Raw genomic sequence first — 57,671 nt, 5'->3', positions numbered from 1 at the left:
TACGAGGCGCGCGATCGCCTCGACGGCAAGGTCGTGCACAACGCCGAGGACGTGACGCCGCACGATCTGACGTCGGACCGGCCCTACGTGACCTATCGATCAAACGACGAGATCGTCCGCATCGATTGCGATTACGTCGTTGGCGCCGACGGCTTTCACGGCGTCAGCCGCAGGTCCATCCCGAAGGACGTGCTGCGCGAATACGAGAAGGTCTATCCATTCGGCTGGCTCGGCGTGCTGTCGCGCACGAAACCGGTGTCGCCCGAGCTGATCTATGTGAAGCATGAACGCGGCTTTGCGCTCTGCTCGCTGCGCTCACAAGTGCTGAGCCGCTACTACGTCCAGGTGCCGTTGACCGACAAGGTGGAGGACTGGAGCGACGATGCATTCTGGACGGAGCTGAAGCGCCGTCTGCCGGACGAGGTCGCCGGCCGCCTGATTACCGGGCCCTCGATCGAGAAGAGCATCGCGCCCTTGCGCAGCTTCGTCGCCGAGCCGATGAGCTACGGCCGCCTGTTCCTCGCCGGCGATGCCGCCCACATCGTGCCGCCGACCGGCGCGCGCGGGCTCAACAGCGCGGCGTCCGACATCTACTATCTCTACCACGCCATGCTTGCGCATTATCAGCACGGCGACGATTCCGGCCTTGCGGGCTATTCCGCCAAGGCGCTTGCGCGGATATGGAAAGCGCAGCGTTTTTCGTGGTGGATGACGATGCTGCTGCATCGTTTTCCCGACCGTTCCGAATACGAGGACCGGCTTCAGCAGACGGAGCTCGAGTACCTGCTCTCGTCCGAGACGGCGCAGCGGCTGCTCGCGGAGAATTACGTGGGTCTGCCGTTTTAGCGACGGTTTGTGACCGCTCAGCTGACGTTGCCGCTCCAAAGGGGAGCTCTCCTCGCGGCACGAGGCGAGTTCGCCCGTCAGGCCGGTTCCCTTTCAATAAGTGGTGACGGACGCCGAAATGCTCTGTTGCCTTGTGCGATAGTTCCTACCTCCTCAACCGAACAGGAGGGCGCAGCGATGACGAATACAGCGCTTGTGGTCGGCGCCAGCGGTATTGTCGGCAGCAATCTCGCCCGCCATCTCAGCGATCGCGGCTGGCAGGTGCTTGGGCTCGCAAGGCGCCCGCCAAGCGGCCTCGATGGTGTTCGTCCCATCGCGGCCGATTTGCAGGATCCGGCCTCGCTTCGCGACATCCTGGCGAGCCTTCGTCCCACTCACGTGTTTCTCGCCACATGGCTACGTCAGCCGACCGAGGCGGAAAATATCCGCGTTAACGCTGCGATGGTGCGCAACGTGTTGGGAGCACTTTCCGGCGCAGATACGCTTTCTCATGTCGCGCTGGTCACCGGGCTAAAGCATTACCTGGGACCGTTCGAATCCTACGGTAAAGGCAGGCTGCCCGCGACGCCATTCCGCGAGGAGCAACCGCGGCTCGATGTCGAGAACTTCTACTACGCTCAGGAGGACGAACTATTCGATGCGGCCAGGCGCGGTGGTTTCAGCTGGAGCATTCACCGCCCGCACACGATCATCGGCTATGCGATAGGCAACGCCATGAACATGGGAACGACGCTTGCCGTCTACGCGACGATCTGTCGAGAAACGGGGCGGCCATTTCTCTTTCCAGGCTCGGCGATGCAATGGACCGGCCTGACGGATATGACGGATGCCAGATTGCTGGCGCGGCACCTGGAATGGGCCGCGACGACGACGGTCGCGCGAGACCAGGCATTCAACGTCGTAAATGGCGATGTCTTCCGATGGAGCTGGATGTGGGCGCGACTGGCCGGCTGGTTCGGGTTGCAGCCTGCGCCCTTTCCAGAGGAAATTTCGCCGCTTGAGCGTCAGCTTGCCGATTCAGGTCGTATATGGGCTGATATCGCGCTCAAGTATGATCTCGTCGAAAGAGACCTCTCCGTCCTTTCGTCGGCATGGCACACCGATGCCGACTTGGGCCGACCTATCGAAGTCGTCACCGATATGAGCAAGAGCCGTAAGCTCGGTTTCCCTGAATATCAGGCGACGGACGACAGTTTTTTCGATCTCTTCAGCAGGTTGCGTGCCGCGAACGTCATTCCTTGAGCCTTCTGACGAAGAGTAAACAACCGCTACTTTCCTTCCAGCGTATTGACCGGCGTCCACTCTGGCGATGGTGGATTTGCGGCGAGGGCTTTTGCGCGCTTGGCGAACAGCGCCGACGCCGGGTCGATCTTCGCGACGCCGTCGAACGCCTCGGCCGCCTTCGAAAACTCCCTTGCCCGCCAGCACGCCAGCCCCTCCGCATACGCTGTGGCCACCTTCGTCTGCTCGGCGCCCTCCGCGCCCTTGTCCGCGAGCGGCTCGAACACCTGGATCGCCTCGCCGCGGCCGAGCACCCTGATCGCATCGAGCTCACGCCAAGCGAAAGTGTCGCCGGTCTGCGCCATCGTCGTTTCCGAGGCCATGATGGCGGTGCCGTAATATTTGTTGGCGCCCTCGAGGCGCGAGGCGACGTTCACGGTGTCGCTCATCACGGTGTAGTTGAAGCGGCGGCGCGAGCCGATGTTGCCGACCACGGCTTCGCCGCTGTTGAGCCCGATGCGGTGCGACAGGCCATGGCCTGCGAAGGCGGGATTGCTGACGTTCAATTCCGCGAGCTTCTCGTGGCACTTCAGCGCGGCGTGAACCGCGTTGCGCGCGTGCGCGGGATCGTCGGCCGGCGCGCCAAACATCGCGACGATGGAATCTCCGATATATTTGTCGACATAGCCGCCATGGCTCTCGATGATGTCGGTCATGGCCGAGAGATATTCGTTCATCAGCGTCACCAGTTCGCCCGGCGTCATCGTCTCGGCGATCGAGGAGAAGCCGCTGAGGTCGGAGAAGAACATGGTGACGTTGCGCATCTCGCCGCCGAGCGCCGGCATCTTGCCGGAGGCGACCATGGTGTTGATCACTTCGGGCGCCAGATAGAAGGCAAAGCTCTGGCGCAGGAAGCGCTCGTCGCGATCGGCGAGCACGAAGCGGTAGCCGATCATCATCGCGAGGGCGGCAAGACTTGCGAGCGCAGGCTCGGTCGGCGGCAGCGCCAGCGCGTGCACGAACGCGGCGACGGCGACGGCTGTGTAAGCGGCAGTGAGGCCGAGCCATGCGATCATCGCGCCGCCCGGTGCGAGCATGGAGGCCGCGCAGGCGATGATCGCCGCGAACACGATCGCAAGAACGGTCCGCATGGGAAAGCCGAGCTCGGTCACGGCGTCGCGCTCGATCAGGTTTCGCACGACGGTGGCGTGCACGAAGACGCCGGCGATATCGCTCCGGGCCTTCTGTGCGGTGCTTGCCGGGGCGGGCAGGGCACAGCGCGCGGCCGGCGCCCCGTCATATCCGCCCGCAAGGCGCATCGAGGTGAGCTTGCGGTCCTCGAAGTTCAGGGCGGTGCCGAGCAGCACGACCTTACCGTCGAAGGCGTGGCGGAAGAAATCGCGGTCGCCTTTTTCGACGCAGGCGCGCAGATCGGCGAAGGAATAGGTCGGAACGTCGCGGCCCATTCCGCGGAAGTTGAGCGTCAGCGTGTTCGGCACCGCGCTCGGGACCGAATAGCCGGATAGCTCGGTCGCACCGGACGGCGCAATCGCGGGCTTTCCGCCGAGCGCGCGCGCGGCGAGCTCGACTGCCATCGCGGGGGCCGGCTTGCCGTCGATGGAGAAGCTGAGTGGCATTCGCCGGATGACATCGTCCGCGTCGGTATGGACATTGAGCGCGCGGATGTTGGTGCGCACCGCCAATTGTTGCGCACGATACGGCCTCTCCGGATGGTCGTTGCTGAGGATCTCGCCGAGCACGAGCTTGTCGCCGTCGGAGAGTTGCCGCAACGCTATCAGGTAATCCCGGTCAAACCCTCTCATGCGCGCGCCGAGCGGCACCTCGCCGAAGGGGATTTCCGACTGCTCGATCGAGCTTGGAAAGATGACGTCGAAGCCGATCACCTTGGCGCCACCGTCGGTGATGCCGGTGAGCACACGGCCGATCTCGCGTGTCCAGGTCTGCGTCGGCGATCCCTTGAAGGGTGGGGTGTCGTAGGTCTCGCCGTCGATGGCCACGACGACGACCGGCGAATCGGCGGGATCGCGGCGATCGCCGACGAGCTTCCAGCGCAGCGCCGTGAGGATATCGAGCGAGAGACCTTGCAGCGTCTGAAGCGGCGGGGACGTGAAGACCGCGCCCGCAACCAGCGCAATCAGGATCGCCGCAACGATGTCCCGTCCCCCGATCCGTCGCATCGCCCCGTCGCAGACCGCCTATTCGAGCCGCAGCAGCCGGCCGACGATCGGCGTCGGCGATGACGTGGCGCTGGCATCGACCTGGAAAGCGTAGCGCTTGGCGCCGAGGATGGCGAGATAGCTGCCGCCCGGGGTCAGTGTCTTTCCGGCTTTGGCAAAGTCATAAAACTTGCCACCGACCATGATCTCGCTCTTGAGCGGCACGCTGATCGTGGGCTCCTTGCCGTCGGTGCGTTCGATCACCAGCGTGCTGCCGCTCTTGGCCTGTATCAGCGGGGCGACGCCATAGAGCGTCGGCAGCTTGGCCGGCGGCGCTCCCTTGGCGTCCGATCGCATGGTGCGGAAGGTCGTTGCGGCGCTCTGGTTGGCCTCGCGCTCGGACAGTTTTGCTGCATTGGTATCGCAGGGCACCTTCTCGCGCTTGACCTCGCCGAGTTGCACGGTGCTCTGCTCGGCGCCGACCAGGACGACGCCTTCGCTGATGATCTCGCGCTGGCAGGATTTGAGGTAGCTGAGCGTGATGCTGGCCTTGGGCCCGAGCTTGATGATCTTGCCGGGCGCCACATAGTCCATGAACGCGATGCCGTCGACCTTGCCCTGGACGTCCTCGACGATCGCGGCCGGGGTCTCCGCCAAAGCGGGGGCCGCAAGACAGAACGCGCCGACACCAGCGCCGATCAGGCTTCTCATGGGAGTTCTCATCCAATTCGACCGATATATCGCCGGTCCCCGTCTTGGTCCGATGCTTAGCAGCGGCGCGTCCAGACAAATGTGACCGGAATCACTCTTGGTTGTTGGTGCACTCTAGCAGGAACAGGTTCAAACCTGCGACCGGAGAAAAGCGAAGCCGCAGCAAGCTATTTGCCGGATGGATCATGTCAGGCGGCCGGGACGGGCTCAGGCAACCGGTCCTCGACCGCAGGGCTCTCTGCCGCACACTCTATAATAGGCGCGAGAGGGGCTTCGGTCTTCTGATACGGCGTCGCCTGCTGACCGGCGGCGATTTCCACGACCTCGTCCCAGCGCGACAGGAAGGCCTCGACGCAGGCCGGGTCGAACTGCCGGCCCTGGTTCTCGACCAGATAGTCGCGCGCCACGTCGAGCGGCATCGGCTCTTTATATGGCCGGCGCGTCGTCAGGGCGTCGAAGACGTCGGCGACCGCTACGACGCGCGCGGCGACCGGGATCTCGTCTGCCTGAAGGCCGTTCGGATAGCCCGCGCCGTCCCAACGCTCGTGATGGCCTGCGGCAATTTGCGCACCGAGCTGGATCAGCTCGCAGCTGGAGTCCGCCAGAATCTTTTCGCCGATCGTCGCATGGGTGCGGATCACCGCCATCTCTTCGTCGGTGAGCCTGCCGGGCTTGAGGAGGATATGGTCGGGGATGGCGACCTTGCCGACGTCGTGCAGGGGCGCGGCCAGATAGATGTCGCGGCAGAGCCGGGGCGGCAGGCCGAGCTGCTCGGCGATGATGCGGCTGTAGCGGGCGACCCGCAGCGTGTGCTCGCCGGTGTCGTTGTCGCGGTATTCGACCGCGAGCGCGAGCCGCAAGATGATCTCCTCCTCGCGCTCGCCGAGCTTCTGGGTCGCGGCCGCGACCGCGCTCGCGAGATCCGCGGCCCGGTCGTTCTGCTTGCGCACGGCTGCACCAAGGCGCACCAAATTGCGCAGGCGCACCGTCATCTCCACGCTCTGTGGCTGTTTCGGTAAGAAATCGGTTGCACCAGCCTGCAGCGCTTCCATCTTGACGTCATCGGTCTGTCGCGACGTGATCATCGCGATCGGGATGTCGGCGCAGCCGGGCAGGGTGCGGAAGGCGCGGATGAAGCTGATGCCGTCCATATGCGGCATCTCGTAGTCGACCAGCACGAGGTCGAAGACGCGCTCGCGCGCGCAAGCCAGCGCCTCGACGGGATCGAGGAAAGTCGTGGCCTCGACCAGGCCTTCGGCTTCGATATGACGTTTCAGGAAATTGAGGACAGAGCGGCTGTCATCAACGAGAAGCGCTTGGGTCAGCATCGGCGGCCGGTCTCGTTCGGATGCGAGGCGTGACCTCCACGAATAGTCTTTGCGATTTAACGCGGAGCAAACGCCCGGGCTGCGGCGAACTGACTCAAGACTGCGCACAGCGCATGCGAATTGAGCGAACCATGCACGCCTGCATGCATACGCGAAGTTCTTCGGTTTGTGACCCGTAGTTGTACGGTGATGCCTATTAGGGGTTTGCACACTCTCCCAAGCGAATAGTCGTCGCGCGAGATTCGCGTCATGCGTGCAGCGAATCCCGAGGAAATCTGGGGGACGAATGCCGTCTGACGTCACTGAGCCGAAGTGGTCCCTACGGCTGCCTGCAGATTGCAGCATCGCTGCGATCCGCAGTGTCTATGACCTGATCCGCGAAGCTTTCGGCCGGCAGGATCGGCTCGAGATCGATTGTTCGAGCGTCGACAAGGCCGACGTAACCTCGATCCAGCTTCTGCTGTCGACCGCCAAGACGGGCGAGGCCCAAGGCCGCCCGGTGGTGCTCACATCGTTCTCCCAGTCTCTGCGCAACACCCTTCGCCGCGCCGGCTTCGCCAGCGATGCGATGATCGATCAGCACTTCCCGCAAAAGAAAGATGGCACCTGATGGCCACGATTCTCACGGTCGACGATTCCCCCAGCATCCGTCAGATGATCAAGGTCGTGCTCGAGCCGGCCGGTCACAACGTGATCGAGGCCGGCGACGGCGCACAAGGGCTCGCCAAGGCGCAGGCCGGCAAGCTCGACCTCGTCATCACCGACCTCAATATGCCCGTCATGAACGGGCTGGAGCTGATCCGGGCGCTGCGCAAGCTGCCGAGCGCGGTCGGCATGCCCATCGTGTTTCTGACCACCGAATCCAACGACACGGTGAAGCAGGAAGCCAAGAGCGCCGGCGCCACCGGCTGGATTACCAAGCCGTTCAAGCCGGAGCAGCTGCTCGCCGTGGTCGGCAAGCTGGTGCGTGCATGAACGCGATGGACCCGACAGAGGTCTTTCGCCAGGAAGCCAGCGAACTGTTCGAGGTCCTGGAAGGGGCCCTGCTCGACCTCGGCCAGCGTCCCGACGACCGCGAGCTGGTCGATTCCGCCTTCCGCGCCCTGCATACGATCAAGGGCTCGGGCGCCATGTTCGGCTTCGACAAGGTCGCCTCCTTTACCCACGAATTCGAGACCGCGTTCGACCGCGTCCGCAAGGGCGAGATCAAGCCGACGCAGGAGCTGATCTCGGTCGCGCTTGCGGCCAAGGACTATATCCGCGCGCTGATCGAGGATCCGCAGTCGACCGACGACATCATCGGCGAGGCCATCCTCGACGACCTCAAGCGCTTCGTGTTTCCCGACCAGTCCGCCGCGCCCGTCGCCGAAATCGCCGAAGCGCCGCCGCTGGCCCCCGGTGAAAGCAAGCAGGCCGGCTGGCACCTGTATCTGGAATTTGAATCCCACATCCTGCGCAACGGCTCGAACCCGCTCGATCTGCTGGAAGACCTTTGCAAGCTCGGCCCGTGCTTCGTCGTGCCCGTGACCGACGGCATCCCGTTCCTCGACGAGATGGAGCCGGAAGACTGCTATCTGAAGTGGGACGTCAAGCTGCACGCCGCCTGCGACAAGGACGCGATCGACGACGTATTCATGTTCGTCCAGGACGAGATGAAGCTGACCCTCTCGCCGCTTGAGCAGGTCGAAGCCCCCGCGCCGCTGCCGCTGTTCCAGCTCCTCGACGAGGAGCCGGCTCCTGTGGCCGAGATGGCCGCGCCGGCGGTCGAGGCTGTTGTTGCGCCTGTCGCCGCGCAGCCCGTCGCAAAGGCGGAGCCGAAGCCGGAAGCCAAGCCTGAATCCAAGTCTGAACCGAAACCCGAGGCCAAGCGTGACGATCGCGGCATCGCCACCGTCCGCGTCCAGGCCGAGCGTCTCGACGAGTTGATGGACCGGGTCGGCGAACTCGTCATCGCCCAGGCGCGGCTGACGCAGCTCGCCTCGTCCGGTTCGGATCTCTCGATCAAGATGATCGCAGAGGAAATCGAGCGCCTCGCCTCCTCCCTGCGCGACACCACGATGGGCGCGCGCATGGTACCGATCGGCTCGCTGTTCGGTCGCTTCCGCCGCCTGGTGCACGATTTGTCGCGCGACCTGTCGAAGCCGGTCGAATTCGTCACCACGGGCGAGGATACCGAACTCGACAAGACCATGATCGAGTGCCTGGCCGATCCGCTGGTGCACCTAATCCGCAACGCCATCGACCATGGCATCGAAGACACCGCGACCCGCTCCGCCAACGGCAAGACGGAGCAGGGCCGGATCGAACTCGCCGCCGTTCATTCCGGTGCGCAGGTGCTCGTCACCGTGAAGGACAATGGCGGCGGCCTCAACACCGCGCGCATTCGCGCGAAAGCGGAAGAGCAGGGGCTGATCGCCTCCGGCGCCGTGCTGACCGATCACGAGATCCACCAGTTCCTGTTCCACCCGGGCTTCTCGACCGCGCAGACCATCTCGGCGCTGTCGGGCCGCGGCGTCGGCATGGACGTCGTCAAGCGCACCATCGAGAACATGCGCGGCACGATCGATCTGTCGACCCGGCCGGGCCAGGGCACCACGGTGACGCTGCGCCTGCCGCTGACGCTTGCGATCATCGAGGGTCTTTTGATCCGTGTCGGCGAGGGCCGCTACATCATTCCGTTGTCGGCCGTGGAGGAATGCATCGAGCTGACCGCCGAGGACGAGCGCTCCCGCGGCCGCAACTTCCTCAACGTGCGAGGCAATCTCGTGCCCTTCCTCAGGCTGCGCGAAATCATGACTGCGTCGGGTACGCCCGACCGGCACCAGAAGACGATCATCATCTCGACCGGTGAGACGCACGTCGGTCTTGTCGCGGACCAGATCATCGGCAACCACCAGACCGTGATCAAGTCGCTCTCCAAGCTGCACTCCGACGTCACGATCTTCTCCGGCGCGACGATTTTGGGTGACGGCACGGCGGCGCTGATCCTCGATGTCGCGCAGCTCGTCACGCTGGCGCAGTCGAAGGTCGAGAAACAGCATATCAGCGAGGCGGCCTGATGAACGATGGTTTGACGGGCGAGCATCACGCCGACGCGATGCAGGTCGTAATGATCGGCCTCGGCGAGGAGAAGTTCGCGCTCGACGCAGGCCTCGTGCGCGAGATCATCGATCCCGTGCCGGTGACCAAGGTGGCGGGCGCGCGGGCCTTCGTTCCGAGCGTCATCAACGTGCGCGGCAACGTCATTCCGCTTGCGGACCTGCGCATCCGCTTCGGCATGCCGCAGCTCGACAATTCGGCCGACACGCGCATCGTCGTCATCGAGCTCACGCTCGACGGCGAGCCGGTCCTGGTCGGCGTCACTGCCGACAAGGTCTACGAGGTCACCGAGATATCGCAGGCCGACGTGCAGCAGACGCCGCGCGTCGGCATGCACTGGAAGCCGGAATTCATCCGTTTCATCGCCAAGTGGCGAGAAGAGTTTGTCATCGTTCCCAACATGGAACGCATCCTGAATTGAAATGAGGTCTCGGGGCGAGACTGGGGTAGGGGCTGGAAATGAGATTCACGGTCAAGGCAAAGCTTGCCATCGCGTTCGGTGTGGTCCTGTTGCTGTCGATGGCGGCGGGCGGCCTCGCTTATGTGAAACTGAGCGAGATGATCGACACCGCCGACAGTCTGGTGTCGCGTGCCAACCGGATGGACCGTGCGGCGGAGATCGAGAAGGGTATCCTGCTTCAGGTTCGCGCCGAGAAGAACCTCATTCTCGCGCCTGAAGGCGAGGCGGATCGTTTTATCGCCGAAATCGCCAAGCAGCGCGAGACGCTCTCGAAGTTGAAGGAAGAGATCCAGGCCGCGGCTTCCCCCGAAGGCAAGAAACTCATGGAGAATTTCGGCGTCGCGTATGCGCGGATGAACGCCGTTCAGGACGACGCCCTCAAGACCGCCCGGACCGACAAGGCGAAAGCCGCCGAGCGCTCCATGACCGAGGTCCGCAAGGCGGTCGCCGAGGCCATGGAAGCCGCCAACGTCTACGTCACCAACGTCAAGAAGAACATGGCCGCTCAGGCGGCCCAGGCTCACGAGGACGGCAACCGGGCCCAGCTCCTACTGATCTCGGCCGTGCTGGCTTCGCTTGTCATCGGCCTGATCGCCGCGATCTGGATTTCCTTGAGCATCTCCCGCGGTCTCGGCCGCGCCGTCGGGCTCGCCGGCGCGGTTGCCGATGGCGATCTCAGCCAGTCGATCAAGGTCACAAGCAACGACGAGATCGGCGATCTCGTTACCTCGCTGAACTCCATGGTCGAGAAGCTCAAGCAGATCGTCGCCGAAGCACTCACCGCGGCGCAGAACGTCTCGGCCGGCAGCCAGGAGCTTTCGGCCAGTGCCGAGCAGCTGTCGCAGGGCGCGACCGAACAGGCCTCGTCGGCCGAGGAAGCCTCGTCCTCGATGGAGGAGATGGCCTCGAACGTAAAGCAGAATGCCGACAACGCCAACCAGACCGAGAAGATCGCCGCGCAGTCGGCCAAGGACGCGGAAGCCAGCGGCGTCGCCGTGGGGCGTGCCGTCAATGCGATGCAAACCATCGCCGAGAAGATCACGATCGTGCAGGAGATCGCGCGCCAGACCGACCTGCTTGCCCTCAACGCCGCGGTCGAGGCCGCGCGCGCCGGTGAGCATGGCAAGGGCTTTGCGGTGGTCGCGTCCGAAGTGCGCAAGCTCGCCGAACGCAGCCAGGCGGCAGCGGCGGACATCGGCACGCTGTCGACGGAAACCGTGAAGGTCGCGCGGGAAGCCGGCGACATGCTGTCCAAGCTCGTGCCCGACATCAAGAAGACCGCCGAGCTGGTCCAGGAGATCACGGCGGCCTGCCGCGAGCAGGACGTTGGCTCGGCCCAGATCAACCAGGCGATCCAGCAGCTCGACAAGGTCGGCCAGCAGAACGCCAGCGCCTCCGAGCAGGTGTCCTCTACCTCCGAGGAGCTCGCCTCGCAGGCCGAGCAGCTTCAGTCCACCATCTCGTTCTTCCGCATCGAGCATGCCGGCCGCGGCGAGGCTGCCGCGCCCGCGCCGATCGACCGCGCCGTCACCCAGCTCCGCGCCAAGGCCGCGCACATGGCGGCAGCGGACCGCGGCGTCAAGAAGCCCGCGCCCGCCCGCAAGCCGGCGCGCGCGATGAAGGTCGCCAATGGCGGCGGCTTCGCCTTCGACATGCATGACGGCGAAGACGACCGCGACGCCGAATTCCAGCGCTGACCGCAACTTGAAAACAATCTGACCCTGGACCGTACCATGGCCGCAACCTCGCAATATCTGACGCTCGGGCTCGCCGGCGAGACGTTCGGCATCAGCATCCGCAATGTCCGGGAAATTCTCGACATGCGGCCGATCTCACGGCTGCCGCATGCGCCGAATTTCCTGCTCGGCATGATCGACGTGCGCGGCAGCGGCTATCCCATCGTCGACCTCCGCACCAAGCTCGGCCTGCCGGCCGTGGAAGCGACTGAAGCGACCCGCATCATCATCCTCGACGTGCCGATGAAGGATCGCCTGGTCGGCGTCGGCTTTGTGGCCGATTGCGTGTTCGAGGTCACCGATATCGACGAGCAGGCGATCGAGCCCATCCCCGAGGTCGGCGGCAAATGGCAGTCCGACTATGCCGCCGGGATCGGCCGCAAGGGCGAGAAATTCGTCGTCATCTTCGATCTCGCCAAGCTGATGGCGAACGACGAGATCCCGGAAGGGCGCGATACCTCTCGCGCCGCCTGAATTTGCAAGCGTGAAGCGTGGTCAAGCGTAAGCACCCCAATTCGAACCAACGAGACTGACATGAGATTCACCGTCAAAGCCAAGCTTGCCAGCGCCTTCGGCGTCGTCATCCTGCTGTCCATGATCGCCGGTGCGGTCGGCTATATGAAGCTGGCGGACATGGTCAGCACCACCGAGCTTCTGGTCAGCCGTGCGGGCCGGATGGAAAAGGCCGCGGAGCTGAAGGAAGGCATCCTGTTCCTTGTGCGCGCGGAGAAGAACGCGATTCTCGCAGCGTCCGATGCAGAGCACGAGCAGTTCCAGGCCGACCTCATCAAGAACCGCGATGCGATCACCAAGTCGAAGGACGAGATCTACGCGGCTGCCAGCGAAAGCGGCAAGAAGCTGATGGAGGTCTTCAACGTCGCTTTCGCCAAGCTCAACGCCTATCAGGACGAGACGGTCCGGCTCGCGAAGACCGACAAGCCAAAGGCCCTGGACCGCTCCATGCATGATGGCCGCAAGGTCGTTGCGGACGCGATCGAAGCGGCCGATGTCTACATCAAGAATGTCAAGAAGAACATGGCTGAGCAGGCCGAGCAGTCAAAGCAGGACGGTGCGCGCGCCGAGATGCTGCTGATGAGCCTGGTCATTGCCTCGCTCCTGATCGCCGCGGTCGCGGCGACCTGGATTGCGCTGAACATCAGCCGTGCGCTGGCGCAGGCGGTGGGCCTCGCTGATGCGGTGGCGATCGGCGATCTCAGCCACAAGATCGAGTCCTCCAGCAATGACGAGATCGGAGATCTCATCAAGTCGCTGAACGCGATGACGGTCAACCTCAACGCGACGGCGGCGCTCGCCAACCAGATCGCGCAGGGCGATCTCATGGTCGAGGCCAAACCGCTGTCGGACAAGGATACGCTCGGCCTCGCGCTCGAGCGCATGGTGGAGAAGCTTCGCCAGATCGTGTCGGAAGCCCTGACCGCGGCGCAGAACGTCTCCGCCGGCAGCCAGGAGCTCTCGGCCAGTGCCGAGCAGCTCTCGCAGGGCGCGACCGAGCAGGCCTCGTCCGCCGAGGAAGCCTCCTCCTCGATGGAAGAGATGGCCTCGAACGTGAAGCAGAACGCCGACAACGCCAACCAGACCGAGAAGATCGCCGCGCAGTCCGCCAAGGATGCCGAGGCCAGCGGCGCCGCGGTCGGCCGCGCCGTCAACGCGATGCAGACCATCGCAGAGAAGATCACGATCGTGCAGGAGATCGCGCGCCAGACCGACCTGCTCGCGCTCAACGCCGCGGTCGAGGCCGCGCGCGCCGGCGAGCACGGCAAGGGCTTTGCCGTGGTTGCGTCCGAAGTGCGCAAGCTCGCCGAACGCAGCCAGGCGGCCGCCGCCGAGATCGGCACGCTCTCGACTGAAACCGTCAAGGTCGCGCAGGAAGCCGGCAATATGCTCTCCAAGCTCGTCCCTGATATCAAGAGGACGGCAGAGCTCGTCGAGGAAATCACCGCCGCCTGCCGCGAGCAGGACGTCGGCTCGGCCCAGATCAACCAGGCGATCCAGCAGCTCGACAAGGTCGGCCAGCAGAACGCCAGCGCGTCCGAACAGGTCTCCTCGACCTCGGAGGAGCTCGCCTCGCAGGCCGAGCAGCTTCAGTCGACGATCGCCTATTTCCGCATCGAGCAGGGACGCAGCCAGGCCGCTGCGCCGATCGACCGGGCGGTTACCCAGCTCCGCGCCAAGGCGGCGACAATGGCGGCCGTCGAGCGGCCGGCCAAGAAGCCGCAGGCGAGGCCGGCGCGCGCGGTGAAGGCGGCCGGTGGCGGCGGCTTCGCCTTCGACATGAACGACGGCGAGGACGATCGGGACGCCGATTTCCAGCGCTGAGAGCGGTCAAGAGGTCGGCCCATCCTTCACCGGTGGGCCGATCCGCCGTCAGTGATCGTGTAAACGCGTGGGATTCAAGATGGCCCGTTCGGCCCAATATTCAGTGCAGGCGGCCATCGCGGATCGGGGCATTCAGCCATGATGCCCGCCGTGCAGGATACGGTCGTCCATCTGTCCGACCGCCACTTCCGGACCATAGCCGAACTGATCGAGGGCCAGGTCGGCATCAAGCTGCCGCAGGGCAAGCGGCTGATGCTGGAGGGGCGGCTGCACAAGCGCGTGCGCGCGCTGAACTTCTCCGACCTCAACGAGTATGTCGACAACCTGTTCGAGGCCGATCATTTCGACACCGAGCTGACCCATCTCATCGATGTGGTGACGACCAACAAGACCGACTTCTTCCGGGAGCCCCAGCACTTCACCTTCATGAGGGACGTCGCGATCCCGGCCCTGCTCAAGTCGCACGGGCGGAAGAACGCGAACCTGAAGATCTGGAGCTCGGCGAGCTCCACCGGCATGGAAGCCTACACCACCGCCATGGTGCTGGACGACATGACGCGGAACGGCTCGCGGTTTCAGTACCGCATCCTCGGGACCGACATCTCGACCGCGGTGCTGCGACTTGCCAAGTCCGCGATCTACACCCGCGACGTGCTCGCCCCGGTGCCGGAGCCCTTCGTGAAGCGTTATTTCCTGTCGTCGCGGGACAAGTTGCGCGGCGAAGTGCGGGTGGTGCCGGAATTGCGGCGCATGACGCATTTCATGAGGATGAACCTCATGGATAAGTCCTACCCCGTCGACCGGGACGTCGACATCATCTTCTGCCGCAACGTCCTGATCTATTTCGAGCGCGAGACCCAGCGCAAGGTGATCGAGCAATTGTGCAGCCATTTGCGGCCCGGCGGCTATCTTCTGGTCGGTCATTCGGAATCGATGATTCACAGTGCAGTGCCGGGTCTGAAGCAAGTTCAGCCAACCATTTTCAAGGTCTAGCCGGAGCGCAACCAGAATGCCGAGGGAGAAAGTTCGCGTACTGATCGTGGACGATTCGGCGTCGGTGCGCCAAATCCTGCAAACGATCCTCAACGACGATCCTGACATCGAGGTGATGGGGGCGGCCTCCGATCCGTTCGCGGCGGCGCGCCGCCTCCAGAACGAAATCCCCGATGTCATGATCCTCGACCTGGAAATGCCGCGCATGGACGGCATGACCTTCCTGCGCAAGATCATGGCGCAGCGCCCGATCCCGGTGATCATCTGCTCCTCGCTCACCGAGGAAGGCTCCAACGTGATGTTCGAGGCGTTCGAGGCGGGCGCGGTCGACATCGTGCCGAAGCCGAAGATCGACACCCGGCAGGCGCTGCTCGAATGCTCGACGCGGCTGCGCGAGGCCGTGAAATCGGCAGCGCGCGCGCGGGTGCGTCCGCGGGCGGAGCGCCGTATGATCGAGAGGAAGCTGACCGCCGACGCCATCATCCCGCCGCCGGTGCAGGGCAAGGTCCGGCCGACGACTGAGCGCATCGTATGCATCGGCGCATCGACCGGCGGCACCGAAGCGCTCAACGACGTCCTCGAGATGCTGCCGCCGCACTGTCCTCCCATCGTCATCGTCCAGCACATGCCGGCAGGGTTCACCGCGGCCTTCGCCAGGCGTCTCGACAGCGTCTGCCAGGTCCGCGTCAAGGAAGCCGAGGACGGCGAGCCGGTGCTGCCGGGATGCGCCTATATCGCGCCGGGCGCCCGTCACATGCTGCTCCAGCGCATCGGCCTGCGTTACCAGATCGCGATCAAGGACGGCCCGCCGGTGTCGCGGCATCGCCCCTCGGTCGACGTGCTGTTTCGCTCCGCGGCCCAGCATGCCGGCGCCAATGCGCTCGGCGTGATCATGACGGGCATGGGCGACGACGGCGCGCGCGGCATGCTGGAGATGCGCAAGCTCGGCGCCTCGACCCGCGCGCAGGACGAGGAGAGCTGCGTGGTGTTCGGCATGCCCAAGGAAGCCATCGCGCATGGCGGTGTCGAGAAGGTCGTCTCGCTGCATCATATCCCGCGCGAGATCATGCTCTGGTATCAGGCCGGACACGTTGCGGTGGCAGGTTGATTGCGATGTCCGCCATTCCAGCCAACACGCTCACCGAGGCGATCGTCGCGATCGAGGATGTCTCGTCGCGGATCGAGGACGTCTTCGCGCGCGTCGGTCACGAGCTCGGTCGCGGCCACCTCATCTTCAAGGAACTGAACCAGGGCCTCGCGACGCTCTCGGAGGAACTCTCCGGCGCCGAGATCGAGGGCGCGGCCACCGCGCTACAGGAGATCGCCGCGCGGCTCAGCGAGCTGGCAGAGGCGCTGCCGTCCGAGAGCGCGCTGCTTGCGACCATCGGCACCAGCACGGCGGAGGCGTCCGCGCTGCTCAAGCCGCTGTTCAAGCATATCCAGATGATCACCATCATCGCGCGCAGCGCGCGGATCGAGGCGGCCTCGCTGGATGGCGATCGCGAGGGCTTTCTCGCCTTCACGCAGGAAGCCTACGATCTCGGCAAGGCGGTACAAGGTTCGATCGAGAGCTGCGCGCGGGACCAGCAGCGCCTGTCGGAGGCCGTTGCTACTGCCGCCGGTCGGCAGAAGGAGTTCGAGAGCCGTTATCGGAATCAATTGGTGTCGGAGAGCGCCGAGCTCGGCGCAGCCTATTCCGGATTGCGCGGCCAGCGCCGCGACAGCAGCCAGCTCGCCGACCTCGCGAGCACCAGCACCAGGAAGATCGCCGAGGCGGTTGGCGGCGCGATCATTTCCTTGCAGGCCGGCGACAGCACGCGCCAGCGCCTCGAACATGTCTGTCATGGCCTCGGCCAAGTGTCGGAAGCTGTGCCGGGCCTCGTTCCCGAACGGGGTGCGAGCGAGGACGGCGCGCGCGCGATCTGCCAGTTGCAGGCGGCCCTGCTCAGGGACGCCCAGCGCGAATTCGGCGGCGATATCGGCCAGATCGTTCGCGCGCTCACCGCCATCCTGCACGATGCGGGCAGTGTCGTCGGCCATGGCCGCACGCTGTTCGGCGGCGCGGATGGCGGCTCGTCATCGTTCCTGGCGCGCATCAAGCAGGCACTGGCACATGCCTCGACCCTGATCGCCACCTGCGAGAGCGCCGGCCGCTCGGTCGACGAGGCGCTCGCCATCGTCGAGGACACGCTGGCAAAGTTTCGCCAGGCGATCGCCGGGCTCGCCGAGGCCACCGTCGACATCACCCTGATCGGAATGAATGCCGGCCTCAAGGCAAGCCATCTGGGCAGCCGCGGCAGCGCTTTCGTCGTGATCGCCAACGAGCTCAAGGCGACCGCCGACCAGGTCTCTGTGGGCGCGGGGCGCTTGCGGCCCGTGCTCGACGGCATCGAGCGCTCTGCGAACGAGCTGAAGGAGCTCCGCGTCCGGGGCGATCCCACGCAGCTCGCCAAGTTCGAGCCGCAGATCCTCCAGGCGCTGCGCGAGGTCGAGGTCGGCAACGAACGGCTCGGCAAGCTGATGAGCCGGCTCGTCGATGAAGGCGCGGAATTCGAGGGCCTGATGAATTCGGCGCAAGGTCTGATGAGCTCGCTAGGCGAGAGCTCCGCAGCCTTGCCTGCGGTTGCTGCGCGGCTCGAGACCGCGAGCGCCGGCGCGCGGCGGCCGCAGCCGGAGGCGCAGGATCAGGCGATGCTCGATGATCTCTTCGCGCGCTACACGATGGAGCGCGAGCGGGACGTTCACCGGGAATTCCTGCAAACGCTTGGCCTTGCGTCGATCGCCGCCACGCGCCGCGTCGAAGCGGTCGAGACCGCGGATGACGGCATAGAGTTGTTCTGACGTTCGCCGCCGGCGTCGCGCGTCGGCGGCAATTCGACGGATTGGGTTTTCCGAGCATTAACCTTGCCCGAAGGGCTGGCCGTTAGGTCATTGTCGCGCCCCAGAGTTGGTCGCAAATACAGGGCGATCTTCACCTCGGAAAATTCCCCATGCTGAGAGACGGTAAATACGCTGCCTGGTTCAGGACCCCACGAGGTCAGGGCACCGGCATCGTGGATCTGGCCGAGGGCCGGATCTCGGGCCGCGACAGCTTCTTTACTTATGGTGGTTCCTACCGGGTCGATGAGCAGCACTTCTCGGCCGTCCTGACCGTGAACCGGCATGCTGACGGCCCGCTGAGCGTGTTTGGGCCCGATGAGGTCGAGGTCAAACTCTCGGGTGTGTGCAACGGCCTGGTGGCGAGCTGTTCGGGAACGGCCAAGGAAGCACCCGACGTGAAGTTCGAGGCGACGCTGATCTACAGCCAGGAAGATGCGCCGGCAACCGACGCCAAATGCGCGGTCGTGAAGCTCAACGCCGACAAGCTGCCCAAGGGCCTCGACAACCGTTCCCGGCCGCGTCATCCGTTCACGCCGCCCAAGGCGCCTGTGTCGTAGGGTGCGGGCTTTTAGCTTTGCATTGACGCTGTTGTCGCGAAATCACGGCGCGACTGGACTGCGGCAACACTAGTTTTAGAGGTGAAATCTAGGTTGGGGCCCATAACAAAAGGCGGACAGGGACATGCCTCAGATCTGGATGACATATGACGAACTCGCGACCCTCAGCGGCTGCAGCGCTGCCGAGGCCAGGATGCAGGCGCTGCATCTTTCGCTCGATCGCCGCAAGAGCCGCGACGGGAACACCCGCGTGAAGCTGAACCTCGCCTTGATGGCCCGGTTCTTCGAGACCGTTCGCGAAGCCGAATTCGACCTCGATGACGCGATCAGGGCGCTGCGCGATGCCCATCGGCAGATGTCCGGGGTTCTTTCGACCAGTCAGCCGAGCTTGCGGCGCGGAGTGGCGTAAGTTCTCGCGGCGCCGGTGGCCGCCTCAGGACGGCGGCCTCGGCAGGAATGCCAGGATGGTCTGGGCCAGAAGGACGCCGACGGTGCCGCCGGCGGCCTTTTGCAGTACATCGATGAATCGTGGATCACGATCCGGCGTCACGGCCTGCAAGACCTCTAACCCGACTGCGACGGCGACCACGAACGCGCAAGCCAGCTTGACGCGCCCCGGTAGCAGGAAGGACAGCAGGAAGCCCAACAGGCCGTAGGCGCTGAAGCGCTCAATCACGACGACCCAGTAGGCCTCCGCGTGGCCCATGAGTGCCGGCCGGCCCGCGAGCTTGGCCAGCGTCGCATAGACGATGAGCACGAGACAGATAACCGCGGCTGCGATGAGATGGTTGCGGCGCATTGCGCCAACATAGCCGGTCGACCGGCTGGCCGCTTTCGAAAGCCAAGAACATCGTTAAGGTTCACAAACCCTCGAGGGCATGAACCAAGGTTCACGGGCGAGCCGCGGAGCTGTGGCTACGGCCCAATCCGCATGCATTCACTTGACGTCAAACGTGGCGGTGCAGTCGCGATCTCACGCGGACGGCGCTGAGTTGGCGAGGGCAGGCATTCATCTGCCAGTTCTTCCGCCTGGTGACCCAAAGCCGGACTGCCAAGAACAGGATGTTGATGCCGAACCAGATCGACATCACGATAAGGAAAGAGCTTGCCATGACGGCTCCGCCTCCCGCTTTCTTTCGAAAGCAATGCGGAGCGCCGCCGAGAGTTCCGCCGTCAGGGGAACGGGCAGGCGATCGCACCTGCCCAAATTCTCGTCATCGACAAACCTGGCCTCCGGTCAAGCACAAAGCAACGCGCCTGACCGCATGACCAAGCCGTTCGCAGGGACCGACGTTCAGCGCCGATTGTAGGACCAGCCCTTGTCGACATTGGTCGGGTAGTGGGCTGCGAAGTACGGATTCTTGAGGCAGTTGCGCGCAGGATCGAAAATCCAGTCGGCGCATTCCCGGTAATTCAGGAATCGGCAATCGAAACCGAAGGCGCACCACGGCGCGCCGTTTGGAAATCCGAACCCCACGGGGACTTGCGCCGACGCTACTGAGGGCAAAGCCAGGAGCAGAGCTACGGCGAGCGCGCGGGACAACATGGTGCATTCCTCCAACAATCTATCAAACTGAGACCGAAGCCGGTCCGGCGACCGTTTTGCGCCGAAAAGGGACGATGTTCAATCTTCATCGTTGGATAGTCTAACATCCGGGTGCGGAGAGATCGAGAGTGCTGAAGCGATCGGCCCATGTCGACTGGCGGCTGCCATTCATCGATCGATGAGGCGGACACACCCGTCCATGACGTGTCGCGCGCGGCCGACGCTAGCCCTTCTTGGCGCCCTTGGATTTGAGCGACAGGCCGAGGCGCAAGGCCATACGCTTGATCGCATCGGGCGAGCGCCCGAGAAGTTTTGCTGCCTCTTCCAGCGAAGTCGAAGACTTGGCCAATTCCATCAGCCGGCGGTCTTCCTTGAACGACCAGGGCCTGCGCGCCATAACCGAAATCATCCTCTCGTCGAGACAAAGACAAAGCCGCCAAGCGGACCCACGTTCGCTCGACGGCTTTGCTTGGGTGGGGCCGGGCCTGGGGGAGCCCGGTGAGAAGATGGATATGCGATCCACTAAGGTTCGCAACAAACAACGCGGATTAAGCTAACTGCTCAACCTTACCGCGATGAAATCGGCGCGTTGCGCTCCGTATAACCACGGAGTTTCGCTAACCAAGATCGATCTGCACGCTGTGATGGTGGGGATCGAGGATGTTCTGCCACCACGTCCGGTTGTCGCAGAACCGGCGCACGGTCTTCGCAAGTCCGCACTCGAAATCCTCGCGGGGGGCGCCTGCCGATATCCGAGACCCGACTTCGCGTCTCGACGCTGCGGCAAGACTCAGCAGCTCCGCCAATCCGCGCGGACTGTTCTGATCAGCATGGAAGAAGTGCCGATCCCCGAGCCGTCGCCGAGCAGCCGTCGAAACAGCGACTGGTCCTGCCGCGTGGTGGTGGTGAGGATTCTCCTGACGTCGGCGAACGTCAGGATGGATCGCAGGCACGGGATCATCGGCTTGCCGAAGACAGGCAGGAGCTGCTCGGACGCCATGCTGGCGATGGAGGCGAGCAGGGAACTTGTTCCCTGCGCGCTCAATGTCCTCCAAGCTCAGGCGGCAATCTCCCCTTGATAATGGATGGCACGGCGTTGCGGCGTCAGCACTTGTGCGCGATTAGGAATTAGATGCTTCGGGATCACGACATTGTTTGCTTCGAAATCACGACGTCGATTCGAGCGATCAACTTGAATTGAATCGGCGCCGGTTGGTCGCAACGGCTTCGAACGAGAAAAAATCCAATCGCGATGCATGCGGCAGCGGTTTGACGAGCAGTATTATGCTTCTCTCGGTTGAGTCGTCACGAGATCGTCGAATTCGTTCGGCTATGGTGCGCGCGCACGAACAAATCAAAATCAACAAAATCAAGAAGACCGAGATGCTTCAAAAGGCGCGAGCGGCACTTCCTCTCACCAAGCTCAGAGAGCGGGCGTTTGAAGGCGCGTTCTTCAGCGTTGCGCTGATCGCGATGGCGGGCTGGGTGTATTTCATCACGCTGTTGCTGGTGCGATTGTTCCTCTGGTTTTTCGGCTGACGCACGAGCCGATCACTTCGCATGCAGGGTGCTGCCCAAAAAATCCCTGGCATGACGAGAAAATCAGCGGCGGTGATCATGATCTCGACACAACTCGAGGATGAGACTGCCAGTATCACTGGAACGAATTACGAATGATGCTGCTCGCGATCCTGGTCTCGCTCCTCGCTGGCTTTGGCGCAGGCTATGCGACACGCGCGCTGCGGCCCCGCGAGCGCGCGGAGCGTCATCCGTTCCACCGTCCCTACAGTCCCACCGCGTTCCGGCAGAACAGTTCATTGGCGAGGGCGCGGCGTGCATTCTGAGGATTTACAACCGGCGTGCGGTTCTCGCGTTGCGGCTCGCATGGCGGTGGAGGGGGGTGAATCATGACGGGATTTCGGGGAGACGCCATGACGAGCCCGACGTACAACGCGCCACGGCGGTATTTCGTCGATGGGGGAGGTCGCCGCGTCCTGATCGGCCTGACGCCCGAGGAGACGTTCGAGTTCGAGCGGCTCGACAGCGAGCAGGCGCAGGTCGCGCCCGATGCCGGCGAGCGGCGCAGGCTCGAGCTCTATGAGAAGCACGAGGGGGCCTGGAGGGCCTGGATGGCGCAAAGCCGCACCGAACGGCGCGAAGGATTCAACCTTTATTAACCATCGCAGGCCCATTTTCTGGTCTGGCGCCTCGAACCGGAAAATGCACGCATGTTTCAGCTCTTCCTGCGGGCCCGCACCCATAACTTCCTGAAAGACCGTTTCGGCGGAGAGCAGGTGTTCCGCGCGCGCTCGCCCGAGCGCGACGCCGAAACCGATCGCACCCGCATCGAAGCCATCATGGTTGCGATCGATGACGCCCTGCATGCGGCGGAGCGCGAGCAGTCAGGTCTCAACCGCCGGGTCGAGGACGTGCTGGCGCGCGCCGCCGTGACGATCGGCAACGGCGACGACGAATACCTCGAGCGCGAGGCGCTCGACAATCACCACCAGGACCTGTTCGACAAGGAAATCCTGAACGGCCAGCGCCGGCTCAAGGAGCTCGGCGCCTCGATCGCCCATTTCAAGTTCCTGAAGGCGGCGATGCTGAGCCGTTTCCCGGACTACCGGCCTCCGGCGAGCCCCACCAACTGACGCCTGGTACGGCGCGCGAGCGAGACCGCTAGATCGCGAGCATGCTGTTGCCCTGAATGGACAGCAGCGTCAGGTTTCCGGTGGCGTAGGCCCCGGTATCGATGTTGGCCCGGTTCTCGAGCAGCTCGGCCTGCTTCACCGGCGTATGGCCGTGCACGACGTATTTGCCGAAGCGCCTATTGCTTTGCAGGAACTCGTCCCTGATCCACAACAGGTCCTGCTCGCGCTGCTCGGAGAGCGGAATTCCCGGACGCACCCCTGCATGGACGAAGAAGAAGTCGCCGCATGTGAAGGTCGGCCGCAACTGGCGCAGGAACGCGATGTGCTCCGGCGGCATCACGGATGTGAGCTCGCGAACCAGATCGGGCAACTCGTCCTTGCCAAGGCCGGGCGCGGCCGATACGCCGTACGACATCAGGGTCTGGAGCCCGCCGAACTGAAACCATTCGGCGGCGCGGGCGGGATCTTCCAGCACCGAGGTGAAATAGGCCTCGTGATTGCCCTTGAGAAAGACGGTGTTGCGGCGGCGGCTGCGGTTGATCAGGAGATCGAGGGTATGACGCGAGTCCGGTCCGCGATCGATGTAGTCGCCGAGGAAGACCTCGATCGCGCGATACGGCCGGCTGTTCGCCATGTCCGCATCGATCACGGCGAACATCTGCTCGAGCAGATGGGCGCAGCCGTGGATATCGCTGATCGCATAGATGCGCACGCCGTTCGGTAGCTTCGGCCGGGGCGAATTTCGGGGCGCAATCATGGACATGGGGTGCAACTCTTTCAAAGAGCTTCGCCCGGGATGTCAATATGCTATCGGCGAATTTGGGTGTCCGAGCAGGTTTTTTTCTACCCCTGCCGGCAAGCCTGCGCCTGCTCGATCATTCACCAGCGTTGCGAATCACCCGTCCCCAAGCTTGCGCGAGGCTGGCCGAGTTGCCGCTGTCGAACGATGGTGCGGCCTTGCCGCGATAGGCGGCCTCTCGCGCGCGGACCAGAACCGCGCCGCAGAAATAGCCAAGCTGGAGCACCGACGCGAAAACGAGGATCGTCACAACGATGTGAGCTGAATCATGTCCCCGCCAGGCGGAGCCCGCACCGAGGATCGTGGCGCCGAGAACGATGGCGGGCGGCAGGATGAAGATTCGGAATCGGCCTCCCAGCAACGATCCGATCAGCAGACTGAAAATGGCAACCGTACTCACGACGCAACTCCTCGAATTGGTCACGAGTGTTAATGGCCGCGGCCTAATAACGGCTTAAGCGGCATGGTTGAACAGCCGTTCAAATGCGCGCGACAATGCTGTGCGAAAATGACGCGATTTGGTGTGAAACGCGGCGTGATGCCTGCTTAATTGTCACGCGTGTGACAGTAGTTTGAGCATTGTTTTGCTGCGACGCTGCATTGCATGAAAATCGATTTGATTTTTTCGGTGCACTGCCGCAATGTCGCTTTGTTTAGTTAAGATATACTTCGGCGCACATCGAAAAAATTAGATCGATTTGCTCGCAATTCTGATTGCGAGTGGTGACGAGGCAGCGAGGTTCGGATGGCTGTAGCAACTTACGGTTCGGAAAACTATTATTCGGTTATCTCGAACCGACGCGGTGCCCTCCAAAGACCCCTGCAAGTGGCTTTGATCGCCGGAGACTTCGTCGCCGTACTGCTCAGCTATTTCGTGGCGAGCGGCCTGTATCGCGTGCTCGTGATCGAGCAGGACTCATCCGTCGGAGCAGGCCTGGTCGTCGGCGCGGTGTTCGTGACCATCGCTTACTTCCAGGGCGTCTACGATCACCATCGTCTGCTGAACACGGTCTGGCAGCTGCGCAAGGCCCTGGCGGTCTGGCTGATCTCGCTCACTATTCTCGCCGTCGAGGCGTTCCTGCTCAAATCGTCCGCGGACCTGTCGCGCGGAACCACGCTGCTGTTCGCCGCGACCGGCGGCGTCGCCTTGGGCGGTCTGCGCGTGCTGTGGCGCCTGGCGCTGACCTCGAGCTACGCCAAGGGCCGTCTGGTGGACCGCAAGGTCGTGCTGCTCAGCCTCAAGCCTCTCGATTTCACCTCGACCCGGTTCAAGGATCTGCGCAAGCACGGCTTCAACGTCGTGCGACATTTCGTGCTCGATCCGTCTGAAGAGGGCGCGGGCTGGGATCACGAGATTCGCGACATCACCCGTCAAGCGCGCACGGCGGATGTGGAAGAATATCTCCTGGTCATCGACTGGGACGAGATGCCGCTTCTCCAGAAGCTGAGCCAGCATCTGCGCGTTGTCCCCCAGCCGATCCGTCTTCTGCCGGATTTCCCGATCGCCGATCTGGTCTCGCGTCCGTTCCAGCCCGTCAGCGGCACGGTCGCGATCGAGATCCAGCGCGCGCCGCTCAGCGTGTTCGAGCAGGCGCAGAAGCGCTGCCTCGACATCGGCCTTGCCTCGTTCGCGCTTCTGCTGCTGGCGCCGCTGCTGATCACGGCTGCGATCATGATCAAGCTCGATTCCAAGGGCAAAGTGATCTTCAAGCAGGCCCGGCGCGGCTTCAACGGCAAGCAATTCGATATCTGGAAGTTCCGCTCGATGACGGTGGCGGAGAACGGTCATGTGGTCACGCAGGCGACGAAGAGCGACGCGCGGGTGACCCGTGTCGGCCGTGCGCTGCGGCGGACCAGCATCGACGAACTGCCGCAGCTCTGGAACGTTCTGCGCGGCGAGATGTCGCTGGTCGGGCCGCGCCCGCATGCGCTCGCGCACGACAATTACTACGATCCGATCATCAGCAACTACGTGTACCGGCATCACATGAAGCCGGGCCTGACCGGTTGGGCCCAGGTCAACGGCTTCCGCGGCGAGACGCCGACCATCGATCTGATGGAAAAGCGGGTCGAATACGACATCTGGTACGTCAGCAATTGGAGCATCTGGCTCGACTTCAGGATCATCCTGAAGACCGCGCTGGCGCTGATTCATCAGGAAGCCTACTGAGCCAGGCCGACGTCGGGCGCGCGTTGCCGCGCCCGACCCGCACGCCGCCCGTGCAGAGGGGAAACGGCCTGCATTTTGCAGCATGTGATTCGTTGCTGCCCCTTTGACGATTTGCCCCCCCCAAAAAACGCCGAGCCTTGCAGATTGAGCCATCGCCTCGCCAAGTTCGTCGCCTTGCCGTTGCTCGTCACCTGGGCGATCGCTGCCGCCTGTTCTCATGCGAACGCGTTGGAGTGGGGGGTCGGCGGACCGCCGCAAAAGCGCAGGGATCTCGCGCCGATCTTTCAGCTCATGAGGGAGCGCGGGCTCACGCAATACAGGACCGGTCTCAATCTGACGCAAGATGCCGAGCCGGGCGAAGCCGCGATGTTCCGGCAAACCATTGCGCTTGCCAGAAAATACTCGATCACGCTTCACCCTTTGGTCAACTTCCCTTTCCGCTACGGTGACCGCACCGACAAGGGGCGGTACCCCAAAGGAGACCGGGACGCGCTCTACAGGCAGGGCTACGACCGCACCTACGCGTTCGTCCGGCAATTCAAGGACGATGTGTCCGACTGGGAGCTTGAGAACGAGATCAACCTGTTCGCGGTCGATTCCGACGGGAAGAAGCTGTTCGGGCGCGGCATGACCGCGGCAGACTTCGAAATGCCGGTGATGGAAGACTGGGCCCAGGTGTTGCACGGCGCGTCCGATGCCATCGACCAGATCAACCGCGAGACCGGAAGTCGTCTGCGCAAGGTGCTGAACACGACGTCGACGATGCTGGGCTTCCTCGACTTCATGGAGTCCCGGGGCGTGAAATACGACGTGATCTCCTACCACTATTACGAGGTGGCGGGGCAGAATCCGCATCGGCACTGGAATGGACGCAATCCGCCCTTCGACCTCTTCAAGAAGCTGGCGTCCTATCACCGCCCGGTGACGTTCAACGAGGTCAATTGCGCCGAGATCTACAAGCCGGCCTATGGAAATCGGCCTGGCGATCCCCTGACGGAGCAATGCCTCCGGTCACTGCGGGACACCTTCCAATATCTGAAGAACCAGAAAGACGTCGAGATCGAGAGCGTGATGGTCTACGAGCTGTTCGACGAGCCGCAGAAGAAGCCGCCGGAGAACAGGTTTGGGTTGATGTACGAGATCGACAGGCCCAAGGTTGCGCTCTTCCTTCTTTCGGAATTTGCCGGCGGCCGCCTGTCGGCTGAAGAATCGACTGAGTTGAGAACCAGGGGACTGTAGCTTTCGGTCTCCGTGCGAAGAAAAGAACCTGCAATGCCTTTACCTGGATCTGAGCGCGTCAACACCGAGAAGTCGGGCAGCATCTTGGGATTCAACGGGCTGCGCGGTCTCTCGGTCGTCCTGGTCTATCTCAATCACAAGTGCGGACTGCAGTTCTACTCGGGCAGCGTCGGCGTCTGGATATTCTTCATCCTGAGCGGCTTCCTGATCATCGGCGAGCTCAACAGGCAGCGAGGCAAGGTCGGGACGGCCGCATCCCGGCCCGCGGCGGAAATCGTCACCTTCTGGGTCAAGCGGGCGACGCGCATCTTTCCCGCATATTATGCGCTTCTCGCCATCCTGTTCCTGACCCGGTCCTATTTTCAGCACGCGGGGCCCGATCTCGGCTTCCGCTATCACGTCGTGTACCTGTCCAACTACTGGATCGGCAGCGTCATCGGCGGGACCGCTGGTCCCTTCGGCGTGCTCTGGACGCTCTCGGTCGAGCAGCAGTTCTACGTGATCGCGCCCTTCCTGTTCATCCTGCTTCCTCTGGAGCGCCATTTCGTCACCTGCATGAGCGTCGTCGTTCTCGGTGTGATCAGCCATTTCCTGATGTATTCGTCGGGCTTCAATCACACGGCCATCCATACCCTGTCGCCGTGGAATTTCAGCCTCATCGCGTTTGGCGGCGCGCTGACGATCTTGCATCTCCAGAGACGGGAATGGGCTCCGAACGGCAACGGCACGTTCGTCTGCCTTCTCATCGTCGGGTTCATGCTGTGCTCGAACGGCGTGATTTACGACGCCCCTTCGTATCTTTCCCCCGCGATCGACATTGCGATCGGGCTGTGCCTGGTCGCGCTGATCTGGTGGGTTCGCGCCAACCAGGACAGTATCTTTGTTCAAGCGCTGGAGTGGAAGCCGCTCGAGCATCTCGGGAAGATCAGCTACGGCTTCTATCTCGTTCACAACTTCATCCCGAACCCGCTCGGCAAGGCGCTCACGCTCTATGGCGGGATGTCGGTGCCCGACAGCGTGAAGATTACCGCGGGCGCAGCCATCGGCTTCGTCATCTCGTACGCTGTCGCGCATGTGTCCTGGAAGTACTTCGAATCGCCGATCCTGCGCAGCCGTCGCGGCCTGACCAAATTCTTCCTGCAATACCTGCCCGAAAATCCCTCGCAGGGCGTGCCGCGAACCGAGCTGAAATAGCCTAGCGGCTCATCCGAAAGCCATCGCCATCGACTGGATAACAGCGATGGCGAATTCGCAGGCCCTTCTCCGCGACGAAATGCGAGAACAATTCCCGATCGGCTTCGGGCGCGGTGCAGGTACGTTCGAGCAGAGCGACGCGCGCCTCGGCGCCGGCCGCCTGATAGAACGTAGCTGCGCTTGGGAACAGGCGGGCCTGGAAGATATCGGCGAAGTCCTGGGTGGCGTAATCCCTGAGCTCGGGCGAGGCCGCATTGAAGGCGCGAAGCGCCAGTGGCGCGCGGATGAGTTGGAGCCAGGCCTCGTGTGGCGCGAAGCGATAGGAAAGACTCAGCAGTTCCGCTGTTCGCGGCCCAAAGCCGGCCTGGCGAATTTCGGCCCAGTAGCTGCCGAACCAGCCCAGTGCTTCAGTCGGCGCGCATGCCAGCAAGGCACGGCTCGTCGACGCGACGGCGTCTGCATCGAGATCGATCTGCTTCAGGTCGCCTGCGCGTGTCGATTCGTCGGCGATTGCGAGCTGGAGCAGCAGGAGCTCGCGCAGCGTCTTGGCGCTGCATAGGCGACGGGCGGATGGCAAATTGTCCGATACGATCCGTCTCAGGCGATCGACTTCATATCGCTCGCCGCGCGCGACGCGTCCTGCAATCTGCGGAACCGCGGGATTGGTCACATCCGGGGCGATAGCCGCGATCCACGCCAGCGCGGCTGCGGCAAGCGCGATGGTCGAGCCGCGCAGAAGCCAGCGATAGGCGATCCCCGTTGCCTGTGCCGCCGGCTCGGTGGCGCTAGGCTCCCTCGACATAGTAGCTGTTGTAGTGCGAGCCCTTATACGCCTCGATCCTCTTGAGCATCTTCGGATTGGCGCGATTGAGCACGGCGCCCAGAAGCTTCTTCTGAATGCCTTCGGAGCTCGCCATCGACTCCTGGAGCGCGTTGCGGGTCGTACGGCCCCACTCGATGACGTAAACCATCGCATCGACGAGATGGCTGACAGCCTTGGCGTCGGTGACCGGCATCACCGGCGCCAGATCGATGACGATGTATTCGTATTCCTCTCGCACCACTGCAAGCAGGTCAGCCATCGCCTTGGAGGCGATGACATCTGCCGAGTTCACCATGCGCGATGCGACGACGGAGGGCAGGAAGTCGAGCCCGCTCTCCTTGCTGCGCTGGATATGATAGCCGAACGAGCGCGGATCCTTGAGGGCTTCGACCAGGCCGGTCTTGGAATGGGGGGCCAGCGCCCTGGTCAGCGAGCGGGTATGGAGGTCGCCGTCGATCAGTAGCGTGCGATGTCCGGTCAACGCGGTCAGATGACCGAAATTGGCGGCAACCGTCGTTTTTCCCTCTTTCGGCAAGGACGACAGGATTCCAATGATCTTGACCTCGCGCGACAGGCGCGCGACGTCGATTGACACCTTGATGTTCCGCAGCGTCTCCGCGAACCGCGAGAACGGGTGCTCGACGACGTAGCTGGATATGTTTCCTTCCGGATGATCTGCCGAAGCCCTCGCCGCGCGGATGTCGGGAAGAACGCCGAGGCATTTCACCCCGAGCTGATCCTCGACGTCGCTCGGAGATCGCAGCACGTCGCTCATCAGTTCCTTCGTGAAGGCCGCCCCGAAGCCGAAACAGAGACCGCCGAGCAGGCCGCCGACCAGCGCCAGCAGCGTCTTGGGCGAGCTCTTCTTGTCGGGTTTGACCGCCGTGCCGATGATGCGCGCTTCGCTGATCGGGAAGCTCTGGTTCTGCGTTGCGTTCTGCAGCTTCTCGAGGAAGTTGTTGTAGAGGTTACGATAAGTATCCGCCGCGCTTTCGAGGTCGCGCAGCTTGACCTGCGCCTGACTCGTGCTGCCGGCCTGGGATACGAGATTCTTGAGATTCTCCTCAAGCGCCGTCTCGCGGCTCTTGGCGATCTCGTACTCGCTGCGATATGCGTCCGCGATACGACGGACCTCGTCCGCGATCGCCTTGCGCAGCTCTTCCATTCGGTTGGCGAGGTTGACGGCCGCCTGGTGGGTCTTGCCGTAACGGCTCGACCAGTCGGCATATTGCGCCGCCAGGTCGAGATATTGGGCGCGCAGGCGCGTGATCACCGTGTTGTTGAGTGCGTCCGTCACGGTCGGCTGCACGAGATCCTTGTCGAGCAGCGCCTCGATCCGGTCGAGGCGGGCCTTGGCCTCGGCGGTCGCGGCATGAGCGGCAATAAGCTGAGAGTTGACGTCCGCAAGCTGTTGCTCGCTCATCAGACCCCGGCTGGTGCCCACGATGTTGTTTTGCGCCTTGAACGTCTGCACGGCGCGGTCGCTCGCCGTCGCCTGTTCACGCAGCTCGGCGCTGCGTTGCTGGAGCCACTCGCCGGCGCGCTTGGTCGACTGATATTTCGCCTCCAGCGCGCCTACGATGTAGGCGTCCGCAATCGCGTTGGCGATCTGCGCAGCCTTGTTCGGATCGATCGAACGGTAGTTCATCGAGAGGACATAGGTCGTCAGCACGCGCTCGACCTTAAGGTTCTTCTGGAGAAGCTCGACCGCGCCGCGCTCGACCCGCTCTTTGCTCGGAGGACCGTCCGACCCGAACATCGAGATGACCTTGCCGATGACCAGCGGAATCAACCCGGGATCCGAGCCGTTGAACTCCGGATCCTCGGTGAGCTTCAGGCGACGGACGATCGACAGGAGGAGGTCGTCAGACTGGAGAATCTCGACCTGGCTGTCGACGAAGCCCGGGTCGATCAGCGCGTTGGCGGTTCCGCTGTCCTTGTCCAGTACCTGGGTTTGGCGTGTGTCCATCAGGATGCGCGCATTTGCCGTGTACATCGGCGTTGCCACGATCAGGTAGACGAGAACGATCGCGAGCGTACCGGCCACGATGGCGACGATCAGCGGCCATTGGCGGCGTACGATGTCCAGAGCGCGCTCGGCGCTGAGCGTCGTGCCACCGACCTCGATGGCATATCTCGGGCGTTGCGGAAACTGATCTCGTGGCTGAAACATCTCTGGGAATCTTGAGGTTGTCACTCGGGAAGGGGAACGGGTTTGAACGGGTCGGCGAGTTCGGTCTTCCACTCACCCGACATCAGACCGGCGCTTGCACCCGGACCCGCCGGTGCATTGCTGGCCGTGGCGGGAGCCGGGCTTCCCGGAACGGGCGCAGCCGCTGCGTCCTGATCCGTGAGATATCCTTTGAGGACGGACCCGTCGTGCAGCTTGGCAACGAATTCGCTGATCCGGCGCGCGACGTCGGGCTTGGTCGCGATGCAGCGCTCTTCGGCACGGTGAAGCCCGGCGCCGATTGCGACACGGTCGGCCTGGCTCGCCTGGCGCAGCATGTCCCGAACCGGATCGAGCGCGGCTATGTCGGTCACCAGCAATCCGGTGAGCCGGCCCGAAAGCTTGTCCCTGTCGTTCTTCGACTGTCGCAACAAAACCGAGGGGTCCGAGACGAATGCGCTGACCGCGGACGACGGCGCTCGTTCGGCGCGATCGACGCATTGAGCCTGTGCCGGCGCCGACAGCGTCGCAGACACGGCAACGGCGATCACTGCCGCGATCCGTAAAACCGGCAGGGAGCCACGCAACAAGCTATCGAGTTTGATTAGGATCGCGCTCATATCTCGTTGCAAACTAGCGATGACGTATGGATTTAGGCCCTAGGTCCTTGATGACCCAAAACTATGTCAAATTCTTGTGCGGCGCAAAATATAAACCAGTACGGACCAAATTGCCATCCTTGCCCGCTCTGCATCCCCGTTTCGCATGAACGAAATTCTTGCTGCGATCAGGCGCGGATTCGGCGAATGGTTGCGCGCGCTCGTATGCGATAAGCATGAATTTTAGGCAAGCACCATGCCAAGGCAAAGGCGCGAGGGACGGTCTGGCAGACCATCGCCTCGCGCCTGTCGCAACCTGCGATTGAGGGCGGTAGAGCGAAACTTCGCGCGGTCTATTCGGAGGTCCGCAACATCGCGAGACGCGTGGCGCGCAGGCGCTCGCCATTCTCGTTGATCGCGACCCAGAAGCGCGGATTTCCGCCGGACTGCATCGAGATCCACTCGTAATCCGCGGCGTTCCAGGGGCGCACCGAAGCGGAAAGATTGTCCAGGACGAAGTCGCCGTCGGCAAGTCGCGCCACGAGCACGAGATGGCCCTGGCCGCCATTTGTCAGGACCACTGCGAGGCGCAGTGCCGACTTGGGCCAGCCCATCTCGATCAGTTGATGACGCTTGGTGACCGCGTAGTCGTTGCAATCGCCGGCGGACGGCGAAAGGCTCCAGCGCGCCACCATCGGATTGGTCGATTTCTGCATCGGTGTGATCGACGCGTTGACCGAGCTGTTCACCTCGCGCAGCATGCTCATCGCCCGGTCGCCCGAAGGCAGTGTCCGGTCGGCGGCGTCGCTCGCGCATTCGCCGTCGTTGTTCATGCAGAACTTGACGAATTGCAGCGGCGCGAGCGCATTGTCGTACTCGCGGATGAACGCGCTCTTCGCCTGATTGAGCGAACTGTCGTTCAACATCTCGGCCTTGGCGGCGGTGCCGGTCGACGCGATCCCGATCGCGACCAGCGATTTGATAATCCAGCTCATGACATCCCCGTCTCGCGTTTTCTTTTTTGACGCTACGGGTATCTCACAAACGATTTGAGCTTTGGTTCCGCGGAAATTTACAATTGTAGCTAAATAGGCCGGTCACGGGACCGGCCTGGGAGGGGTGGTTAACGGTTCCAGCCGTCAGCGCGACGGGCTTACCGAGGTCAGAACGGCGGTCGACGTCGCCGCAAACAGCGTCTGCGTCTGTGACGCCGCACCGGGCCCGCTCTGGTTCACGACCGTGGGTGCGGTCGAGCTTGCTCCGCCACCGCGTGCCTCCGCCGCGGTCGAACCAGGTCCGCCGCCGGCTGTGGTCTCGCCCGTCGGATCGGCGCCGTTGGTCGCTTCGGTCGGGATATCGCCGGTGATGCTGGTGAACGATTGGATCAGGTCGGGATTCTCGGTCTTGAGAACCGCCTCCTGGATCAGCTGGGCAACGCCGGGCTGCGACAGGACGCAAACCGAAGCGGCGGTGCCGAGACCAGCGCCGATGGCGCGGCTTTGATCGGTGCTGCTGGCCTTCGCCAGCGAGACAATGCCATCGACTGTCTCGGGACGCGCGGTCAGGAGGTCGCGCACAGCCGAGGCGAGGCCGCCTTGTCCGTCCTTGAACTGGTCGAGCAGCCCGCCGGGATTGGCCAGAAAGTCGGTGGCGCGCTCGGCTGAAACAACGCCCGTGTTGGCAACGCAGCCCGAGCTGACGCCCGTTGCGCCGAATGCTGCCGGCATTCCGGCGAAAATTGCCAGCGCTCCGACGATCACGGTGAAGCGCCTACCAGAATTCCAGCTCATTGCCCTGCCCACTTCAATCAATTTGGCTTTAAACTTCAATTAATTTGACTTTAGCTCGACTTGCACGGATTTGCCACGTTCTTTTCGCACCTGTGATGGTAGCGATTGCGCGAGGCCGCACCCGACGATGGCTGCGAAAAACACGCCGTAACCGGGTATCTGCAACGAGAAATCGATGCAGCTATGTGCAACTCCCAATACAGCGACGCTGGCGCCGATCACGGGTATGTAGCGGTCGCGTTTTCGGCGCAAGCTTCCGGTAAACAGATGGTAAAGATACCAGAGGCAGGCCAGCGCGATGACGGCGAAGGCGGGGATGCCTAATTCGACGGCAATTTCCAGCGGCGTGCTGTGAGCGCGGTCCCAGATGCCGAGACTGCCGAGCGTTGCGGGTCTGATGGCGGGAAAAACAGCTTCGAAATTGCCCAGCCCGACACCGAGCAGCCGATGATCAGCGATGATCCCCAATGATGCCTGGTACGCAGCAAGCCGCTGCGGATCGATCAGCCCGTGTTCGACGATTCGCCCCGCCACGAGGCCGCCTACGAGCTGCAAGAGCACGAGCCCTGCTGCCGCTGAGCCGCCGAGGACCAGCCACTTCCGCGATCTGCCGAGCTCGAGCGGCACGAGATAAAGGATGATGGCCAGCACGAACGTGCCAACCGACAGCAGCAGACCCGCCCGCGATCCGGTCATGGCAAGCGCGATCGTGCAGATCGCGAATCCCGCACCGAGCGCCACCGGCGCGGAGAGGATTTGCTCGAGCTGCGATCGCCAATCCGGTTGTTCCGGCGGCCCGCCTTCCTGGCGGTGCATGGTGCGCAGAAGCGGCACCAGAAACAGCAGGGCGCAGCTGCCCCAGAACGTCGCCGCCGTGTTTCGATTGACGAAGGTCCCTGTGGCAAAGCCCAGGTAGGCTTCTTTCTGCCTGAACAGCACCATGTCCGGTGCGATCAGCTCCGCCAGAATTCCGTACAATGCATACAGGCATCCCGCCCATGCCAGTATGCGTAGCAGCGAGCGTGCGGCTCCCGCATCGCTTGCAAGAATCACGGCGCGCGTGAAGGCGAGCGACAGCAGCAAGACCGATCCGAACGCCAGCCACGTTCCGCGTGCGGTGACCGAGAGACGGTCAGGCAGTACGAGGCCGAAAAAACGCCGCGGCAGTTCCCAGACCGCTGCTGATTCACTGGACGGATCGCTCCACGTTTGCAACGCCACGATGACAACCACCGCCGCGATCGCCACTGCCAATGGAATGAGCAACATGGCATTGCGACGGCTCACGGCCGAAAGATCGGCGGTCAGCAGGCTGCAGACGAGCAGAAAATTCCAGAAGCAAATCCACGCGAGGTCGAGGGATCCGAGCGGAAGTGGCGCCAGCACAAACACGGCTGTGGCGAAAAATCGCGATATCGCGCCCAAAGGCCCCTCTGTCATTCAACTCAGCCGCGATGGAGCTATCAGAACTTCGCGCGAGATCAAGTTAATGCGAGGCTAGGTCGTTGATGGCCATTCGCAACATTGCAAACAAGGCCGCAGCTCGCGCGTGCAGCCCTGATCTGTTCCAAACGCAATGCCCGTTGCCTCACGAAAGCTGAATTGAAGTCTATGAGCATGTCGTCGGAGCAAAGATGCCGACCGGCGTCTTGCTGCCGCATCTGTCGTGCACTGTCCTGGTCGAGATCGGCGCTTCGCGGCTCTTTTCAGTTGAATAAACCACCCGGTGGAGGCATTATATTGCACCGCAGCATTTCGCTTTGGTCGAATCGTAGAGCCTCTATCAAGTGCTAGCTCATCAAACAAAGGCGCACTACGTTCCGCTGGACAGCGTTCGTGGCCTCGCCGCCCTCTGCGTGGTCGTCCATCACTTCGTCGGATCGGATCCGCTCGCCGCTGCGCTGCCTCATCGCGCCTGGATCGACGTCGCGTTTTTTCACAATTCCTGGCTCTTCGTCGATTTGTTCTTCGTGTTGAGCGGCATCGTGATCTCGATGAGCTATGTTCAGTCCGAATTCAGCGGGTTCGACTTCCGAACGTTCACCTTGCGTCGTATCGCACGCATCTATCCGCTGCACATCGTCATGCTGTTCGCCTTTCTGGCGTTTCGGCTGATGCGGCTCACGCTCACCGAACTGGACCTGCTGCACTTCTCGACCAACGAGACGGCGGATCTCCAGGTTAACAATGTGTACTCGTTTGTCGCGAATGTGTTCTTGCTCCATGCTATGGGCGTGCTCGATTATCTGAGCTGGAACGGCCCGAGTTGGAGCATCAGCGCGGAGTTCTACACCTATCTCGTGTTTGGCGCCGTCGTCGTCCTGTCGCAGCGCCTTGGCTACATCAGGCTCGTCTATGTTTTCAGCGCCGTGCTGGCGGTGATGGGCGCGGCTCTCATTATCTTCGTGCTCAAGAATGAAACGCTCGATTTCCAGACCAACGCCTTCACCCGATGCTTCCTGGGCTTCTTCGTCGGCGTGCTCACGCTTCGTTTCGTCTCGGGAAAAGGTCGTTCAGTGAGCCCCTTCGTTCAGTCGGCCTGCCAGATCGGTGCGGCCGTCGTCGCCATCGTGCTGGTTTCCGTCGTCGGCTTCGACGAACGGCTCAGCTTCGTGGCGCCGATCGTTTTCGGCGCCCTGCTGGGCTCGCTGATGGCGTTTCCGGAGCGGCTCCTGCCGAAGCTGCTGTCCGTCCGTCCGCTGGTCTGGCTGGGCAAGCGCTCCTATTCGATCTACATGACGCATGCGCTGATACTTGTCCTCATCCAGTACTTCGCGCGTGGCGTGGGCACCGGGCGCCTGCAAATCGTGGACAACATTCTTCCCGGACTAGCAGCCTCACTGCTGCTCGCCGTCTTCGTGGCCGCCGTGCTCGTGCTCTCCAACCTCACCTACCTCTGGGTCGAGATGCCGGGGTCGCGGTTCGTGCTTCGGCTTTTCAATCGCCGCGCCGTTCCCGCTGTGGTCGCGGCGGAGTGACGGGCATGTCCAGCAGCTCTTCGGCTCTACCGAGGTCGGACTGGCGCATGGTCGATCCGGCGGCCTTGCCCCGGCATCACCAGCAGGAGGGCAGTGCATTCTTCAGTCTCGAGGCTATCGCGCTCTTGCTTTATTTCTACCGCGATGCGCTCGCAGGCGCGCTGCGCTATTATCTGGCCGTTCTCAAGATCAGCCCGCTGTGGTTCCTGCCTGACATTTTCGCGCTGGTCTGCATTTTTGCCTTCGTGCAGCGCTACGTCCTGATGGGGCGTAACCTCGTCGCGATCCTCACGCTGTTCTACATCTGCTTTGCGCTTTACCTCGGATACGTGTTCCTGGGCTATTTCAGCGGCATGATGTCGTCGTTCAAGATGATCGCGCCGGTGTTCGTCGGCTTCTGCTTCTGCGGGCGCAATTTCGGCGACTACGATCGACTGCTGCGGTGGCTTCACCCGATCTTCTACCTGACGATCGTCGGGATCATATTGTCGTCCCGCATGCAGTTGCCCTGGGTGGGATATGCCTACGAGACTTTCGGCACGACGCGGCAGGCGACGCGGCTGTGGTGGTCGGCGTCCGAGACGCGCCTCGCCGGACTTGCCGCCGACAGCACGATGGCCGCATTCTTCGTGTTCATTTCGTTCACGATCAGCTCGGTGCGCCGGAGCCTGCTGTGGTGCCTGTTCTGGGCCCCGATCGGTCTCTACGCCATCAAATTGACCACGAACAAGACCTCGCTCGGCGTGATGGTGATCTACGTCGCTTGCCTGATCATCGTTCGCCTCGTTCCCGAGCGTGAGAAGTTTCCCATGCTGCGGCGCATGGCGCTGCTGTCGTTCCTGTCGATCCTCGTGCCCGCGGTGCTGATCGCCCTGTTCTCCGGCAACGGGCTTGTCAGCATGTCGCGCGGCCTGTTCAGCCTGCAGGACCGCGTCAACAACAGCTGGCAGTTGCCGTTCGTCTACATGGCTGAGCTTATGCCGGTCGGTTTCTTCACCGGCTGCGGCCTCGGTTGCTTCAACTATCCGCAGCTGCTGTTCTCGAACAAGCTCAGCTATTACGTTCCGGTGGATAATTTCTACCTCGGCACCTACCTGATGTTCGGGCCGATCTTCGTGTTGTTCATGGTCATGGTCATCCTCGCGGTCGCAAGGACCAGGGACATCTACAAGCTGTCTTTCGCGGTCGCCATGAACCTCTTCACCATCACCGTGCTGGCCTATGGTCCGGCAAGCGGCTTGATCATGCTCGGCGTCGCCTTCAGCGAAGTCTTCGCCCGAGAGAGACGTGACGAGACCGTCGCGGACGCGGTGCCACTCGCGCCTGACGTCGACGATCTGGTCTCTCGGCCGGCATGATCGCGATGTTGCCGCATGCAATGAGCTGCAGTGCGCAGCACGGGCGCTGGTCCGGAACTTTCCTTCATCTTGATATCGGATCGCGGCGGTGAGCGCAGACAGCAAGAATTTCGTGGAGGCGATCCAGGGGCTGCGCGGCGTCGCCGCGCTCACCGTGCTGATCGTCCATCTTCAGGACATGCCGCTTCTGGCAGGCTTCCTGCCTCCGATCTGGCCGTGGCTGGAAGCGACTGTCAACATGGGCGGGCACGGGGTCGAGCTGTTCTTCATGATCAGCGGCTTCCTGATTCCGGCGAGCCTGATGCGTCACCGCAGCGTCGGGAAGTTCTTTCTCGATCGCGCCCTGCGAATCCTACCCGTGTTCGTGATCCTGCACCTGATCCTGTTCACGGCAGGCCCCCTGGTTGGCTACAAGTTCTTCAAGGGGATCGATCTGCCGACCTATCTCAAGCTGTTCTTCGTCAATCTGGCGTTCCTGCCGGACGCGCTGGGATTGCCGATCGGCCAGCAGAACGCGTGGACACTGAGCTACGAATGGGCGTTCTACATTCTGTTCGCGGTGATCTTCGTGATGTTGGTGCGGCGGAGGAACTGGCTGCTGGCGGCGCCGTTCATCCTGCTCGGTCTCGCGGGCATCGCCTTTCGGCCGATCGCCGCGTTCTTTCTGGTCGGGCTGTTGTTCAGCCTGATCGATTTGCGGATCCGCGTCGTCGGCTGGCCCGGATTGCTGGCGGGCATCCTTTGCGGGATCGCGATGTACGTGTCGATCGAATATGCGCATCCGCTGGTCGGGCTGTTGCCGGGCGCGCTGCTGTTTGGAATGGTCCTTGCTCCGGACTCCGGTATTGCCGTCGCTTTGAGCGGCAAATTCCTGCAGTTCCTCGGAAAGATCAGCTATAGCCTCTATTTGGTCCACCCTTTTGCGCTATTTCCGTTGCAGGTCATCGGAGTGAAGCTGGCCGCGCATGGCGTCAATCTCTGGCTCCTCTGGGCCGGGTTCGCGGGCCTCGGCCTGATTGCCGCACTGATAGCGGGAACTGTCAGTTACGAGCTGATCGAAGTGAGACTCCGCCGCTTGCTCGATCCGGCGCTGCGGGGCCTGTTGTTTGGAGTGCGCCGTGAAGCTCGCTATGTCGCCTGAGCGCGTCCTTTCGCAATCGTTTCAGCCGGATCACATACGAGAGACGTCATGATCATCAAGAACCTGCTCTCGATGTCGAGCGTGAACGTCGTGAAGTCGGCCGTTCAGTTCCTCATCACGCTGCTGATCACCTATTTCGTGACGCCCACGGAATTCGGGCTCGTGGCGTTTTCGCTGCCCTTCATCGCCTTCATCTCCATGCTGACCGACCTTGGGCTGTCGAGCGCGATGATCCAGCGGACGTCGCTCACCAGGGAGGAAGCCGGCGCGGCGACGACTCTGATGGTCGCGATCGGGATTGGTTGTGCCCTGGTGCTGGCCGCCGCCTCGAAGCCGCTGGGGGCTGCCGTCGACATGCAGGGGCTGCCGTCCGTGCTCGCCGCTCTCTCCGGTTCGGTCGTCTTGTCCATTTCCGCGATGGGGCCGCGCGCGGTCCTGGAGCGCTCCCTGCAATATCAGACCATCGCCTTGATCGAAGCCGGCGCGGCTCTGGCTTCCGCGACGGTGGGCGTGGCCGGAGCCCTGCTCGGATGGGGGATCTGGGCGCTGATCGCATACTATGTCCTGATGCAGGCGGTGCGCGCCGTCGCCTTCTATGTGAACACCAGGCGCCATATCCATCTGTCCTTCAAATGGCGCGGCGTCGCGCTGATGCTGTCGTTCGGCGGTTGGGTGCTGGCCTCGAACGTCCTCAACTTCACTGCGAGAAACGTCGGCAATCTCATGATCGGCGCCAAGCTGGGCGCAGCGGCGGTCGGTCTGTTCGGTCTCGCCTTCCAGTTCATGACGCTTCCGCTGATGATCCTGTCGTGGCCTGGCGGCGGCGTTCTGATGGCCACCCTGAGCCGGATGAACGGCGAGCGGGAACAGGAACGGCGCAGGGCGGCGATCTGCGCGGTGCTCGGCATGACCGCGATGATCACATTCCCGGCAATGATCTACCTGACGTTCGGGCTGAAATATCCCGTTGCGACGTTCCTCTCGCCGCATTGGCAGGAAGTCCTGCCGCTGATTGCCATCCTTGCGCCGGCAGGCGCGGCGCAGTCGATTGCGGCCTATGCCGGACCGATTCTGCTCGCTCACAACAAGGCCCGGCTCCAGTTCTGGGTGAGCACCGCCAACAGTGCCAGCATGATCCTCGCCTTTGTCGTGGCGTTGCCGTTCGGGCTCACGGCCGTGGCGGTCGTGTACCTGATCGTATCGATCCTCGTTTGCGTCCTGATGCTGATGATTGGAGCCCGCAACTGCGCGATCTCCTATGCCTCTTTGTTGGGCGCCCTGATGCCGGCCACCGTCGCCACCGCACTCGGCGCATTGTGTGCACTCGTCGCCACGAAGGCAGACGTCGCAAGCCTGTCACATTGGCTGTTGGCGACGGCCGTCTATGCGCTGATCGTGCTTGGCAGCTACGTGATATTCAGGCGTCGCATCTGGAACAGCATGCAATCGCTGCTCGGCGGCTCGGTTCCGTCGATCCAGGCGAATGTTTCCTCGGCAGGTTAGTAGAGATCGTTTGATGTCATCAGTTGAGGGAATGAGCGGCAAGTCCCAAGCGGGAATTCCGTGGCGCGAGGACCTGATGGCAAACACCGGCAGGTCCGGTGTGGCTGCCGCTTTCGTCGCCATGCTGACGAGCCCGGGCTTTGCCGTGATCACGACCTGGCGCATCGCCAGGATGCTGCGATTCCAGACCCGCTGGGGACATCAGATCACCTGGCTGCTCGTGCGGGCGCTGATGCGGCGCGGCTGCTACATCTCGGTTCTCGCGGAGATCGGTCCAGGGCTGATCTTGCCGCATCCGACCGGCGTCGTGATCGGCGAGGGGGCGCGGATCGGTCGCTCCGTGATGCTTTATCACAACGTCACGCTCGGCCGGCGTGCCTGGGATGAACCGGGTTGCCCGACCATCGGCGACGGTGCCGTCATCTACACCGGTGCCGTGATCGTTGGCCCGACTTCGATTGGTGCGGGAGCAAACGTTGCCGCCAACGCGGTCGTGACGCGTGACGTCCCGCCGCATTCCGTCGCCGCGGGAGCACCTGCGCGGATCGTGCGCTCGGAAGCACCAGGTCGCCTGCGCGCCTGACGGCCCGCGAACCGACGGCGAGGTTCCCGGCGATCCGCGTTTGGTCCGCCGGTTCAACCCGGTCACAATTCTGATTGCTTGCCATGTATAGTTGTGTCCGGAAACGTCTCGGACACAGGAAGCAAGCCCATGTCGTCGATCATTACCGATTTTTCGCAGGTCTATCCCTATCTCGACGGCTCGAAGTTCAAAGACACCATCGTCGTGCAATATCGGGGCGATGGCGACGTCAAATACAGATGCGACGTCCTCGTGGACATCTGTCGGGGCAAGCGCGTCCTGCATGTCGGATGCTGTGATCATCTGCCGCTCATCAAACGAAAGATCGACAACCGGGACTGGCTGCACGGCCTGATCACCGAGTGTTCCGAATACACCGTCGGCGTCGACATCGATGCGGATGCGGTGCGGGAGGCGTCGCGGATTTCCGGGCTCGACAACATGGTCGCGGGCGACGTGACGTCCGGCCAGAAGATCGATGCAATATCCGGCCGGAAGTTCGACATCGCCGTGTTTGGCGAAGTCGTCGAGCACATTCCGAATCCGGTCTCGTTCCTGTCGCGCTTCAGGGAGAATTACGGCGACGTCGTCGATCAGATCGTGATCACCGTTCCGAACGCCTTCAGGGGTGGCAACATCAAGGGCATCTTGAAGAACGTCGAGACGATCAACAGCGATCACCGGTTCTTCTTCACGCCCTATACCATCGCCAAGGTCGCAATCGACGCCGGCTATGCGCCGGTCGAGGTGAAGATGGCCACCTTCATGCGCGCCGGAAAGCTGAAGTCGATGCTGCTGCGGCGGCTTCCGCTGCTGGCCGAGGATATCATCTTCATCGGTGCGGCCACACCCGCGCGGCCGCACTGACCTTGCTTCCCCCGTCGTCCCCGTTCAGCTGGCAGGGGGACCTGCCAGCTGGTTCGGCGTCAGACGAACAGGAAGTTGCCGTGATCCAGGTTGGCCGAATTCACATTCTTCAACAGGATGGAATCGGCCGAGGTGAGCTGGATCAGCGTGTCGGAACCTGATTGCGAAATCTGCAGGTGGCTGTAGTCGGCCACCAGTGATTTCAGGATTTCGATCGTGTCGTGGTTCGCCGCGGCTCCGGCGTGGAAGCTCTTGATCTGGTCGTTGCCGCCGTCGAACATGACGGTGGTCGTGCCCGGCGCCGCGGAGAAGACGTCGTTGCCGCTGCCGCCGGCCAGTGTCAGTCCCGCAGTCACCGCCGTGACGGCGTGGGTCCCATCGGTGTTGAGGACGTCGATCGAGAGCAGCGAGCCGCTGGTATTGTAGCTGTCGTGCTCGACGGCGCCCGGCAGGCCGGCGACCTTGAACTTGAAGACGTCGGACGTTCCATCGGCGTTGTTGATGGTTTCGGTCGTCTTGACCCCGGTGCTGTCGTAGACATCGGAGACCTTGCTGCCGTCCGCCTTGACCACCTGCGTGTAATCGAGCGTACCGTCCGCGTGCGACCGGGTGATCGAGGTCATCTTGCCCGCGGCGTCGATGTGCTGCTGCTCCGTGACGTAGCTCTTGCCGGTGATGTTGTAGATCGTGTTGTCGTGCGAGCCGTCGGCGTTGTTGGCGTAGACCGCGGTCTTGACGCCCGACGTGAACACGGTGGTCGAGTTTGAGCCGTCCTTGTTCAGCACGTAGTCGCTGGTGAGACTGCCGCTGCCGTCGAACAGCTTCGTTTCCTTGGTGCCGTCGGCGTTGACGACGTAGATCGACGAGTTCAATCCGTTCGCGTAGTTCGTCGTCGTCACGTCGCCGCCCGCCGTCTTGTGAACGTCCTGGACCAGAGCTCCCGACGAGTTGTACGTGTCCGTCGTGGTCGATCCATCGGCGGCATTCAGGATCTCGCTCATCTTGTGGCCGGTGCTGTCGTAAAGGTCGGTGACCTTGCTGCCGTCGCTGTTGATCACCTGCTTGTAGGCAAGCGTATCATCGGCGTGAAGGCGGGTCAGGGCCGTAAGTGCGCCGGCGGCGGTGAGGTGTTGGATCTCGGTCGTATAGCTCTGGCCCGTGATGTTGTAGAAGGTGTTGTCATGGCTGCCGTCGGCATGGGTGACATAGAGCTTCGTCTTGACGCCGGCGGAGTAGACCGTGTTCGAGGACGAACCGTCCTTGTTCTGGATGAGGTCGCTGGCGATGATCCCGCTGGAATCGTACAGCTTGGTGTCCTTTGACCCGTCGGCGTTGACCACGTAGACCGACGCCAGCTTGGCGCCGTTGTAGTTCGTCGTCGTGGTGTCGCCGGAGCTCGTCTTGGAGACCTCCTGCTTCAATGCGCCGGTCGATGCATCGTAGATGTCGGTCGTCGTGCCCGACGACGTGACGGTGATGACCGAGATCTTGTGGCCTGTGGAATCGTACTGGGTCGTGACCTTGCTGCCGTCGCTGTTGACCACCTGGCTATAGGCCATCGAGCCGTCGGCATGGGTACGGCTGACCAGAAGCAGCTTTCCGCTCGGATCGATGTGGTCGTGCTCGTTGGTATAGGACTGGCCGGTGATGTTGTAATAGTAGTTGTCGTGGCTGCCGTCGGCATTGGTGCCATAGACCTTGGTCTTGACGCCGGCCGTGTAGAGCGTGTTCGAGGACGAGCCGTCCTTGTTCTGGATCAGGTCGCTCGCGATGATGCCGTTGGAATCGTACAGCTTCGAATCCTTCGATCCGTCGGCGTTGACCACGTAGACCGACGCCAGCAGCGAGCCGTTGTAGTTGGTCGTGGTCACGTTGCCGGAGGTCGTCTGCACGACCTGCTGCTTGAGCGCGCCCGCGATGGTATAGAAATTGGTCGTGGTGGCCGTCGACGTTATGGTGACGGCCGAGGTCTTGTGGCCGGTCGAGTCGTACTGGGTCGTGACCTTGCTGCCGTCGCTGTTGAACACCTGGCTGTAGGCCATGGTGCCGTCCGCATGGGTGCGGCTGACCGACAGCAGCTTGCCGCTCGCGTCGAGGTGATCGTGCTCGCCGGTATAGGACTGGCCGGTGATGTTGAAATAATAGTTATCGCGGCTGCCGTCCGCGTTGGTGACGTAGGCCTTGGTCTTGACGCCTGCGGTATAGAGCGTGGTCGACGACGAGCCGTCCGCGTTCTGGACCACGTCGCTCGCGATGACGCCCTTGGCGTCGTACAGCTTGGAGTCCTTCGAGCCGTCGGCGTTGACGACGTAGACGGACACCAGCAGCGAACCATTGTAGTTCGTGGTGGTCACGTTGCCGGAGGTCGTCTGCACGACGGTCTGCTTGAGAACGCCGGCTGTGGTGTAGAAATCGGTGCTGGTCGCCGTCGATGTCACGGTGACGACAGAGGTCTTGTGGCCCGTGGCGTCGTACTGGGTCGTGACCTTGCTGCCGTCGCTGTTGTAGACTTGGCTGTAGGCCATCGAGCCGTCGGCATGCATCCGGACGACTGATAGAAGCCTCCCGCCCGCGTCGAGCTGGTCGTGCTCGCTGGTATAGGACTGGCCGGTGATGTTGTAATAGTAGTTGTCGTGGGTGCGGTCGGCATTGGTGACGTAGACCTTGGTCTTGACGCCGTTCGAATAGAGCGTGTTCGAGGACGAGCCGTCCTTGTTCTGAACGAGGTCCGCGGTGAGATTGCCGCTCGTATCGTAGGTCTTGGTGTCCTTGTCGCCGATCGCCGAGACGGTGACGTCACGCACCATCTTGCCGCCGGTATAGGCGATGTTCTCCGACGAGCCGTCGGTATTGAGCGTTACCTTGCTGGTGATGACGCCGTCGGTGAAGTTGGACGTGCTGGTCGACAGAAGCTTTGCGGAGGAGTCGTAGACCCTGGTGACGCTCCAGGTGTCGGTCGAGTTGGTGACGGAGAACTGGTAGCCGCCCTGGATGGCCGCGAGCGCCTTCCCGTAATGCGAGATCATGTACGCCATGGTGGCATCGGAGGCGACCGGAAGCACGTGGGTGTCGGTGAGCGTGATGGTCTCAAGCGAATCCGAGGCGTTCAGGTCGGACATCTGCGACACGATGTCGGCGGCGGTTCCGCTGACGTCGGTCACGGCGGGCGGTGCAGAGCCGCCTCCTGCGGGAGCGTCGATCTCGATGATGAGCGGGTGGTCCGTGATCGGAACCACGATCTGGCTGACATCGGTGTAGGTCGCGATCGGCGAGCTGCCCTTTAGCGGGTCATAGACGTTGATCAGGTGGTGGACGCTGCCCAGGTTGACGGTAACCGATATCGTCGGATTCGCGATCTCGGTGTCGGTGGCGTCGTTCCAGACCTTGGGTTCCGCCCAGACCACGAGCTCATAGGCGCCGTTGCTCTTGCCGAGAACCATGCTGTTCCCGCTCGCCGGCATGTTGTCGAGCGTATAGTTCAGCGAGGCAGTCGGCGTGTGGCCGCCCTTGCCGTCGTCGGCCAGGATCGTCGTCAGATTGTGGACCGCGGTCGCCGCGAGCTTCGGGGTTCCGTCGGCGTTGAACAGGCCCCAGTGCGATTCGGGATCCGTAGGGTCGTTGCTCGCCGAGGCGTCGAGCAATTGATAGAGATAGGTGGTGCTGACGCCGTCCTTGTAGGCATCGACCAGCGTGTTCAGGATCGATTTCGCCTGTACGTTCTCGCTGGCGCCGACATACGGGGTATCGCTCTTGGTCGTATATCCGGTCTCGGTGATCACGACCGGTTTGCCGCCGGTGACCGACGTGGCGTTACCGAGCAATTGCTCGAGGGCGGTTTCGGGTGTCAGGCCGGTGCTGACATAGGCGTGAGAGTTGGCGTAGTCGGTCGACCCCGACATGTTTCCGAGATTGGCGTAGTCGGCCGAGTCATTATAGCCGATCGACAAATTGTAGACGGGGATATCCTTGAGCGCGGCGTCCGCCTTGATGGCGCTGTAATAGACAGCCTGGAACTGCGCTGCGGCCGAGACGCTCGAGCTCCCATTATAGCTGAAGCCCTGGATGTTGACCTCGTTGAGGCCTTCCAGCGCGATGACGCTGCCGGGATGGCTGGCCGCGAACTCCTTGACGGATTCCAGATAAGACTGGAGCGCAGCCGCGCCGCCGGCCGGAACGCCCGACGGAACCACGAGGTCGAATTTGTAACCGTCCTTCGCAAGTCCCTCGACGATCGGTTGCGCTTCCGGGCTCGTGGCGAGTCCGCCCCGCAGTTTCGTCACCCCGAGATAATTGAGATTGTCCTCGACGAGGGCGAGGTTGTCGTAGGCGCCCCAGGAATATCCAACGTGAACATTGACGCCGATGGAACTGACAAAGGTGCTCGCCGACAGGATCGTCTGATCTGGTGATGCGGTAGTCATCGGTATTTCGGAGCCTTTTCTGAAACGCGAGAGTTCGGTGCCGCCTGCGTCTGTCGTATCGGCCAATCTCTGTTTTTCGAGTTGGTGAGATCGGTAAAAATGGAAGCACCCGGAGATTTTCTCACCGACGCTTCCTGCGCGACGCCCACAGCGCACGAATCTGCGTGGACTGAGATTGATCGATGAAGACCACGGCAATGTGCTTGCAGCGTGACGTTCGAATGGCGATGCAACGACGATGTTCGATCGATGTTGTGCCGGTGCCTAATCGAAACGCATTTGCTTGTCGCGCGAGCAGCCTTGCTTCGAATCTATTGTGTTAAGCGCCGTTAAGCCTGTGGCGTGGGCGGATCGAGTTGCCTGCGAGTCACGACCGCAAAAAATATCGATCGAACTTCGAATGTGACAGTTGTTCGGGCGTTGAAGGCTTGCAGCGCGCTTCCGAATTTTCCCGCGTGCAGTCGGGAAGCGAGAAAGTAAATCTATGGAACTCGCCACCGGAGTTTTGTTTTCTCTCCTGGTCGCTGCGACATCGTGTCGACGTCAATGCAGAAGGATATCGAGTCTGTCTTTGGCCGATGAAGAAACCCCTCGTTGATGTGCAGGGCCAGTCGAACGAACGACGCCGACCAGATGAGAGGTCCAATCTGTGTGCACGAGGTGCGGCGATCGGTGCGTTGACGGCGGGACAATCGGTCGCGGACCCGGCGGGCAAGGGGCCGGGGGACGTTTCAACCGGGCGTTGCTTGCGGAATTTGAAGGGAACGCCGACTTCCGGCGGAAGGCGCGAACCCGAGAAGCGGACTTCGGACGTCGTCTGCAGTGCCGGGGCGGAGTGTCGCAGATCCGCAACGTCAATATGTTAGGCGCGCAACGCTGTTGCGGGCAAACCGCTGGCACGGCATGGAATTTGCCGCTAAGCACTGACCGAAATGTCGTCGATTGAACGGAGTAAGGCCATTCCCATGCAAGATCCCGCCCCGAATGTCATGTTTCTGGTTGAGGTCGTGAATTGCAATGACGGGATTGCATCCTATTGCGAGACCCTGGCCACGGGATTGCATGGCCGGGGCGTGCAGATCCACCTGGTCTCCGGTGCCGTGCGCTCGGACGAGAAGTCCGAATACAAGCGTCAGAAGCTGGCGGCGGCCGTCAAGGAATGGCACGTCATTCCGGGACTTCGGAAGTTGCCTTCGCTGTCGATCTTCATGCGGTTGTTGAAGCTGATCCGGAAGAACAACATCACCGTGATCAACGTCCACGGGCTGGGCATGCTGATGTGGGGCCGGCTGCTCGCGCTGCTCACCGGCGCGCGCTGCGTTGCGACCTATCATCCCTCGGTGCTCGGGAACATCGAGAAGGTGCAGAATGCGCCGCAATCGACCTTCAGCCCGGTCCAGGTCCTGTTCTTCAACCTCTTCTTTCCCCACACCCTCATTCTGATGTCGGAGGAATCGCTCCGGCATCTGCGCCGCTACGTGCTGTTCGGCAAGAACCGGATCGCCAAGGTCTATGGCGGCGTCGACACGGTTCATTTCCGGCCGCCCTCGGATGCCGAGCGCCGCGATGCGCGCGCGAAATTCGGCGTTGCCGACGGTGAGTTCATGTGCCTGCTGGCAGCCCGTCTCGCCTGGGTGAAGGGCCACGACCTCCTCATCAAGGCGGCGCGCAAGATCCGCGACGGCGCCAGTTCTCCGCCGATCGACATCAAATGCTACTTTGTCGGCAGCGGCGGAGCCGAGCGCGAGAAGGAAATCAAGTCGTTCGCTTATGCTGGCGAGAAGGACAAGGACACCTTCAAGTTCCTCGGGTTCATGGGCGACGTCCGCGAAATCCTCTGGGCCGCCGACGTGTTCGCGCTGCCGAGCCGGTTCGAGGGATTCCCGCTCGGCGTTGCCGAAGCCATGGCGACGGGCCTCATTCCGGTCCGGACTCCGGCGGGCGGCGCGACTGATCAGATCATCCAGGGCCAGACCGGCTTCATCGTCCCGTTCGAGGACGTCGACGCGCTCGTCGGTGCGCTCGAGAAGGTGGCCGACCCCGCGATGCGCGCCGCGCTGTCGCGCAATGCTCTTGCGCGCGCCCAACAATATTTCGGTGTCGGGCCGATGGTCGACGAGACTCTCAGGATCTACGGTTTGACCGGCGATACCAGCGGCAACGCGCTGGCTCACGCGGTGAAGGCCTGATCCTAACTGCGTGCCGAGGCCAGCAGATCGCCTCGCCACGTCACCAGAACGACGGCGAGGCCGGCAAAGACGATCTTTCCCGCGAGCCAGGTCAGGGAGTCCGACGGAGCCGCCGCTAGCATCGCGATCGCGGCGGCCGCAACGGTCGCTTCCAGGATCAGCAGCGCCCTTGGCGCCGCCCTGAACCGGATCAGCGGACCGCTGGCGAAGAGGATGATGAGCGCGGTGGCCAAGGCCGCGCTCGCGATCTGTCCCGCCACCGATATGTGCAGTAACGCGCCGATCGAGGATGCCGCCGACACCAGCAGCAGCTGGCACGCCGCGACGACGACCAGTCTCGTCGCCGATTTGGTTAGATGCGGCACGATCGCGAGCGTGGCCTGAAGGTGGGTGTGGAGGAAGTAGAAGATCGCCGCGACCGGCGCCGCGTTGAGGAAATCGACCAGCAGATCGGCGGGCACGAACAGATGCGCCGCGTCGGGCAGGAGGCCGATCAGCCCGCCCAGCATCACGATCGTCGCGCAGAGGATGAATTCGAGCATGCGGGCGCTGGCCCTGCGCGCTTCGCCGTCGACGCCGCGCTCGAACTGGACCACGACATTGGGATAGCAGACGGTGTGAATGGCGGCCACCAGGACCGAGAACGGGCGTTGCAGGAGGTCGATCGCCATCGAGAAGCCGGCCGCTCCGGTCGACGCGCGGCCGAGCGTGGCGATCACGATCAGGCGCAAGGTGACGGGTACGGAGAGATGAATGACGGAGGCGGCCGCAGCCATGATGCCATAGCGGCAGAAATTGCCCCAGTCGGTCAGCATGGCGCGTCGCGACGCGCGCCGTAGCGAGGTGCGATGCACGACCAGGCTCAGGAGAAGCACCGCGCCGTAGCTCGCGGCCATGCCGCACAGCGTCGCTGCAGCCGTGCCGTGGAGCAGCGCGCCCGCGATGGCGCCGGCCAGAAGCACGCTGGCACGCAGGATCAGGAGGACGGACGCGGTCCCCAGCCGGTCGGACACGCGGACGATCATGAAATAGAGGTCGGTGGCGCCTTGCAGCACGGCCATCGCCAGCGCGAGGGCGACGACGCTCGTCTCGAGCGTGCCCAGCAGTCCCGCCACGCCGCCGACGAGCAGCAGCACCAGCGCGCTGAGCAGCCCGGCGCTGAACAGCGAGAACCGCAGGCGCGCGGCTTCTTCTCCGGAAGCTGCGGCGAGGAAACGAACGCCGGCCAGTTGCAGCCATTCGAACACGAAGACGCAGAACAACTGGCTCGTCGCCAGCGCCAGCGAGAACGAGGTGTACTGGGCCGGCGAGAGGATATGGCTGACGGCGAAGATCAGAATGATCGCGGACGCACTCTGGTAGATATAGCTGCCGAATGCGAGCAGGCTGATCATGTCTGGCAATGCGTGAGAAAGAACATGGCGGGATGGTTGAGGGCCATTGGCGGCATCTGCGTCAGCTTCGGCTATGTGCGAGGCGTGCCGCGGCCGCGCGTGAGCTCGTCGTAGACGTTGCGATAGCCGGCGACGACGTCGTCAAAAACCCATTTGTCGATGCCGGACTTCAATCGCTCGCTCATCTCCACGATCTGCTGCGGCGCTTCGATGATCGCCGAAATGCTCTTGGCGATCGAGGCGGGATCGGGCGACGTCAGCCAGCCGGTCACGCCAGGCTTGATCGCCTCCTGAATGCCGCCGAACGGCGTGCCGAGCAGGGGTTTGCAGGCGGCCTGCGCGTCGGCGACGACGAGCGGGCAGGGATCTTCCCAGACCGAGGGGACGACCACCACGTTCACCTGTTCGTAAAACTGCTTCGGCTGTACGAAGCCGAGAAATTCGATCCGTGCATTCGGAGCGAGCGCCTTGAGCTGCTTCTGCTGGCTCTCGGTTGTGTGGCCTGCGATGACGAGCCGAAACCGGTCAGGCGGAATCGTCGCGATGGCGCGCACGAGATTGTAGATGCCCTTCTCTTCGGTCAGGCGTCCGATGAAGCCGAACGTGACGGTGCCGTCGACCATCGCGGTGTCTGCGTTGCCGACGTTGGCGGTCGAGGCGTTTCGAATGACGATCTTCAGCGGTGTCTGCGTGAACAGGCCGAGCTGGGTATGGATGTCGAGAATGCGCTGGCTGACGCCGACGACGGCATCCAGATGTCGCGTCGCCCCGCGACGGCGAAGGGTCAGGATCTGACAGCTCATGCAGCTCGATTCGCAGGCATGTCCGTCCGAGAAGCGCGAGCAGCGCGGGCAGGTGAGATAATAGTCGTGAAGCGTGTGCAGGACCGGAATGCCGAGCTCGGCGGCGGTCCGCCACACCGCGGTCGTCAGGCCGGAGAGATTATTCGAGTGCAGGATGTCAGGCTTGAAGGCCTTGATGCGCGCCGCAACGAGCTCCGACATTGTCTGCCAGTCCTCGATCGCGTGCCAGATGCCGCGCACCGGCGAACTGTGCTGCTTGGCGAAAGGGAAATAGATGTTGTGTACGGGCGCCGAATACACGTCGATGCCGTTGCAGGTCTCCATCTGCTGGTTCGATGCTGACGCGGCACGTATCACTTCCACGCCGTCGTTCTGCCCGACCAGGGTCTCGGCGAGGCGGCGGACGAACGTTTCCGCGCCCCCGACCACCTTCGGTGCCAATGGCGTTGGATAGAGGGATGACGTGATAAGGATCTTCATCGAAAAGGTCTGTCCAGCTATCCTGCCAAATGGCTTTGCTGAAATCTCCGTTTCGGCTTATTGCCGGTTGGTTCGATTGTTGTTCAAATAGACGTCCAAATATTGTCCTGTCACTGAATCCGCCGAAAACCTCTCGGCAAATCCTGGCTGCGGAGGCCGGGAGACTTTCCAGTGTGACCTTTCGTTGACGGCCTTCAGCATCAATTCTCCCAGTCGCTTATGATCGCTGGGCTCGTAGGACCCAACCATATTGGAAAACCCCGCGATCTCGGGAATCCCGCCGGCCGTCGAGCAAATCGTCGCCCGGCCGGCGTTGATGCTTTCGATCAACGTGCGCGGCAGCGGCTCCGGCCAGACCGAACTCACCAGGCAGACGTCGATGCTGGCATAGAATTGAGCTGCCTTGGCAAAGCCAAGCCATTCGACCTTCTTTCCGCTGCGGCTTTTTAGCCCCCGCACGTAATCCTCAAGCCCTTTTCCGGCAATTTTCAGTTGCCAGCCCTCGTCGGGAAGCTGCTCGGCCGCCTTGAGGACTACCTCAATACCTTTTTCAGCCTCGAGCCGCCCGATGAACCCGAATATCAGATCATCCGAGCTCGAAGCTGGTGACGGCACCACGGAGCTCGGATCGGCGATGTTGAAGATGACGCGGCCATCGGTGCCGGGGAAATATTTCAGCCTGGTGTGCTGGTCGAGCACGAATTGGCTGTTCGAGACCACCGCATCGACCATACGCGAGGCCAGCAGATAAGGCGACGTCATGGCGGCGCAGACGGTGCAGCGCTGCGCGCATGTCGCATCGCCCCGAAACAGCGTCGAGCGTTTGCAGAGCAGGGAATAGTCGCGCAGGGTGTGCACGATCCTGATGTTGCGCCGCCTGGCTTCCGACCACAGCGAGACCGAGAAGCCCGTGAGGTTGTTGGTGTGGACGACGTCGGGCTTCTCGATGTCGAGAATTTCGGCGAACCGCACCGCGGATTTGCGATTCCATGTGTCCTTGAGATGCCACTTCAGGCGCTGGACCGAGGAGGGCTTCCTGTCGTTGCCGAACGGCCAGTAATCGTTGTCCATCGGCACGCGGTATACGCGCACGCCCTTGAGTTCGTCGATCGTGCGCTCCTGCTTGTTCTGAAGGCAGACCACGGACACCTGATGGCCGCGCTGGACGAACGCCTCCGCGAGCAGCGACACAGACACTTCGGCGCCCCCGATGATCTCGGGCGGATAGAGCGTGTTAACGATCAGTATTTTCAAGGATAGCCTCGGATTAGCAGCCCGCCGCAGCGTCAGTTCGATGGCCGGATCTCGAAATCCGGCACGGCCGTGCCCTTGACGCTGACAAGCAACGGCGTTGTCGATAACGCCGTCCAGGCGCCGGCGGCAGGGCCCGGCGCTTGCTGACATACATATCTGATCTCGGCATTCGGTTCCGCATTTTTTAATCGAACTTCGAAGCGCTTCGACGCAGTCTCCGACCAAAGCGCGAGTTTCGTTTCCGATCCACTGTCACTGCGAATCTGCACGACGCCGGGCGCCGGCGTGGTTCGCGTTGCCTTCAGGCTGGTGCGGATGAAGGCCCAGCTTTCGCGAATGGAACACACGGCAGGCTTCGGCGAATTGTCGAAATGATAAATGCCGAAATTGTCCTCCAGTTCACCAGGCTTCGTCCCACTGTCCTTCAGCTCGTAGAGCCATATCCCCTTGAGCCAGGGACCGGCGGTCGAGGCCCAGAGGATGATCTGCGCCATGTTGTCGGCGGCAAGCTGCTCGGTCACGCCGCATTTCGCGCTTGGTGTCGGCCAGCCCGTTTCGGTCAGATAGATCGGATAGTCGGGATTGCCGGTCGCCTGTGCGACGCGTTGATGAAGATTTTGCAGCCGTTCGATCGCCTCGGCTGCGGTCCGCCCGGCCGGTGACAGGCAATGGTTGTAGATGTGAATGGACATCCCGTCCGCGATACGAAGCAGGTCGGTCTTCAGCAGGGCGTCGGTCCATTTCCAGCCGGGATCGTCGCCCAGCGCTCCGACCACGAAAGGCGCGGACGGCGCCGCTTGCTTGACCGCGGGCTGCACCGATCGGGCGAGCGTCGCATAGTTTTCGACGGTGAACAGCGGCTCCGCGCGCGCTCTGAGATTGTACTCGTTCCACAACTCGAAGATCGGCTGCCGTGATGCGACCGCTTGCGCGGCTGCCGTGGCATAGGTGACGAATCTTTGGCGCGCTTCGTCGGTCGTCGGCGGATCGGAATTCGGGACGAGATGATGGCCGGTCCCGAGAATGAGCAGCGGGATTCCGACGCCGGACCTGATCTGGTTCTCGAGGCGGCCGTTCAGGGCATTGAAGCCGAGCCGCTTGCCGGGCAGCTCGAAATCCGACCAGGGGAAGTCGTCGCGGAACGAGGTGACCCCCAGCTCCTTCATCTGCTTGATGGCGGTCGCGGGCACATAGCCGCGGGCGCTGGTGACGCCGCCGAGGCCCTGGTGCGTGCCGACGCCCAGCAGGAAGCGCTGATCGAGCGGCTGCGCATTCTGTGCGTCTGCAGGATATGAGAGGCCGGCCGCGACGCAGAGCCCGCACATCAACATCCGGAAACGACGCAGGGCGCGTTTCCTGTTTTGCTCGGTCACGCTCGTGTCCACTCCTGCTCGCGTCAACCCGACAAGGCTAATACTCTTCTGTGGCCCCAATGGGGTGGGGCCGCCTTGTCTGCACGCTCGTCATTGAGCGCGCTGAGTTGGGCTATTTGGAGTTCACGACCACCGAGCTGATGTTGTCCGCGTTGGCGGTTGCCGCGTTCAGCGGGGCCATGAGCTTGATGAATTCGATCGACGGCGATTCCGCCACCGAGATCACGTCGTGATCGCGCATCCTGAACGTATCCGCCTGGAACCAGCCGTCCGGCTTGCTCATGTCGAACTTGTAGACGGCAGGGACCGACTTGGTCGGGAACTGGGATACGGCGATGCCGATCTTCTCCAGCAGCGGCTTGGGCTCGAAACGGTAGACGTAGATGGACTTGGAGTCCGCACGGGCGCCGTCGAGACCGCCTGCCTTCGCGATGGCTTCAGCCAGCGACATGTTGTCGTTCTCGAATGTGAAACGACGGTTGTTGGTGCCGCCGATCGATCCCGGAGACGGCGTCGAACCGAACACCATGTAGACGCGCGGAATGCGGGTCAGGAAGACGACGTCGCCTGGAGCGAGCAGCGCGTCCTCGTTGGGGTTGTGCACGACCGAGGACATCGTCTCGCTGTAGGTGCGGCCCTCGCGCTTGATCGTGATCGTGCTCTCGTAGGACGGATATTTCGGGCCTCCGGCGCGCGCGATCGCGCCCATCAGGCGAATCCCGCCCGGATCGACCGGGAAGCGGAGGGGCGAGTTGACTTCGCCGAGCACGCTGATCTGGTTGCCGCGCTGTTCGGCCACGCTCACGACGGCCTGCGGATCGATGGCGCGGTCCTTGAGACGCTCGCGGATGATGTTCGAAACGGCGCGCGGCGTCAGCCCTGCGACCTTGATCGATCCGGCGTAGGGGATGTTGATGTTGCCGGACTGGTCGACCTGCTGGCGCGGAATGTCCACGAAGTTGCCCGGCCGCACGCCTGCTTCGCGCGGAATGAACAGGCCGCCTGCCTGCGCTTCATATACGGTCACGGTGACGATGTCGCCGATGCCGATGGTGACGTCGCGGTAGTTGCCGCCGGGGAGGCGGGAGAACACCATTCCGGCGGAGTCCGTGAACGCGTTGGTCGCCTGCAGGATCGCCGGATTGACCGGCATCAGGGCATAGGCGAGCGGCGCGGTCGGCTCGGTGATCAGCGCTGCATTTGTTTGCGTCGCGACGGCATCAGGAGCGTCTAACGGAATGAAGCTACCGCAACCCGTCAAGGAGAAGCTGATCGCAGCAGCGGCCAGGATTCGGCTAATACCGAAATCAAAATCAAAACGTTCGGTCTTAGCCACCACTATTCCCTCGCACTCATCTAAAATCGGAATCACCGTACAAATCCCGTGCTGCGGAGTCACTGCTACGTCTTCGACTTTATGGTAAAGCACTTGTGGCTGTGACCTTATTGCCACTTGTGAACGCGGATACACGCCGAAATCTCTGTCCAAAATTTGTGCGGAACATCCTCTTAAATAAGCAGTTCGCAAACCATACATACACGTGTCAGGTCGATGTCACGATTGAGACTGCGATCGAACCAATGAGCAGCGCGCGGCGACGGACATGCAGATGCGACGGCATTGTCGCGAGATGACATCGCCATGAACTTCAAGTGTTGGATCCCGTCCTGAGTGATCCTGCGTTGTGTTTTCGTCGTCCTGCGGCGGGCATGGCGCCAGAGCGGACGTTCTCGCCGGGTCATCGGACCAATGTTTCTGCGACGGGATTCCACCTCCGTTAACGCTTAGATTTGGAAGCTGGCGTCACGCTGGCGTCCGTAAGGTCTTCCTAATCCTGATCCGGCTAGTGGTCGGCCAAACAAAAGGAAGGCGAAGACGATGTTGCACACCGGATCACTGCTGTTCGCGGCCGGCTTTCTCACCTGCGCGATGATCGTCGCGTCGGCCATTGCGTGGTCGTTCTCCGATAAACGCGTGAATGACGGCGAGTTCGCGCAGGGCGATGCCCGCCGGCTGGCCTGATCAGCCGGTCGCTACGATCGCAGATTGTTCGGGAAATCGGACTGCAACTTCGCTTGCTGCCCGGATTCGCTCATCCGCACATGCACGACGTCGGCATAAACCTGACTAAGCGTGCGGTGGGTCTGCTCGATGTCGTAGAGGCGGGTGAAACGCTCATATCCGGCACGGCCGACCGCAGCCAGGTCGAGCCTGGTTGCGCGTTGAAAACCTTCAACCAGCTTTTCGGCCGAGACTTCGTCGCACAGCACGCCCGTCGCATTGTCTTCGACGATTTCCGGCAGGGCTCCGATGCGGAAGGCAATGATCGGCTTGGCCGCCCGCATCGCCTCGATGGCGACCAGGCCAAACGCCTCCCAGCGTGAGGGAATCGCGACCATGTCGGCCTGGTCGAGCTCGGCCTCGATCTGGTTGCGGTTCATCCAGCCCAGAAAAGAGACGTTGGCGGGCAGATCGCTTCTGCGGAATTTGCTGACGACCGAGGCGCCGATCAGGCGCACGTCGAGCTTGTCTCCGAGTGCGCGCGCCGCCTCGATCAGGAGATCGTAGCCCTTCTGACGGTCGAGACGCCCGATGAAGAGGACCTTGATCTTCTCCGACCGCCATTGCGCTGCGCCCTTGTCGAGCGCAGGACGCTGCTTGGAAATCCCGTTGTGCACAAGAACCAGGCGATTCGCCGCGATTCCGACCTGCTTGGCGTCGGCCTGCTCGCTTTCCGAGATGCAGACGATGCGATGGGTGAATTTCGACAGCACGAGCTCGGTGAACTTCGTCACCTCGCGGCTGAGGCGGCCGGTTTCGCGGCCGAAGGCCCAGCCGTGCGGGCAATAGACGATGCGCGAGCGCCGATAGGTGAGCCAGAGCACCGGGCGCACCACGAGCCCGGCGAACGACGAGTGCAGGTGGATGACGTCAGGACGAAGCTGCCGGACTGCGCGCATGGTTGCAAACAGCATGCGAAACAGGCCGACCGCGTTGCGTCCGTCGCGCGGAAAAGTGGTGACCGCGTCGTCCTCGATGTTCACCAGGTCGCTGCGATGGTCGGAGGGAACGACATAGTTGACGTTGCCGGGGCCGAAGCTCGCGCTCTGGTGCGGATGCAGCTCGTTGAGGTAGGTCGCGATGCCGCCACGGACCGTTTCGGCGACATGCAGAATCTTCAGGCCGCTGGACAACGGTCATTCCTTCCTTGTCTTGAAGGCGCCAGATACTGGAGACGCCGGATCTTGCAGGCGCACGTCTAACCTCGCTAAGCAGCAATAATCGGGCCGCGTCATTGTTTCGCACGGTCGGATGTGGATCGGGATGCCGGTTTGGCGAGGAATTCGAGCATCGCTGCGGCGGACTTGGCCCAGGAATATGTCATAAGGCGCTGCCGCTGCTTCTCCTGTTCCACCGGCGAGATCCTGCCGAGTTCAATTCTTTCGCGCATCCGTGCCGACAGCTGGTCCGCGTTGAGCGGATCGAAATAGACGGCGGCATCGTTGCAGGTCTCGCGCACGGCATCGGCGGAACTCGCGATCACCGGACAGGCGAAGAACATCGCCTCCAGGGGAGGCACGCCGAATCCCTCATAAAGGCTCGGAAACACGAATGCGGCGGCCCGGGAGAACAGCGCGGCAATCTCCTCGTCCTTCAGGCGCCCGGCGATGACGACGCCGGCCCTCGATTCCGCGGCCGCGCCCCCGAACACCTTGTTGTTATCGCCGCCGACCACGATCAGCGGAAAATCGGCGCGGCCAAGCTGCTCGGCGGCGCGAATGGCCGTATCGACATTCTTGTTCTTCGTCATCGAGCCGACGAAGAGGAAGAATTGATGGGGCGCAAGACGCAGCTTGTCGATGATCGAGAAGTCGGGCGCGACGGTCGCAAAATGTTCCGCGCTGTTCGCAATGACGGGGATCGAAGCCGGATCCAGCGACAGCACCTCGGCAAGTTCGTTGCGTGAAAACGCCGAAACTGTTGCGATCGTTGCCGTGCG

52 protein-coding genes (2 of these 52 only partly in view) are annotated in these 57,671 nt (G+C 62.6%); 29 read left to right on the top strand and 23 right to left on the bottom strand.

Annotated elements, in window-relative coordinates; translation table 11 throughout:
* Together pobA and AB7290_RS34830 are read left to right on the top strand one after the other, a co-directional pair.
* On the top strand, positions 1–846 hold the 3' portion of the coding sequence (pobA, locus tag AB7290_RS34835) for a 4-hydroxybenzoate 3-monooxygenase (protein WP_085402156.1). 327 nt of this gene lie to the left of the window's left edge; 846 of the gene's 1,173 nt are visible here — the last part of the coding sequence; its start codon lies off the left edge, out of view; it ends in the stop codon at positions 844–846.
* A 177-nt stretch (positions 847–1,023) separates the two neighbouring features.
* On the top strand, positions 1,024–2,088 hold the full coding sequence (locus AB7290_RS34830) for an SDR family oxidoreductase (RefSeq protein ID WP_085402155.1): 1,065 nt from the start codon (positions 1,024–1,026) through the stop codon (positions 2,086–2,088).
* 26 nt (positions 2,089–2,114) lie between these two features.
* Here AB7290_RS34830 and AB7290_RS34825 read toward each other — a convergent pair whose 3' ends face one another.
* The 3 genes from AB7290_RS34825 to AB7290_RS34815 form a co-directional block, all read right to left on the bottom strand.
* Positions 2,115–4,265, bottom strand: a complete 2,151-nt coding sequence (locus tag AB7290_RS34825; protein WP_085402154.1) for an adenylate/guanylate cyclase domain-containing protein — start codon at positions 4,263–4,265, stop codon at positions 2,115–2,117.
* Between the two features lie 18 nt (positions 4,266–4,283).
* Positions 4,284–4,955 carry a hypothetical protein gene (locus AB7290_RS34820; protein ID WP_085402153.1) on the bottom strand — a complete coding sequence of 224 codons (672 nt, stop codon included), beginning with the start codon at positions 4,953–4,955 and terminating at the stop codon, positions 4,284–4,286.
* A 188-nt stretch (positions 4,956–5,143) separates the two neighbouring features.
* Positions 5,144–6,283: a response regulator gene (locus AB7290_RS34815; protein WP_354113350.1), complete on the bottom strand. Its 1,140-nt coding sequence runs from the start codon at positions 6,281–6,283 to the stop codon at positions 5,144–5,146.
* 286 nt (positions 6,284–6,569) lie between these two features.
* On the opposite strand from AB7290_RS34815, the gene AB7290_RS34810 reads away from it, so the two are divergent.
* The 12 genes from AB7290_RS34810 (at position 6,570) to AB7290_RS34755 (ending at position 18,754) form a co-directional block, all read left to right on the top strand.
* Positions 6,570–6,893, top strand: coding sequence for an STAS domain-containing protein (locus AB7290_RS34810; protein ID WP_063985245.1), 324 nt, complete (start codon positions 6,570–6,572; stop codon positions 6,891–6,893).
* The gene (locus AB7290_RS34805) at positions 6,893–7,258 is read left to right on the top strand and encodes a response regulator (RefSeq protein WP_008142319.1); all 366 of its coding nucleotides are present in this window, start codon (positions 6,893–6,895) and stop codon (positions 7,256–7,258) included. The genes AB7290_RS34810 and AB7290_RS34805 overlap by 1 nt, the downstream gene beginning before the upstream one ends.
* The gene (locus tag AB7290_RS34800; protein WP_085402151.1) at positions 7,255–9,342 is read left to right on the top strand and encodes a chemotaxis protein CheA; all 2,088 of its coding nucleotides are present in this window, start codon (positions 7,255–7,257) and stop codon (positions 9,340–9,342) included. Before AB7290_RS34805 ends, AB7290_RS34800 begins: the two co-directional genes overlap by 4 nt.
* Positions 9,342–9,803, top strand: a complete 462-nt coding sequence (locus AB7290_RS34795) for a chemotaxis protein CheW (protein ID WP_201266195.1) — start codon at positions 9,342–9,344, stop codon at positions 9,801–9,803. Before AB7290_RS34800 ends, AB7290_RS34795 begins: the two co-directional genes overlap by 1 nt.
* 38 nt (positions 9,804–9,841) lie before the next feature.
* Positions 9,842–11,539: a methyl-accepting chemotaxis protein gene (locus AB7290_RS34790; protein ID WP_071916275.1), complete on the top strand. Its 1,698-nt coding sequence runs from the start codon at positions 9,842–9,844 to the stop codon at positions 11,537–11,539.
* A 36-nt stretch (positions 11,540–11,575) separates the two neighbouring features.
* Positions 11,576–12,052 (top strand): chemotaxis protein CheW, encoded by a 477-nt coding sequence (locus AB7290_RS34785; protein WP_063985241.1) that lies wholly within the window; start codon positions 11,576–11,578, stop codon positions 12,050–12,052.
* Positions 12,053–12,112: 60 nt separating this feature from the next.
* Positions 12,113–13,915: a methyl-accepting chemotaxis protein gene (locus AB7290_RS34780; RefSeq protein ID WP_071916274.1), complete on the top strand. Its 1,803-nt coding sequence runs from the start codon at positions 12,113–12,115 to the stop codon at positions 13,913–13,915.
* Between the two features lie 138 nt (positions 13,916–14,053).
* A complete protein-coding gene (locus tag AB7290_RS34775) occupies positions 14,054–14,908 on the top strand; it encodes a CheR family methyltransferase (RefSeq protein WP_071916273.1) in 855 nt (284 codons plus the stop codon).
* 16 nt (positions 14,909–14,924) lie between these two features.
* Positions 14,925–16,016, top strand: coding sequence for a protein-glutamate methylesterase/protein-glutamine glutaminase (locus AB7290_RS34770; RefSeq protein ID WP_063985238.1), 1,092 nt, complete (start codon positions 14,925–14,927; stop codon positions 16,014–16,016).
* A gap of 5 nt (positions 16,017–16,021) precedes the next feature.
* Positions 16,022–17,749 (top strand): chemotaxis protein, encoded by a 1,728-nt coding sequence (locus AB7290_RS34765; protein WP_354079009.1) that lies wholly within the window; start codon positions 16,022–16,024, stop codon positions 17,747–17,749.
* Positions 17,750–17,898: 149 nt separating this feature from the next.
* Complete coding sequence (locus AB7290_RS34760) at positions 17,899–18,345, top strand: hypothetical protein (RefSeq protein ID WP_085402149.1); 447 nt, start codon at positions 17,899–17,901, stop codon at positions 18,343–18,345.
* Positions 18,346–18,469: 124 nt separating this feature from the next.
* Positions 18,470–18,754, top strand: a complete 285-nt coding sequence (locus tag AB7290_RS34755) for a hypothetical protein (RefSeq protein WP_085402148.1) — start codon at positions 18,470–18,472, stop codon at positions 18,752–18,754.
* A gap of 24 nt (positions 18,755–18,778) precedes the next feature.
* Here AB7290_RS34755 and AB7290_RS34750 read toward each other — a convergent pair whose 3' ends face one another.
* The 4 genes from AB7290_RS34750 to AB7290_RS34735 form a co-directional block, all read right to left on the bottom strand.
* Complete coding sequence (locus AB7290_RS34750) at positions 18,779–19,144, bottom strand: VanZ family protein (RefSeq protein WP_028150366.1); 366 nt, start codon at positions 19,142–19,144, stop codon at positions 18,779–18,781.
* A 495-nt stretch (positions 19,145–19,639) separates the two neighbouring features.
* Entirely contained in the window at positions 19,640–19,891 is a 252-nt protein-coding gene (locus AB7290_RS34745) for a hypothetical protein (protein WP_014497530.1), read from the bottom strand.
* Between the two features lie 223 nt (positions 19,892–20,114).
* On the bottom strand, positions 20,115–20,288 hold the full coding sequence (locus AB7290_RS34740) for a hypothetical protein (protein WP_166103634.1): 174 nt from the start codon (positions 20,286–20,288) through the stop codon (positions 20,115–20,117).
* A 393-nt stretch (positions 20,289–20,681) separates the two neighbouring features.
* A complete protein-coding gene (locus tag AB7290_RS34735; protein ID WP_085402146.1) occupies positions 20,682–20,936 on the bottom strand; it encodes a hypothetical protein in 255 nt (84 codons plus the stop codon).
* A gap of 239 nt (positions 20,937–21,175) precedes the next feature.
* Between AB7290_RS34735 and AB7290_RS34730 the strand changes: the two genes are divergently transcribed.
* The 4 genes from AB7290_RS34730 to AB7290_RS34715 all read left to right on the top strand — a co-directional run bounded on the left by AB7290_RS34730 (position 21,176) and on the right by AB7290_RS34715 (position 22,542).
* A complete protein-coding gene (locus AB7290_RS34730) occupies positions 21,176–21,430 on the top strand; it encodes a hypothetical protein (RefSeq protein ID WP_201266198.1) in 255 nt (84 codons plus the stop codon).
* 134 nt (positions 21,431–21,564) lie between these two features.
* Positions 21,565–21,735 carry a hypothetical protein gene (locus AB7290_RS34725; RefSeq protein WP_162136531.1) on the top strand — a complete coding sequence of 57 codons (171 nt, stop codon included), beginning with the start codon at positions 21,565–21,567 and terminating at the stop codon, positions 21,733–21,735.
* Positions 21,736–21,822: 87 nt separating this feature from the next.
* Positions 21,823–22,068 carry a hypothetical protein gene (locus AB7290_RS34720; protein ID WP_039146277.1) on the top strand — a complete coding sequence of 82 codons (246 nt, stop codon included), beginning with the start codon at positions 21,823–21,825 and terminating at the stop codon, positions 22,066–22,068.
* Positions 22,069–22,119: 51 nt separating this feature from the next.
* Complete coding sequence (locus AB7290_RS34715) at positions 22,120–22,542, top strand: hypothetical protein (RefSeq protein WP_028150369.1); 423 nt, start codon at positions 22,120–22,122, stop codon at positions 22,540–22,542.
* A 28-nt stretch (positions 22,543–22,570) separates the two neighbouring features.
* On the opposite strand, the gene AB7290_RS34710 is transcribed toward AB7290_RS34715, so the two are convergent.
* Entirely contained in the window at positions 22,571–23,305 is a 735-nt protein-coding gene (locus tag AB7290_RS34710) for a metallophosphoesterase family protein (protein ID WP_028154250.1), read from the bottom strand.
* A 112-nt stretch (positions 23,306–23,417) separates the two neighbouring features.
* Complete coding sequence (locus tag AB7290_RS34705) at positions 23,418–23,741, bottom strand: hypothetical protein (protein ID WP_085402145.1); 324 nt, start codon at positions 23,739–23,741, stop codon at positions 23,418–23,420.
* A gap of 345 nt (positions 23,742–24,086) precedes the next feature.
* Between AB7290_RS34705 and AB7290_RS34700 the strand changes: the two genes are divergently transcribed.
* The 3 genes from AB7290_RS34700 (at position 24,087) to AB7290_RS34690 (ending at position 27,944) form a co-directional block, all read left to right on the top strand.
* The gene (locus AB7290_RS34700) at positions 24,087–25,511 is read left to right on the top strand and encodes an undecaprenyl-phosphate glucose phosphotransferase (RefSeq protein WP_085402144.1); all 1,425 of its coding nucleotides are present in this window, start codon (positions 24,087–24,089) and stop codon (positions 25,509–25,511) included.
* A 144-nt stretch (positions 25,512–25,655) separates the two neighbouring features.
* Positions 25,656–26,750 (top strand): hypothetical protein, encoded by a 1,095-nt coding sequence (locus tag AB7290_RS34695; RefSeq protein WP_085402143.1) that lies wholly within the window; start codon positions 25,656–25,658, stop codon positions 26,748–26,750.
* Between the two features lie 33 nt (positions 26,751–26,783).
* Complete coding sequence (locus AB7290_RS34690; RefSeq protein ID WP_085402142.1) at positions 26,784–27,944, top strand: acyltransferase family protein; 1,161 nt, start codon at positions 26,784–26,786, stop codon at positions 27,942–27,944.
* Between the two features lies 1 nt (position 27,945).
* On the opposite strand, the gene AB7290_RS34685 is transcribed toward AB7290_RS34690, so the two are convergent.
* The 6 genes from AB7290_RS34685 to AB7290_RS34660 all read right to left on the bottom strand — a co-directional run bounded on the left by AB7290_RS34685 (position 27,946) and on the right by AB7290_RS34660 (position 34,766).
* Positions 27,946–28,746: a hypothetical protein gene (locus tag AB7290_RS34685; protein ID WP_085402141.1), complete on the bottom strand. Its 801-nt coding sequence runs from the start codon at positions 28,744–28,746 to the stop codon at positions 27,946–27,948.
* Entirely contained in the window at positions 28,730–30,940 is a 2,211-nt protein-coding gene (locus tag AB7290_RS34680) for a GNVR domain-containing protein (protein ID WP_085402140.1), read from the bottom strand. The genes AB7290_RS34685 and AB7290_RS34680 overlap by 17 nt, the downstream gene beginning before the upstream one ends.
* A 20-nt stretch (positions 30,941–30,960) precedes the next feature.
* Positions 30,961–31,488, bottom strand: a complete 528-nt coding sequence (locus AB7290_RS34675; protein ID WP_245328480.1) for a hypothetical protein — start codon at positions 31,486–31,488, stop codon at positions 30,961–30,963.
* Between the two features lie 401 nt (positions 31,489–31,889).
* Positions 31,890–32,531, bottom strand: coding sequence for a transglutaminase-like cysteine peptidase (locus tag AB7290_RS34670; RefSeq protein ID WP_085402139.1), 642 nt, complete (start codon positions 32,529–32,531; stop codon positions 31,890–31,892).
* 144 nt (positions 32,532–32,675) lie between these two features.
* Positions 32,676–33,326 (bottom strand): hypothetical protein, encoded by a 651-nt coding sequence (locus AB7290_RS34665; RefSeq protein ID WP_071916260.1) that lies wholly within the window; start codon positions 33,324–33,326, stop codon positions 32,676–32,678.
* A gap of 39 nt (positions 33,327–33,365) precedes the next feature.
* Entirely contained in the window at positions 33,366–34,766 is a 1,401-nt protein-coding gene (locus AB7290_RS34660) for an O-antigen ligase family protein (RefSeq protein WP_245344126.1), read from the bottom strand.
* Between the two features lie 347 nt (positions 34,767–35,113).
* On the opposite strand from AB7290_RS34660, the gene AB7290_RS34655 reads away from it, so the two are divergent.
* The 6 genes from AB7290_RS34655 (at position 35,114) to AB7290_RS34630 (ending at position 41,756) form a co-directional block, all read left to right on the top strand.
* Entirely contained in the window at positions 35,114–36,304 is a 1,191-nt protein-coding gene (locus AB7290_RS34655; RefSeq protein ID WP_085402137.1) for an acyltransferase family protein, read from the top strand.
* Between the two features lie 5 nt (positions 36,305–36,309).
* Positions 36,310–37,662 (top strand): hypothetical protein, encoded by a 1,353-nt coding sequence (locus AB7290_RS34650; protein ID WP_085402196.1) that lies wholly within the window; start codon positions 36,310–36,312, stop codon positions 37,660–37,662.
* 88 nt (positions 37,663–37,750) lie between these two features.
* Entirely contained in the window at positions 37,751–38,803 is a 1,053-nt protein-coding gene (locus tag AB7290_RS34645) for an acyltransferase family protein (RefSeq protein WP_085402136.1), read from the top strand.
* Between the two features lie 48 nt (positions 38,804–38,851).
* Positions 38,852–40,306 carry a lipopolysaccharide biosynthesis protein gene (locus AB7290_RS34640; RefSeq protein WP_166084206.1) on the top strand — a complete coding sequence of 485 codons (1,455 nt, stop codon included), beginning with the start codon at positions 38,852–38,854 and terminating at the stop codon, positions 40,304–40,306.
* A 76-nt stretch (positions 40,307–40,382) separates the two neighbouring features.
* Positions 40,383–40,889, top strand: coding sequence for a serine O-acetyltransferase (locus tag AB7290_RS34635; RefSeq protein ID WP_245344125.1), 507 nt, complete (start codon positions 40,383–40,385; stop codon positions 40,887–40,889).
* Positions 40,890–41,018: 129 nt separating this feature from the next.
* Positions 41,019–41,756, top strand: coding sequence for a class I SAM-dependent methyltransferase (locus tag AB7290_RS34630; protein ID WP_071916254.1), 738 nt, complete (start codon positions 41,019–41,021; stop codon positions 41,754–41,756).
* 59 nt (positions 41,757–41,815) lie between these two features.
* Here AB7290_RS34630 and AB7290_RS34625 read toward each other — a convergent pair whose 3' ends face one another.
* Positions 41,816–46,177 (bottom strand): hypothetical protein, encoded by a 4,362-nt coding sequence (locus AB7290_RS34625; RefSeq protein WP_085402195.1) that lies wholly within the window; start codon positions 46,175–46,177, stop codon positions 41,816–41,818.
* A gap of 965 nt (positions 46,178–47,142) precedes the next feature.
* Between AB7290_RS34625 and AB7290_RS34620 the strand changes: the two genes are divergently transcribed.
* Positions 47,143–48,366, top strand: a complete 1,224-nt coding sequence (locus AB7290_RS34620) for a glycosyltransferase family 4 protein (RefSeq protein ID WP_085402133.1) — start codon at positions 47,143–47,145, stop codon at positions 48,364–48,366.
* Between the two features lie 2 nt (positions 48,367–48,368).
* Here AB7290_RS34620 and AB7290_RS34615 read toward each other — a convergent pair whose 3' ends face one another.
* The 5 genes from AB7290_RS34615 to AB7290_RS34595 all read right to left on the bottom strand — a co-directional run bounded on the left by AB7290_RS34615 (position 48,369) and on the right by AB7290_RS34595 (position 55,006).
* Positions 48,369–49,760 carry a hypothetical protein gene (locus tag AB7290_RS34615; RefSeq protein WP_085402132.1) on the bottom strand — a complete coding sequence of 464 codons (1,392 nt, stop codon included), beginning with the start codon at positions 49,758–49,760 and terminating at the stop codon, positions 48,369–48,371.
* A 71-nt stretch (positions 49,761–49,831) separates the two neighbouring features.
* Positions 49,832–51,043: a glycosyltransferase family 4 protein gene (locus tag AB7290_RS34610; RefSeq protein WP_085402131.1), complete on the bottom strand. Its 1,212-nt coding sequence runs from the start codon at positions 51,041–51,043 to the stop codon at positions 49,832–49,834.
* A gap of 57 nt (positions 51,044–51,100) precedes the next feature.
* Positions 51,101–52,447: a glycosyltransferase family 4 protein gene (locus AB7290_RS34605; protein WP_245344128.1), complete on the bottom strand. Its 1,347-nt coding sequence runs from the start codon at positions 52,445–52,447 to the stop codon at positions 51,101–51,103.
* Positions 52,330–53,622, bottom strand: a complete 1,293-nt coding sequence (locus tag AB7290_RS34600) for a hypothetical protein (protein ID WP_085402194.1) — start codon at positions 53,620–53,622, stop codon at positions 52,330–52,332. The genes AB7290_RS34605 and AB7290_RS34600 overlap by 118 nt, the downstream gene beginning before the upstream one ends.
* A gap of 160 nt (positions 53,623–53,782) precedes the next feature.
* Positions 53,783–55,006, bottom strand: a complete 1,224-nt coding sequence (locus AB7290_RS34595; protein WP_245344124.1) for a polysaccharide biosynthesis/export family protein — start codon at positions 55,004–55,006, stop codon at positions 53,783–53,785.
* A gap of 543 nt (positions 55,007–55,549) precedes the next feature.
* On the opposite strand from AB7290_RS34595, the gene AB7290_RS34590 reads away from it, so the two are divergent.
* Positions 55,550–55,693, top strand: coding sequence for a hypothetical protein (locus AB7290_RS34590; RefSeq protein WP_166084269.1), 144 nt, complete (start codon positions 55,550–55,552; stop codon positions 55,691–55,693).
* 11 nt (positions 55,694–55,704) lie between these two features.
* Here AB7290_RS34590 and AB7290_RS34585 read toward each other — a convergent pair whose 3' ends face one another.
* Both AB7290_RS34585 and AB7290_RS34580 read right to left on the bottom strand, forming a co-directional pair.
* A complete protein-coding gene (locus AB7290_RS34585) occupies positions 55,705–56,865 on the bottom strand; it encodes a glycosyltransferase (protein WP_081369340.1) in 1,161 nt (386 codons plus the stop codon).
* A 98-nt stretch (positions 56,866–56,963) separates the two neighbouring features.
* Positions 56,964–57,671: the 3' portion of a glycosyltransferase family 4 protein gene (locus tag AB7290_RS34580; protein WP_085402129.1), read on the bottom strand. It continues 408 nt past the right edge of the window; 708 of the gene's 1,116 nt are visible here — the last part of the coding sequence; its start codon lies off the right edge, out of view; its stop codon occupies positions 56,964–56,966.

Source organism: Bradyrhizobium sp. 613_E4_N2_2, from assembly GCF_052075995.1.
Classification (GTDB): Bacteria; Pseudomonadota; Alphaproteobacteria; order Rhizobiales; family Xanthobacteraceae; genus Bradyrhizobium; species Bradyrhizobium barranii.
This window is presented reverse-complemented; position numbering and strand designations above follow the sequence as displayed.

Coding starts and splice junctions, on each gene's coding strand:
- AB7290_RS34830 (WP_085402155.1), top strand. CDS start 1,024: ATGACGAATACAGCGCTTGTGGTCGGCGCCAGCGGTATTGTCGGCAGC.
- AB7290_RS34825 (WP_085402154.1), bottom strand. CDS start 4,265: ATGCGACGGATCGGGGGACGGGACATCGTTGCGGCGATCCTGATTGCG.
- AB7290_RS34820 (WP_085402153.1), bottom strand. CDS start 4,955: ATGAGAAGCCTGATCGGCGCTGGTGTCGGCGCGTTCTGTCTTGCGGCC.
- AB7290_RS34815 (WP_354113350.1), bottom strand. CDS start 6,283: ATGCTGACCCAAGCGCTTCTCGTTGATGACAGCCGCTCTGTCCTCAAT.
- AB7290_RS34810 (WP_063985245.1), top strand. CDS start 6,570: ATGCCGTCTGACGTCACTGAGCCGAAGTGGTCCCTACGGCTGCCTGCA.
- AB7290_RS34805 (WP_008142319.1), top strand. CDS start 6,893: ATGGCCACGATTCTCACGGTCGACGATTCCCCCAGCATCCGTCAGATG.
- AB7290_RS34800 (WP_085402151.1), top strand. CDS start 7,255: ATGAACGCGATGGACCCGACAGAGGTCTTTCGCCAGGAAGCCAGCGAA.
- AB7290_RS34795 (WP_201266195.1), top strand. CDS start 9,342: ATGAACGATGGTTTGACGGGCGAGCATCACGCCGACGCGATGCAGGTC.
- AB7290_RS34790 (WP_071916275.1), top strand. CDS start 9,842: ATGAGATTCACGGTCAAGGCAAAGCTTGCCATCGCGTTCGGTGTGGTC.
- AB7290_RS34785 (WP_063985241.1), top strand. CDS start 11,576: ATGGCCGCAACCTCGCAATATCTGACGCTCGGGCTCGCCGGCGAGACG.
- AB7290_RS34780 (WP_071916274.1), top strand. CDS start 12,113: ATGAGATTCACCGTCAAAGCCAAGCTTGCCAGCGCCTTCGGCGTCGTC.
- AB7290_RS34775 (WP_071916273.1), top strand. CDS start 14,054: ATGATGCCCGCCGTGCAGGATACGGTCGTCCATCTGTCCGACCGCCAC.
- AB7290_RS34770 (WP_063985238.1), top strand. CDS start 14,925: ATGCCGAGGGAGAAAGTTCGCGTACTGATCGTGGACGATTCGGCGTCG.
- AB7290_RS34765 (WP_354079009.1), top strand. CDS start 16,022: ATGTCCGCCATTCCAGCCAACACGCTCACCGAGGCGATCGTCGCGATC.
- AB7290_RS34760 (WP_085402149.1), top strand. CDS start 17,899: ATGCTGAGAGACGGTAAATACGCTGCCTGGTTCAGGACCCCACGAGGT.
- AB7290_RS34755 (WP_085402148.1), top strand. CDS start 18,470: ATGCCTCAGATCTGGATGACATATGACGAACTCGCGACCCTCAGCGGC.
- AB7290_RS34750 (WP_028150366.1), bottom strand. CDS start 19,144: ATGCGCCGCAACCATCTCATCGCAGCCGCGGTTATCTGTCTCGTGCTC.
- AB7290_RS34745 (WP_014497530.1), bottom strand. CDS start 19,891: ATGTTGTCCCGCGCGCTCGCCGTAGCTCTGCTCCTGGCTTTGCCCTCA.
- AB7290_RS34740 (WP_166103634.1), bottom strand. CDS start 20,288: ATGGCGCGCAGGCCCTGGTCGTTCAAGGAAGACCGCCGGCTGATGGAA.
- AB7290_RS34730 (WP_201266198.1), top strand. CDS start 21,176: ATGCTTCTCTCGGTTGAGTCGTCACGAGATCGTCGAATTCGTTCGGCT.
- AB7290_RS34725 (WP_162136531.1), top strand. CDS start 21,565: ATGATGCTGCTCGCGATCCTGGTCTCGCTCCTCGCTGGCTTTGGCGCA.
- AB7290_RS34720 (WP_039146277.1), top strand. CDS start 21,823: ATGACGAGCCCGACGTACAACGCGCCACGGCGGTATTTCGTCGATGGG.
- AB7290_RS34715 (WP_028150369.1), top strand. CDS start 22,120: ATGTTTCAGCTCTTCCTGCGGGCCCGCACCCATAACTTCCTGAAAGAC.
- AB7290_RS34710 (WP_028154250.1), bottom strand. CDS start 23,305: ATGTCCATGATTGCGCCCCGAAATTCGCCCCGGCCGAAGCTACCGAAC.
- AB7290_RS34700 (WP_085402144.1), top strand. CDS start 24,087: ATGGCTGTAGCAACTTACGGTTCGGAAAACTATTATTCGGTTATCTCG.
- AB7290_RS34690 (WP_085402142.1), top strand. CDS start 26,784: ATGCCTTTACCTGGATCTGAGCGCGTCAACACCGAGAAGTCGGGCAGC.
- AB7290_RS34685 (WP_085402141.1), bottom strand. CDS start 28,746: ATGTCGAGGGAGCCTAGCGCCACCGAGCCGGCGGCACAGGCAACGGGG.
- AB7290_RS34680 (WP_085402140.1), bottom strand. CDS start 30,940: ATGTTTCAGCCACGAGATCAGTTTCCGCAACGCCCGAGATATGCCATC.
- AB7290_RS34670 (WP_085402139.1), bottom strand. CDS start 32,531: ATGAGCTGGATTATCAAATCGCTGGTCGCGATCGGGATCGCGTCGACC.
- AB7290_RS34665 (WP_071916260.1), bottom strand. CDS start 33,326: ATGAGCTGGAATTCTGGTAGGCGCTTCACCGTGATCGTCGGAGCGCTG.
- AB7290_RS34660 (WP_245344126.1), bottom strand. CDS start 34,766: ATGACAGAGGGGCCTTTGGGCGCGATATCGCGATTTTTCGCCACAGCC.
- AB7290_RS34650 (WP_085402196.1), top strand. CDS start 36,310: ATGTCCAGCAGCTCTTCGGCTCTACCGAGGTCGGACTGGCGCATGGTC.
- AB7290_RS34640 (WP_166084206.1), top strand. CDS start 38,852: ATGATCATCAAGAACCTGCTCTCGATGTCGAGCGTGAACGTCGTGAAG.
- AB7290_RS34635 (WP_245344125.1), top strand. CDS start 40,383: ATGGCAAACACCGGCAGGTCCGGTGTGGCTGCCGCTTTCGTCGCCATG.
- AB7290_RS34630 (WP_071916254.1), top strand. CDS start 41,019: ATGTCGTCGATCATTACCGATTTTTCGCAGGTCTATCCCTATCTCGAC.
- AB7290_RS34625 (WP_085402195.1), bottom strand. CDS start 46,177: ATGACTACCGCATCACCAGATCAGACGATCCTGTCGGCGAGCACCTTT.
- AB7290_RS34620 (WP_085402133.1), top strand. CDS start 47,143: ATGCAAGATCCCGCCCCGAATGTCATGTTTCTGGTTGAGGTCGTGAAT.
- AB7290_RS34615 (WP_085402132.1), bottom strand. CDS start 49,760: ATGATCAGCCTGCTCGCATTCGGCAGCTATATCTACCAGAGTGCGTCC.
- AB7290_RS34610 (WP_085402131.1), bottom strand. CDS start 51,043: ATGAAGATCCTTATCACGTCATCCCTCTATCCAACGCCATTGGCACCG.
- AB7290_RS34605 (WP_245344128.1), bottom strand. CDS start 52,447: ATGTCAGCAAGCGCCGGGCCCTGCCGCCGGCGCCTGGACGGCGTTATC.
- AB7290_RS34600 (WP_085402194.1), bottom strand. CDS start 53,622: ATGTGCGGGCTCTGCGTCGCGGCCGGCCTCTCATATCCTGCAGACGCA.
- AB7290_RS34590 (WP_166084269.1), top strand. CDS start 55,550: ATGTTGCACACCGGATCACTGCTGTTCGCGGCCGGCTTTCTCACCTGC.